The sequence below is a fragment of the Comamonas sp. A23 genome, assembly GCF_004522605.1.
Taxonomy (GTDB): Bacteria; Pseudomonadota; Gammaproteobacteria; order Burkholderiales; family Burkholderiaceae_C; genus Comamonas; species Comamonas thiooxydans.
The window spans coordinates 1-55,998 of sequence record NZ_RSDT01000008.1 but is presented as its reverse complement, the minus strand read 5'-3'; the positions used below and the strand labels follow the sequence as shown (position 1 = coordinate 55,998).

57 protein-coding genes (1 of these 57 only partly in view) are annotated in these 55,998 nt (G+C 62.1%); 42 read left to right on the top strand and 15 right to left on the bottom strand.

What is annotated here, in order from left to right:
• A protein-coding gene (locus EIC84_RS17615) for a PLP-dependent aminotransferase family protein (RefSeq protein WP_003065544.1) crosses the window boundary here: on the bottom strand, window positions 1-832 show its 5' portion. The gene continues 350 nt to the left of window position 1, outside the view; the window shows 832 of its 1,182 coding nt (coding positions 1-832); it begins with the start codon at window positions 830-832; the stop codon falls past the left edge of the window.
• A gap of 382 nt (window positions 833-1,214) precedes the next feature.
• On the opposite strand from EIC84_RS17615, the gene EIC84_RS17610 reads away from it, so the two are divergent.
• Window positions 1,215-2,687, top strand: a complete 1,473-nt coding sequence (locus EIC84_RS17610) for a PLP-dependent aminotransferase family protein (RefSeq protein ID WP_003065541.1) — start codon at window positions 1,215-1,217, stop codon at window positions 2,685-2,687.
• Window positions 2,688-2,862: 175 nt separating this feature from the next.
• Here the strand turns inward: EIC84_RS17610 and EIC84_RS26020 are convergent, their stop codons facing one another.
• The 4 genes from EIC84_RS26020 to flgA form a co-directional block, all read right to left on the bottom strand.
• Window positions 2,863-3,015: a hypothetical protein gene (locus EIC84_RS26020; RefSeq protein ID WP_003065539.1), complete on the bottom strand. Its 153-nt coding sequence runs from the start codon at window positions 3,013-3,015 to the stop codon at window positions 2,863-2,865.
• 185 nt (window positions 3,016-3,200) lie between these two features.
• Entirely contained in the window at window positions 3,201-3,563 is a 363-nt protein-coding gene (locus tag EIC84_RS17605; RefSeq protein ID WP_003065537.1) for a hypothetical protein, read from the bottom strand.
• Between the two features lie 38 nt (window positions 3,564-3,601).
• Window positions 3,602-3,916, bottom strand: a complete 315-nt coding sequence (gene flgM, locus EIC84_RS17600) for a flagellar biosynthesis anti-sigma factor FlgM (protein WP_003065535.1) — start codon at window positions 3,914-3,916, stop codon at window positions 3,602-3,604.
• Window positions 3,917-4,033: 117 nt separating this feature from the next.
• A complete protein-coding gene (gene flgA / locus EIC84_RS17595; RefSeq protein WP_003065533.1) occupies window positions 4,034-4,792 on the bottom strand; it encodes a flagellar basal body P-ring formation chaperone FlgA in 759 nt (252 codons plus the stop codon).
• A gap of 203 nt (window positions 4,793-4,995) precedes the next feature.
• Between flgA and flgB the strand changes: the two genes are divergently transcribed.
• From flgB to EIC84_RS17510, 17 genes are all read left to right on the top strand, one after another.
• On the top strand, window positions 4,996-5,409 hold the full coding sequence (gene flgB / locus EIC84_RS17590) for a flagellar basal body rod protein FlgB (RefSeq protein WP_003065531.1): 414 nt from the start codon (window positions 4,996-4,998) through the stop codon (window positions 5,407-5,409).
• Window positions 5,410-5,425: 16 nt separating this feature from the next.
• On the top strand, window positions 5,426-5,830 hold the full coding sequence (gene flgC / locus EIC84_RS17585) for a flagellar basal body rod protein FlgC (RefSeq protein WP_003059205.1): 405 nt from the start codon (window positions 5,426-5,428) through the stop codon (window positions 5,828-5,830).
• Between the two features lie 16 nt (window positions 5,831-5,846).
• Complete coding sequence (locus tag EIC84_RS17580; protein WP_003065530.1) at window positions 5,847-6,509, top strand: flagellar hook assembly protein FlgD; 663 nt, start codon at window positions 5,847-5,849, stop codon at window positions 6,507-6,509.
• 14 nt (window positions 6,510-6,523) lie between these two features.
• The gene (flgE, locus tag EIC84_RS17575; RefSeq protein ID WP_003065528.1) at window positions 6,524-7,792 is read left to right on the top strand and encodes a flagellar hook protein FlgE; all 1,269 of its coding nucleotides are present in this window, start codon (window positions 6,524-6,526) and stop codon (window positions 7,790-7,792) included.
• A gap of 154 nt (window positions 7,793-7,946) precedes the next feature.
• On the top strand, window positions 7,947-8,687 hold the full coding sequence (locus EIC84_RS17570; protein ID WP_134737334.1) for a flagellar basal body rod protein FlgF: 741 nt from the start codon (window positions 7,947-7,949) through the stop codon (window positions 8,685-8,687).
• Window positions 8,688-8,705: 18 nt separating this feature from the next.
• Window positions 8,706-9,488 (top strand): flagellar basal-body rod protein FlgG, encoded by a 783-nt coding sequence (flgG, locus tag EIC84_RS17565; protein ID WP_003065524.1) that lies wholly within the window; start codon window positions 8,706-8,708, stop codon window positions 9,486-9,488.
• A 170-nt stretch (window positions 9,489-9,658) separates the two neighbouring features.
• Complete coding sequence (locus EIC84_RS17560) at window positions 9,659-10,366, top strand: flagellar basal body L-ring protein FlgH (RefSeq protein WP_003065522.1); 708 nt, start codon at window positions 9,659-9,661, stop codon at window positions 10,364-10,366.
• Between the two features lie 20 nt (window positions 10,367-10,386).
• Complete coding sequence (locus EIC84_RS17555; RefSeq protein ID WP_003065520.1) at window positions 10,387-11,535, top strand: flagellar basal body P-ring protein FlgI; 1,149 nt, start codon at window positions 10,387-10,389, stop codon at window positions 11,533-11,535.
• Window positions 11,532-12,560 carry a flagellar assembly peptidoglycan hydrolase FlgJ gene (gene flgJ, locus EIC84_RS17550; protein WP_003065518.1) on the top strand — a complete coding sequence of 343 codons (1,029 nt, stop codon included), beginning with the start codon at window positions 11,532-11,534 and terminating at the stop codon, window positions 12,558-12,560. Before EIC84_RS17555 ends, flgJ begins: the two co-directional genes overlap by 4 nt.
• Window positions 12,557-14,503: a flagellar hook-associated protein FlgK gene (flgK, locus tag EIC84_RS17545; protein WP_003065517.1), complete on the top strand. Its 1,947-nt coding sequence runs from the start codon at window positions 12,557-12,559 to the stop codon at window positions 14,501-14,503. Before flgJ ends, flgK begins: the two co-directional genes overlap by 4 nt.
• Before the next feature lie 22 nt (window positions 14,504-14,525).
• Entirely contained in the window at window positions 14,526-15,740 is a 1,215-nt protein-coding gene (flgL, locus tag EIC84_RS17540; RefSeq protein WP_003065515.1) for a flagellar hook-associated protein FlgL, read from the top strand.
• 55 nt (window positions 15,741-15,795) lie between these two features.
• Entirely contained in the window at window positions 15,796-17,064 is a 1,269-nt protein-coding gene (locus EIC84_RS17535) for an HDOD domain-containing protein (RefSeq protein WP_034362093.1), read from the top strand.
• A 184-nt stretch (window positions 17,065-17,248) separates the two neighbouring features.
• Window positions 17,249-18,430, top strand: a complete 1,182-nt coding sequence (gene flhB, locus EIC84_RS17530; RefSeq protein ID WP_003065511.1) for a flagellar biosynthesis protein FlhB — start codon at window positions 17,249-17,251, stop codon at window positions 18,428-18,430.
• Window positions 18,430-20,532 carry a flagellar biosynthesis protein FlhA gene (gene flhA, locus EIC84_RS17525; RefSeq protein ID WP_003065509.1) on the top strand — a complete coding sequence of 701 codons (2,103 nt, stop codon included), beginning with the start codon at window positions 18,430-18,432 and terminating at the stop codon, window positions 20,530-20,532. The genes flhB and flhA overlap by 1 nt, the downstream gene beginning before the upstream one ends.
• On the top strand, window positions 20,529-22,145 hold the full coding sequence (gene flhF, locus EIC84_RS17520) for a flagellar biosynthesis protein FlhF (RefSeq protein ID WP_003065507.1): 1,617 nt from the start codon (window positions 20,529-20,531) through the stop codon (window positions 22,143-22,145). The genes flhA and flhF overlap by 4 nt, the downstream gene beginning before the upstream one ends.
• Complete coding sequence (locus tag EIC84_RS17515) at window positions 22,138-22,995, top strand: hypothetical protein (protein ID WP_003065503.1); 858 nt, start codon at window positions 22,138-22,140, stop codon at window positions 22,993-22,995. The genes flhF and EIC84_RS17515 overlap by 8 nt, the downstream gene beginning before the upstream one ends.
• A gap of 5 nt (window positions 22,996-23,000) precedes the next feature.
• Window positions 23,001-23,720: an RNA polymerase sigma factor FliA gene (locus tag EIC84_RS17510; RefSeq protein ID WP_003065501.1), complete on the top strand. Its 720-nt coding sequence runs from the start codon at window positions 23,001-23,003 to the stop codon at window positions 23,718-23,720.
• Between the two features lie 253 nt (window positions 23,721-23,973).
• On the opposite strand, the gene EIC84_RS17505 is transcribed toward EIC84_RS17510, so the two are convergent.
• The 5 genes from EIC84_RS17505 to EIC84_RS17485 form a co-directional block, all read right to left on the bottom strand.
• Entirely contained in the window at window positions 23,974-24,273 is a 300-nt protein-coding gene (locus EIC84_RS17505) for a flagellar protein FliT (protein WP_003059178.1), read from the bottom strand.
• Window positions 24,274-24,276: 3 nt separating this feature from the next.
• Entirely contained in the window at window positions 24,277-24,690 is a 414-nt protein-coding gene (gene fliS, locus EIC84_RS17500) for a flagellar export chaperone FliS (protein ID WP_003065498.1), read from the bottom strand.
• Between the two features lie 93 nt (window positions 24,691-24,783).
• The gene (gene fliD, locus EIC84_RS17495) at window positions 24,784-26,199 is read right to left on the bottom strand and encodes a flagellar filament capping protein FliD (protein ID WP_003065496.1); all 1,416 of its coding nucleotides are present in this window, start codon (window positions 26,197-26,199) and stop codon (window positions 24,784-24,786) included.
• A 156-nt stretch (window positions 26,200-26,355) separates the two neighbouring features.
• Entirely contained in the window at window positions 26,356-27,849 is a 1,494-nt protein-coding gene (locus EIC84_RS17490) for a flagellin (RefSeq protein WP_034362090.1), read from the bottom strand.
• Between the two features lie 283 nt (window positions 27,850-28,132).
• Window positions 28,133-29,602, bottom strand: a complete 1,470-nt coding sequence (locus EIC84_RS17485) for a flagellin (RefSeq protein WP_003065492.1) — start codon at window positions 29,600-29,602, stop codon at window positions 28,133-28,135.
• A gap of 382 nt (window positions 29,603-29,984) precedes the next feature.
• On the opposite strand from EIC84_RS17485, the gene motA reads away from it, so the two are divergent.
• From motA to EIC84_RS17465, 4 genes are all read left to right on the top strand, one after another.
• Window positions 29,985-30,845 carry a flagellar motor stator protein MotA gene (gene motA / locus EIC84_RS17480; protein ID WP_003065488.1) on the top strand — a complete coding sequence of 287 codons (861 nt, stop codon included), beginning with the start codon at window positions 29,985-29,987 and terminating at the stop codon, window positions 30,843-30,845.
• 42 nt (window positions 30,846-30,887) lie between these two features.
• Entirely contained in the window at window positions 30,888-31,955 is a 1,068-nt protein-coding gene (gene motB / locus EIC84_RS17475; RefSeq protein ID WP_003065486.1) for a flagellar motor protein MotB, read from the top strand.
• A gap of 65 nt (window positions 31,956-32,020) precedes the next feature.
• Window positions 32,021-32,407 carry a chemotaxis response regulator CheY gene (gene cheY, locus EIC84_RS17470; RefSeq protein ID WP_003065483.1) on the top strand — a complete coding sequence of 129 codons (387 nt, stop codon included), beginning with the start codon at window positions 32,021-32,023 and terminating at the stop codon, window positions 32,405-32,407.
• A gap of 3 nt (window positions 32,408-32,410) precedes the next feature.
• A complete protein-coding gene (locus EIC84_RS17465; protein ID WP_003065480.1) occupies window positions 32,411-33,028 on the top strand; it encodes a protein phosphatase CheZ in 618 nt (205 codons plus the stop codon).
• 187 nt (window positions 33,029-33,215) lie between these two features.
• On the opposite strand, the gene fliE is transcribed toward EIC84_RS17465, so the two are convergent.
• Window positions 33,216-33,524, bottom strand: a complete 309-nt coding sequence (gene fliE, locus EIC84_RS17460; RefSeq protein ID WP_003065477.1) for a flagellar hook-basal body complex protein FliE — start codon at window positions 33,522-33,524, stop codon at window positions 33,216-33,218.
• Between the two features lie 173 nt (window positions 33,525-33,697).
• Between fliE and fliF the strand changes: the two genes are divergently transcribed.
• The 13 genes from fliF (at window position 33,698) to fliR (ending at window position 45,079) form a co-directional block, all read left to right on the top strand.
• Window positions 33,698-35,404, top strand: a complete 1,707-nt coding sequence (gene fliF / locus EIC84_RS17455) for a flagellar basal-body MS-ring/collar protein FliF (protein WP_003065474.1) — start codon at window positions 33,698-33,700, stop codon at window positions 35,402-35,404.
• 148 nt (window positions 35,405-35,552) lie between these two features.
• On the top strand, window positions 35,553-36,548 hold the full coding sequence (fliG, locus tag EIC84_RS17450; RefSeq protein WP_003059149.1) for a flagellar motor switch protein FliG: 996 nt from the start codon (window positions 35,553-35,555) through the stop codon (window positions 36,546-36,548).
• The gene (locus EIC84_RS17445; RefSeq protein ID WP_003065471.1) at window positions 36,541-37,368 is read left to right on the top strand and encodes a FliH/SctL family protein; all 828 of its coding nucleotides are present in this window, start codon (window positions 36,541-36,543) and stop codon (window positions 37,366-37,368) included. Before fliG ends, EIC84_RS17445 begins: the two co-directional genes overlap by 8 nt.
• Window positions 37,365-38,753, top strand: a complete 1,389-nt coding sequence (gene fliI, locus EIC84_RS17440) for a flagellar protein export ATPase FliI (RefSeq protein WP_003065468.1) — start codon at window positions 37,365-37,367, stop codon at window positions 38,751-38,753. Before EIC84_RS17445 ends, fliI begins: the two co-directional genes overlap by 4 nt.
• A gap of 33 nt (window positions 38,754-38,786) precedes the next feature.
• A complete protein-coding gene (gene fliJ, locus EIC84_RS17435) occupies window positions 38,787-39,251 on the top strand; it encodes a flagellar export protein FliJ (protein WP_003065466.1) in 465 nt (154 codons plus the stop codon).
• 2 nt (window positions 39,252-39,253) lie between these two features.
• On the top strand, window positions 39,254-40,570 hold the full coding sequence (locus EIC84_RS17430; protein ID WP_003065463.1) for a flagellar hook-length control protein FliK: 1,317 nt from the start codon (window positions 39,254-39,256) through the stop codon (window positions 40,568-40,570).
• Between the two features lie 189 nt (window positions 40,571-40,759).
• Window positions 40,760-41,314 (top strand): flagellar basal body-associated protein FliL, encoded by a 555-nt coding sequence (fliL, locus tag EIC84_RS17425; RefSeq protein ID WP_003065461.1) that lies wholly within the window; start codon window positions 40,760-40,762, stop codon window positions 41,312-41,314.
• 15 nt (window positions 41,315-41,329) lie between these two features.
• On the top strand, window positions 41,330-42,334 hold the full coding sequence (gene fliM, locus EIC84_RS17420; RefSeq protein ID WP_003065459.1) for a flagellar motor switch protein FliM: 1,005 nt from the start codon (window positions 41,330-41,332) through the stop codon (window positions 42,332-42,334).
• Window positions 42,324-42,758 carry a flagellar motor switch protein FliN gene (gene fliN / locus EIC84_RS17415; protein WP_003059131.1) on the top strand — a complete coding sequence of 145 codons (435 nt, stop codon included), beginning with the start codon at window positions 42,324-42,326 and terminating at the stop codon, window positions 42,756-42,758. Before fliM ends, fliN begins: the two co-directional genes overlap by 11 nt.
• 34 nt (window positions 42,759-42,792) lie before the next feature.
• A complete protein-coding gene (locus tag EIC84_RS17410) occupies window positions 42,793-43,182 on the top strand; it encodes a flagellar biosynthetic protein FliO (protein ID WP_003065457.1) in 390 nt (129 codons plus the stop codon).
• Complete coding sequence (gene fliP, locus EIC84_RS17405) at window positions 43,175-43,924, top strand: flagellar type III secretion system pore protein FliP (RefSeq protein WP_003065455.1); 750 nt, start codon at window positions 43,175-43,177, stop codon at window positions 43,922-43,924. The genes EIC84_RS17410 and fliP overlap by 8 nt, the downstream gene beginning before the upstream one ends.
• 124 nt (window positions 43,925-44,048) lie before the next feature.
• A complete protein-coding gene (gene fliQ, locus EIC84_RS17400) occupies window positions 44,049-44,318 on the top strand; it encodes a flagellar biosynthesis protein FliQ (RefSeq protein ID WP_003059126.1) in 270 nt (89 codons plus the stop codon).
• Window positions 44,315-45,079 (top strand): flagellar biosynthetic protein FliR, encoded by a 765-nt coding sequence (fliR, locus tag EIC84_RS17395; RefSeq protein ID WP_003065453.1) that lies wholly within the window; start codon window positions 44,315-44,317, stop codon window positions 45,077-45,079. Before fliQ ends, fliR begins: the two co-directional genes overlap by 4 nt.
• A gap of 124 nt (window positions 45,080-45,203) precedes the next feature.
• Here fliR and EIC84_RS17390 read toward each other — a convergent pair whose 3' ends face one another.
• Together EIC84_RS17390 and EIC84_RS17385 are read right to left on the bottom strand one after the other, a co-directional pair.
• Entirely contained in the window at window positions 45,204-45,842 is a 639-nt protein-coding gene (locus EIC84_RS17390; RefSeq protein ID WP_003065450.1) for a response regulator transcription factor, read from the bottom strand.
• Between the two features lie 55 nt (window positions 45,843-45,897).
• A complete protein-coding gene (locus tag EIC84_RS17385) occupies window positions 45,898-47,019 on the bottom strand; it encodes an ATP-binding protein (RefSeq protein ID WP_003065448.1) in 1,122 nt (373 codons plus the stop codon).
• A gap of 112 nt (window positions 47,020-47,131) precedes the next feature.
• On the opposite strand from EIC84_RS17385, the gene EIC84_RS17380 reads away from it, so the two are divergent.
• Genes EIC84_RS17380 through EIC84_RS17350 form a run of 7 tightly spaced genes read left to right on the top strand, consistent with a single transcriptional unit; the run spans window position 47,132 to window position 53,579 of the window.
• The gene (locus EIC84_RS17380; RefSeq protein WP_003065446.1) at window positions 47,132-47,581 is read left to right on the top strand and encodes a hypothetical protein; all 450 of its coding nucleotides are present in this window, start codon (window positions 47,132-47,134) and stop codon (window positions 47,579-47,581) included.
• A gap of 42 nt (window positions 47,582-47,623) precedes the next feature.
• A complete protein-coding gene (locus EIC84_RS17375) occupies window positions 47,624-47,986 on the top strand; it encodes a response regulator (RefSeq protein WP_003059121.1) in 363 nt (120 codons plus the stop codon).
• 32 nt (window positions 47,987-48,018) lie between these two features.
• Window positions 48,019-50,223 carry a chemotaxis protein CheW gene (locus tag EIC84_RS17370; protein WP_003065444.1) on the top strand — a complete coding sequence of 735 codons (2,205 nt, stop codon included), beginning with the start codon at window positions 48,019-48,021 and terminating at the stop codon, window positions 50,221-50,223.
• A 50-nt stretch (window positions 50,224-50,273) separates the two neighbouring features.
• Window positions 50,274-50,762: a chemotaxis protein CheW gene (locus EIC84_RS17365; RefSeq protein WP_003065442.1), complete on the top strand. Its 489-nt coding sequence runs from the start codon at window positions 50,274-50,276 to the stop codon at window positions 50,760-50,762.
• Between the two features lie 17 nt (window positions 50,763-50,779).
• Window positions 50,780-51,694 carry a CheR family methyltransferase gene (locus tag EIC84_RS17360; RefSeq protein ID WP_003065440.1) on the top strand — a complete coding sequence of 305 codons (915 nt, stop codon included), beginning with the start codon at window positions 50,780-50,782 and terminating at the stop codon, window positions 51,692-51,694.
• A 24-nt stretch (window positions 51,695-51,718) separates the two neighbouring features.
• A complete protein-coding gene (gene cheD / locus EIC84_RS17355) occupies window positions 51,719-52,450 on the top strand; it encodes a chemoreceptor glutamine deamidase CheD (RefSeq protein WP_003065438.1) in 732 nt (243 codons plus the stop codon).
• Window positions 52,451-52,463: 13 nt separating this feature from the next.
• Entirely contained in the window at window positions 52,464-53,579 is a 1,116-nt protein-coding gene (locus EIC84_RS17350) for a chemotaxis response regulator protein-glutamate methylesterase (RefSeq protein ID WP_202795911.1), read from the top strand.
• A gap of 111 nt (window positions 53,580-53,690) precedes the next feature.
• On the opposite strand, the gene EIC84_RS17345 is transcribed toward EIC84_RS17350, so the two are convergent.
• Window positions 53,691-55,577, bottom strand: a complete 1,887-nt coding sequence (locus EIC84_RS17345) for an ATP-binding cassette domain-containing protein (protein ID WP_034362085.1) — start codon at window positions 55,575-55,577, stop codon at window positions 53,691-53,693.
• A 65-nt stretch (window positions 55,578-55,642) separates the two neighbouring features.
• A partial coding sequence (locus EIC84_RS26210) for a hypothetical protein (protein ID WP_205699879.1) occupies window positions 55,643-55,998 on the bottom strand: 356 nt, incomplete at its 5' end.

The window sequence follows — 55,998 nt, the reverse complement described above, 5'->3', positions numbered from 1 at the left end:
TGACTTCGGCCACCACGCGCTGATTGAAGCTGGGGGTGTGCAGGTCGGCAGCTTGCTTGGCCTGGGTCAGCTTGCCGTAGACGGACTTGGGCGCGACGATGAAGCCGATGCGCAGGCCGGGGGCCAGCACCTTGGAGAACGAGCCCATGTAGATCACGCCCTCGGGGTTGCGTGCAGCCAGGGGCAGGGGAGGCTCCTGCTCGTACCACAGGTCGCCGTAGGGGTTGTCCTCGATCAGGGGAATATCCAGTTCCCTGGCCTTATCGACCAAAGCCTGGCGGCGCGCATCGCTCATGGTGCGGCCGGTGGGGTTCTGGAAGTTGGGCAGCACATAGGCCAGGCGGGCCTTGTCGGCGCCGCTGCCGATCTGCTTGGCAAAGTCTTCGATCAGCATGCCTTCGTCATCGCTGTCCACGCCCACGGCCACGGGCTCCATGGGAGTGAAGGCCTGCAGGGCGCCGAGGTAGGTGGGTTTTTCAACCAGCAGACGGCTGCCCTTGTCCAGGAACACCTTGCCGATCAGGTCCAGCGCCTGCTGGCTGCCGGTGGTGATCAGGATCTGCTCGGGATCGACGCTCCAGGGCAGGAAGTCGGCAATCGCCTGACGCAGCGGGGCAAAGCCCTCGGTGGTCGAGTACTGCAGGGCTGCGGCACCGTCGCGCTGCATCACGGTCTGGCAGGCTTCGGTGAACGCGTCCAGGGGGAAGGCCTTGGGGGAAGGCAGGCCGCCAGCCATGCTGATGATGCCGGGGCGGTCGGTCAGCTTGAGGATCTCGCGGATGGCGGAGGAATTCATCTTGGCAGCACGTTCTGCCAGCGTCCATGTTGTCATAAAACAGTACTCGATCTCTACGTTGCCAGCCCGGGCAGGGCTGGCCGGTGTGCATTCTCACGCCGTTGTCGGGCATGTGCCGGCCTGAGCTTGGGGCTCGGGATGCAATCGCTGCGGCGCACAAAGCGCTGCAACCATGCACCAGCAGGTGGGCTTATTGTGTCGCGGCCGGTTTGCCTGTGTGGGCTGGCGGGCAATTGCGACTGTTTGGTCTGCAGTCGGTGAGACTGCAGACCGTGACCATAGCCCTGTGTGGAGGGCGGCCAAGAGAGGTTGATGGACTCAATATACGCTTGAGACCATTACAGTACCTATACAGACAGTCTCACAATCATGGCTTCTGTATCGGTATTCGCTTCAATACAGTTCGCTGCACATCACCATGTCCATCTCCCTGTCCCGCCAGGCGGCCCTGACCCTGACCCAGCAGCTGGCCGAGCGTCTGGCCGAGCGCATACGCACAAGGCTGCTGCCCGCAGGTGCGCGACTGCCTTCGGTACGTGAATGCGCGCGTCAGCAGGGCGTGAGTCCGTACACGGTGGTGGCTGCCTACGACCTGCTGCAGGCCCAGGGGCTGGTCGAGGCCAGGCCGCAGCGCGGCTTTTATGTGCGCGATATTGTGCAAAATCCGCTTCAAATGCCGGAGAGTAAAGCGCAGATAGCTATCAATGCGGGAGCGGTCAATACCCCGGTAGGCATCCCGCCTGGCACGCGCATCAACGCCACCATGCTGATTCGAGGCATGTTTGTGGAGAGTGTGGCCGGCAAGCCCCAGCCCGGTGCCGGCGTGCTACCTGCCGAATGGCTGGATGCCGGCTTTCTGGTGGCCGCCATGCGCAAGGTCACAAGCGGGCAGGCGCTGCGCGAATCGTTGGTGCGCTATGGCGAGCCCATGGGCGACAGCCGGCTGCGCGAGGCGCTGGCGCGGCGCCTGCAGCGCATAGGCATTGCGGTGGGGACTGGCCAGATCATCACCACCCTGGGGGCGACCCAGGCGCTGGACATCGTGAGCCGAGCCCTGCTGCAGCCCGGCGATCCGGTGATGGTGGAGGAGCCGGGGTGGGCCGTGGAATATGCACGCCTGGCCGCCATGGGCATGCGCGTGCTGCCCGTGCCGCGCGGGCCCGAGGGGCCGGACATGGCGGTGATGCAGCGCTATTGCGAGACCATGGCCCCCAAGCTCTATGTGAGTGTCAGTGTGCTGCACAACCCCACGGGCTACAGCCTGAGCGCTGCCAGCGCCCATGAGGTGCTGCAGATGGCGCAGCGATACGGCTTCTATGTGGTGGAGGACGATAGCTACTGCCATATCGCTGCCGATCACGCTCCGCGCGTGACGGTGCTGGACCGCTTGCAGCGCAGCATCTACATCAGCGGCTTTGCCAAGGTGCTGGTGCCCAACTGGCGCCTGGGCTATCTGGCCGCGCCGCCCGATCTGGTCGAGAGACTGCTGGACACCAAGCTGCTGTCCACCCTGTCCACGCCGACCCCCATGGAGCAGGCCCTGGCCCTGTGCATGGAGCAAGGCCAGTTGCGCCGCCATGCCGAGCGGCTGCGCCAGCATCTGGCCCAGGCGCGCACGCGCAGCGTGGCGCTGGCCCAGGCCGCCGGCTGTCGGTTTGTGGCCGAGCCTGCTGGCATGTTCGGCTGGGTGGATACCGGCGTGGATACCGAGGTGCTGACCCAACTGCTGCTGGATCAGGGCTACATGATTGCCCCAGGTGCCATGTTCCATGCCAGCCGGGGCTCCAGCACCTGCATGCGCATCAACTTCGCGACCACACAGGATGCCGCCTTCTGGCGTGTCTTCGAGCGCGTGGTGGCCCAGATGCGGGCCCAGGCGCAGAAGTTGTAGAACGTGTTGACGATCTCCTCGCGCCGCAAACCCTCTGTCCCGCAGGGTTGGAGCGAAATCGGGCGATTTCTGCGCGCTGACTCTTGCTTGCACCCCGGTGCAAGCGGCGAGCCAACGCTTTGAACTCATCCCGATTGCACTCCAACGCGACTGCGTAGAGATCGCCAACACGTTCTTAACCCAGCTGGACGGAGCCCTGATGAATATGGCAGCTTGTGCGCTGCAGCAGCTCGCCAAAGGCGTCGGACATCGGATAGTCGAACTCCACGGGCCGCTGCCTGCCTATGGCATCGCCGTGCACCACGCCGCGGACCAGCCAGCTGACCATCTGTGTGTCATAGCTGGCTGTGCTGGGGCATCAAAGCCATAGACGCGGGCACAGCCATGGTTCATGGGGATGTCTGCGGCGCTGCGGTCAGGTGGCGGGCCACCGCTTAGCGGCCGGCGTGGTTGAGCGCGCCCAGAACATCTCGTGCCGGGTTGCCCCTGTTGCTTGGAGTTTCCGCGTCGAGCCTAGCTGGCTGCGTGATAGATGCGTGCGCGGCCAGTCTGCGATGCGCCGCGCAGACTGCTTTCATAGGTGCTGTCTTCGGCAGCAGGCACCAGGGCCTTGGTGCGGCGCTGGTTGAGCACGGAAAGCCGTGCCAGCTGGTCACGGACCAGGGAAATTTCGCGGTCCAGGTTCTGTGCGCGCTCGCGCAGTGCAGGCGTCCAGTCGTCTGCCGAGAAGCGTTTGACGAGCTGTGAGAACGCCACCATGGCGTCACGCAGGCGGGTGCTGGACTGTTCCAGCGCGGATGCGTCCGGTGACTGCAGCGATGCCGAAACGGTCTGAATCACCGCATCCAGCGAATCGAGCATTTCCTGCAAGGTCATCGGGTCAGCCTTTGTTCGGGAGTTCAGGCGCGGGCGCTTCAGCCGCGAGCGTGAACCAGGAATTCTTCGGTATTGGCCAGCAGCTTGTCTGCCACGGCCTCGGCGTTGACGCGGAAGCTGCCATTGGCAATGGCTTCGCGCATGGCCTTGACGCGATCAGCATCAAAGTCGGTATTGGTGCGGCTTTGGCTGTCCAGGGCGCGGGCCGAGGACGAAAAGGACACGGGCACGCCGGCGGCGCGCTCGGACAAGCCTTTGGTCGATTCTTCGGTGGCAACCGTGGTGGCGGATTTCGGGGCCTGCTTGGCGGCTGCAGCGGTCTGCTGCAGGTCCGGCTTATTGCCTATCTTCATGCTGGTTCTCCAATCGCCCTGTATCGGCGTAGGGCGCTGTAGCCTTGCTTTCGACAAGGGCGCGTAAAACTTGAGGAATATTTGGCATGGTTGATAAAGTGAGTGCGCACTCTCTCGTCATTGAACCAGAACCACGCCACTGGCATTGACCGTTCCTGTGACAAGGCGGCCATTATCCATGCGAACCCGTACCTGCTGTCCTTCTCCGGCTGCAGTCATTGCCTTGCCTGAGCCGGCAACGCTGAAGCCGCCGCCGTTGACCATCACCTGGACGGGCGATCCCGCCGTGAACAAGGCAGGCGGACGTACCATGTTCTGGCGCAGAGCCTGCCCCGACGTCAGCGGTCGCGCCGCGACCATGCCGATGAAATCCTGTGCATTGGCGAAGACGGGGGCGCTGTCCTCGGCCCAGTCCACTTCAGCGGGGGCTGCGTCCTCGGCGCTCAGCGTCTTGCCGGCCGGAATATTGCCCTGGGCCACCCAGGCTGGGCCATAGGCCCGCACGGTGATGGGCAGGAATACGTTCCAGGGCACGCTGCCCTGCACGCAGCGCAGGCCCAGCCGGGTGCGACCCCAGAGGCGACTGCCCGCAGGCAGATAGGGCTCGACCTTGGCGCAGGCTGCCAGGCGCAGGCGCGAGTCCAGCTGGCCCATCTGCACCTCCATGCGTAAAGCCATGCCATTGCCGGCCTGAACGGTCTCTGCCGATGGCTGGTGCAGAGCCGCATCGACAAAGCGCTGTCCGATCTGGCTGAGCTGCGCCGCGCCGTCCTGGGCCTGTGCGCCAGCTGTCAGCAGCAGCGCAGCGAGACCCCATGCTGCAGCCAGGCCTCGAGAGGGGCGAAGGCACAGAAACAGGGAAAAGCGGCCAGACATGCATCAATCCTTTGAAGTATCCGCAGTCACGAGGCTGCAGACGATGCTGGCAAATATAGGCGTGACATGGCTTGCGCAATGGCTTGAAGAGCCAGCGCAATACCGCTTTCTTCGCGCTTTAGTTTGCGCTGCCGATTTTCATAATCCTCGCATGCCGCAGTCCGTGGGCTCCGGCATCCCCGAATTCTGAAAGCGAGGCCGCAATGCTGAACAAAATGACTGAACGACTGGACTTCCAAAGCGAGGCGCTGCTCTTGCGCGCCGAGCGCCAGCGTGCCATTGCCAGCAATATTGCCAATGCCGACACCCCCGGCTATGTGGCGCGCGACTTCAACTTCCGTGAAGCCTTGATGGCCGCGACCAGCGGGCCCAAGCCCCTGACCCAGGCCAGCGTCACGACGGCAGGCCATATCCCGCTGCAGGCGCAGATGTCGGACGAGGCGCTCAAGGCCAAGCTTGGCTATTCGGTCAATTCCCAGCCCAGCCTGGATAACAACACCGTGGATCTGGATCGCGAGCGCGCCAATTTCGTCGACAACTCCGTGCGCTACGAAGCCACGCTGCGCTTCATCAACGGCCAGGCCAAGACCATGCTCAGCGCCATTCAAGGCCAGTAAGCCCAGGAGCTAAACCATGTCCATGTTTTCCATCTTCAATATCTCGGGCAGCGCGGTCAGCGCCCAGTCCCAGCGCCTGAACGTGGTGGCCTCCAATCTGGCCAACGTCGATGCCGTGGCCGGCCCCGATGGCAGCGTCTACAAGGCGCGCCAGGTCGTTTTTCAGACCGTGCCCATGGGCAACGACGGCAGCGCGGGCGTCAAGGTCAATGCCATCAGCGAGGACAACACGCCCGGCCGCCGCATCCACGACCCCAGCAATCCGCTGGCCGATGGCGAGGGCTATGTCACCCATTCCAACGTGAGCGCTGTGGACGAGATGGTGAACATGATCTCGGCCTCGCGCTCCTATCAGAACAACGTGGAAGTCATGAACACGGCCAAGACGCTGCTGCTCAAGACTCTGCAAATGGGCCAGTAAGCCCAGGAACACACACATGATCTACGGCGCAAGCAGCGTGGACGGCACCACGACCAACACCACCAGCAATACCAAGAATGCGGTGACCAACCCCAACGAGGCGCAGGACCGTTTCCTCAAGTTGCTGGTGGCCCAGCTCAACAACCAGGACCCCATGAATCCCATGGACAACGCGGAAATGACCTCGCAGATGGCGCAGATCAACACCGTGACCGGTATTCAGCAGCTGAACCAGACCATGGCCTCCATGTCCAGCCAGTTCACGGCCATGCAGGTGCTGCAGGGCACTTCCATGATCGGTCGTACGGTGCTGACCGAGGGCAATACCCTGGGCGTGGCGGCCGATGGCACGCATACCGCTGCCTTCGACCTGGAAAACCAGGCGGCCAGCGTCAAGATCCAGATCACCACGGCCAGCGGCGAGCTGGTGGACACCATCGACCTGGGTGCCGGTGCAGCTGGACGGAACTACTTCACCTGGGATGGCAAGGACAAATACAGCGGCGATGCCTCGCAATTGCGCTACAGCGTGGTTGCCACCAATGGCACGACCGCCGTGGCATCCACACCGCTGGCGCCGCATGCCGTGATTGCCACCAGCTCGGCCAATGGCTCTTTGTCGCTGGAGCTCGATAACGGCGACAGCGTGGCTTATTCCGGCGTCAAGGCCGTTTACTGATTGAGGAACACATCATGGGTTTTCAACAAGGTCTCTCCGGCTTGAACGCCGCCAGCAAGAATCTGGACGTCATCGGCCACAACATCGCCAACTCCAACACCACGGGCTTCAAGGCCTCGCGCGCTGACTTTGCCGAGATGGTCGCCAGCGCCATCGGCTCGGCCAGCGGCCAGAGCAGCGGCATTGGCGTCAACGTGGCCTCCGTGTCCCAGCAGTTCAGGCAAGGCTCCATCACTTCGACGGGCAACAACCTGGACATCGCCATCAACGGCAACGGCTTTTTCGTCGTCAAGCAAAGCGACGGCAGCATCGCCTACACGCGCGCCGGCAACTTCGGTCTGGACAAGGAGGGCAACCTCAAGACCGTGGACAACGACAATGTCATGGGCTATGTGGTGGACCCTTCGACCGGCAAGATCCAGTCGGGTGCCACGCCTGTGCCGATGAGCTTTCCCACAGGGCAGCCGATTCCCGCCAAGCAGACATCCAAGGTGAATGTGGAGCTGAATCTGGATGCACGCGCCACGGCGGCTGCCGGCGACGCTACAGCCACGCCTCCTGTCGCTGCCACGCCTCGTGCCACCTATGGCACCTCGCTGAATGTGTATGACACCCAGGGCACGGCGATCCCGGTCAATCTGTATTTCGAGAAAGACGCCACAGGCAACACCTGGAATGTCTTCAACTCGCTCGATGCCACGGCCACGCCCATCGGCAAGGCCGTGTTCGACGCGAGCGGCAAGCTCACCAGCGTCACCCCCAATGCACCGACCACAGGTTCGGGCACCACGTTGAACCTGAGCGTCAGCGGCGGCACGGCCAATCCCAACGGCCTGCAGCCCTTCGATGTCGCGTTCGATTTCGGCGGTCTGACCCAGTTCGGTACCAAGTTCGCCGTCAGCAGCCTAAAGCAGGACGGCTATACCTCGGGCGCACTGACGGGTATCAATGTGGGCCGCGACGGCTCCATCGTGGCCTCCTACTCCAACGGCGTCACGCGCACCGAAGGCCAGATCGCTCTGGCGGCCTTTACCAATACCCAGGGGCTGGGCTCCATCGGCAACAACAAATGGGTTGCCACCTCCGACTCCGGCCCTGCGCTCAATGGTTCGGCCCAGACCGGCACCTTCGGCTCGCTGCAGTCGGGCGCGCTGGAAGAGTCCAACGTGGACCTGACGGCCGAGCTGGTCAACATGATGACGGCGCAGCGCTCCTACCAGGCCAACGCCCAGACCATCAAGACGCAGGATCAGGTGTTCTCCACACTCGTGAACTTGCGCTGATCAACACAACCGTTTTAGTAACGCAATTGCTCTGAAATAGGGCGCGGCACCAAGCGAGAGACATCGAGCCAGGGCCGCCCCGCAGCGAGGATGTCGTCCCCCTCCCGAAGAGAGAGGGGGAAGGCGCGCAGCGACTCAGGGGGAGGAAAGCCGCATGGACAAAATTATTTATACGTCGATGACTGGGGCCAATGCGGCAGCCCAGCGTCAGGCCGTGCTGGCTCACAACCTGGCCAATGCGGGCACCAACGGCTTCAGGGCCGAGATGTCCACCTTCCGCTCGGTGCCGCTGCAGGGCACGGGAGCCGGCACTCGCGTGTTTGCGCTGGAGGCCACCTCTGGCTATCAGGACACTCCCGGCCCTGCCCAGCGCACCGGCCGTGCGCTGGACGCCATGGCCATGGGTCGCGCCTGGTTTGCCGTGCAGGGACTTGACGGCCAGGAAGCCTATACGCGCAACGGCGTGTTCGAGATCTCGCCCGAAGGGCAGCTGGTCAACAGCAACGGCCAGGCCGTGCTCTCCGACGGCGGTGCTCCCATCGACATCCCGCCCGAGTCCACGATCTCCCTGGGTTCGGACGGCACGCTGACCGCCAAGATGGGCAATCAGCTGCCCGTGGCCGTGGGGCGCGTCAAGCTGGTCACGCCGCCCGTCGATGAGCCGCTGGTGCGCGGCGATGACGGCTTTTTCCGCGCGGCGCAGGGCGATGCGCTGCCCAACGATGAAACAGCGCGCCTGTTGTCGGGCTCGATCGAGGGATCGAACGTCAACTCCGTCGAAACCATGGTCGGCATGATCGCGGCCTCGCGCCAGTTCGAGCAGCAGATGAAGTTGCTGCAGACCGCTGAAACCAACGATAAATCCGCCAGCTGGCTGCTGAGCTTGAACGGCTGATAGCCAAAGGAATACGTCATGATCAATTCGCTGTTCATTGCCAAGACCGGCATGGAAGCCCAGCAGACGCAGCTGGACGTGATTTCGCACAATCTGGCCAACGTCTCCACCACCGGCTACAAGCGCGCGAATGCGGTTTTCGAGGATCTGATCTATCAGAACCTGCGCCAGTCCGGCTCCCAGACGACCGAGCAAAATCAGCTGCCGACAGGCCTGCACCTGGGCCTGGGCGTGCGCACCGTGGCCACCAGCCGCAACTTTCTGCAGGGCAGCCTGCAGCAATCGAGCAATGCGCTGGATGTGGCCATCAACGGCAACGGCTTCTTCGAAGTCAATATGCCCGACGGCACGATTGCCTATACCCGCGACGGTTCGTTCGAGGTCGATGCCCAGGGCCAGCTGGTGACCTCCAGCGGCCTGCCCGTGGCCAACGGCATCACCATCCCGCAGGGTGCGACCAAGGTGTCGATCAGCCATGACGGCGTGGTCAGCGTCACCATGCCCGGCCAGGCTGCGCCGCAGCAGGTGGGCAATATCGCGATGAGCCAGTTCATCAATGCCGCAGGCCTGGAGCCCCGCGGCCAGAACCTCTACGTCGAGACCGCTTCCTCGGGCCAGCCCCAGCAGGGCACGCCCGGTACCAACGGTCTGGGCACGATTCAGCAGGGCTATCTGGAAGCATCGAATGTGAACGTGGTCCAGGAGCTGGTGACCATGATTCAGACGCAGCGCGCCTACGAAATGAATTCCAAGGCAATTCAGACCTCCGACCAGATGCTGGCCAAGCTGGCGCAGCTCTGATTGATCACCATGTATTGAGGAGCAGCCTGCGCTTGATGCCTATGGTTTTCAGATCAATTCATTGCTGAATTCCATTAGGGGAAAGCGCTGAAAGCTCTGATTTCAATAGCGTGCCTCGCGCACGCAAGGGCATAAGGGGCGAAGCGCCTGACTGCCAAGGACTTGCCGCCATGTTCAAAGCCATTGTTTCCCATTGCCCGCCGCTCTGCGCCCTCGCCGGGGCCCTGCTGGTGTCGGGCTGCGTCACGCTCAATCCGCCGCCGCCCGTGGACATGCCATCCACCGCACCTCCCGTGCTGCAGCCGCGCGAGCAGACGGCCCAGGCGCCCACAGGCAGCCTGTTCAATGCCAGTCGCTACCGTCCCATGTTCGAGGATCAGCGCGCCCGCATGGTGGGCGATTCGGTGACGGTGCAGATCGTCGAGCGCGTTTCGGCCAGCCAGAGCACGGACTCCAAGGTCGGGCGAGCCAACGAGCTGAGCACGGGCATCACCTCGCTGCCGCTGCTCAGGGGCGGCGCCGAGAAGACGGTGGCCGATGCGCTCACCCTGGGGGCCGAGAGCAAGAACGACTTCAAGGGCTCTGGGGCCACCAGCAGCAACAACACCTTCACGGGCTCGATTGCCACCACCGTGGTCGATGTGCTGCCCAACGGTCATCTGGTGATTGCCGGCGAGAAGCAGATCGGCGTCAATCACAACGTCGATGTGCTGCGTTTCACGGGCACGGTGGACCCGCGCTCGCTGCGTCCGGGCAGCACCGTGGCATCGACCCAGGTGGCCAATCTGCGCGTCGAGTCGCGCAGCCGTGGCCAGGCAGGTGAAGCCCAGTCAATTGGCTGGTTGTCCCGGTTCTTTTTGAACGTTATGCCGTTCTGATTCTTCCGAGAATGGGCAGTATGAAAGTACTGTCCACGCTCCTGTCACTGCGCCCTGCGCACACCGCCTTGCTGGTGGTCGCAGCCCTTGGCGCCAGCGGGCTCACCCTGCCTGCGCATGCCACACGCATCAAGGAGGTTGCCGCCATCCAGGGCGTGCGCAGCAACCAGTTGACAGGCTATGGTCTGGTGGTCGGCCTCGACGGCACGGGCGACCAGACCACGCAGATGCCCTACACCAAGCAGGCACTGGCCAATTACCTGGAGCAGATGGGCATCGCCCTGCCGGCCACGGGCAATGCGGCCCAGCTGCAGCTCAAGAATGTGGCGGCAGTGATCATCACGGCCGAGCTTCCGGCCTTTGCACAGCCCGGCCAGGCCATAGACATCAATGTCTCCTCCATGGGCAATGCCAAGTCGCTCAAGGGCGGCACGCTGGTGGCGACACCGCTGCGCGGCGCGGACGGCGAGATCTATGCCCTGGCCCAGGGCAATGTGGTGGTCGGCGGTGCCGGGGCTGCGGCCGGCGGCTCCAAGGTGCAGGTCAATCACCTGAACGCGGGCCGCGTGCCGCAGGGCGCACAGGTCGAGCGTGCAGTGCCCACTCCCGTCAACCAGGGCAACACGATCACGCTGGGCCTGAATCAGACCGACTTCCAGACCGCCGACAAGATGGTTCGCGCCATCAACCAGCGCATGGGCGCGGGCACGGCCATGGCATTGGACGGCCGCACGGTGCAGGTCAATGCCCCCATCGATCCGGGCTCACGCGTGCGCATGATCGCCGAGATCCAGGAGATGCCCATCGAGACCTCCAAGCCGGCGGCCAAGGTGGTCATCAATGCACGCACCGGCTCCATCGTGCTCAATCAGGCGGTGACCCTGGGCCCCTGCGCGATTGCGCACGGCAATCTGTCCATCACCATCAGCACCACGCCGGTCATCAGCCAGCCTGCACCGTTCTCGCAGGGGCAGACCGTGGTGGCGCAGAAGTCCGATATCCAGGTCAAGCAGGAGCCCGGCAAGGTCATCAACATGCCCAATTCGCCCCAGCTCACCGATGTGGTGCGGGCGCTGAACTCACTGGGCGCCACGCCCCAGGATCTGCTGGCCATCCTGCAGGCCATCAAGGCCGCGGGCGCCATGGACGCCGAGCTGGAGGTGATATGAGCACGTCATTGCCCCATTCTTCATCCCTGGCGGCCAGCAATGCTCTGGCTGTCGATGCACGTTCGCTCAATGCGCTCAAGACGGCTGCCGGCGAGAACAGCCCGCAGGCCGCACGCGAGACGGCCAAGCAGCTCGAGTCGCTGTTCATGCGCGAGATGATCAAGAGCATGCGCGAGGCGACCATGAAGTCCGGCCTGCTCGACAGCGCGCAGGGCAATCTCAGCACCGACCTGCTGGATCAGCAGCTCTCGGTGGCCATGGCGGGCCAGCCTGGCGGCCTCACCGATGCCATCAGCAAGCAGCTGGCGCGCAGCATGGGGGTCGACGCCGCCGAGGACGCCGAAATTGCCGTGCCTTCCACACTGAGCCTGAGCCGCAACGCCTGGCGCAATGTGGGCAGCAACGGCGCCTGGAGCGGCAGCCGCAGCCAGGCTGCGCAATCGATCAATGCCTATGCACCGGCTCCCAAGGGGCGCGACAACTTCGTGACGGCGCACACCGGCGCGGCCCAGCGCGTGGCCAGCGAGAGCGGCATCCCGGCCCACTACATGATCGGCCAGGCCGGACACGAGACGGGCTGGGGCAGGAGCGAGATCCGCAACAAGGACGGCAGCAACTCGTTCAACCTGTTCGGCATCAAGGCCGGTGGCAGCTGGACGGGCAAGGTCGCCGAAGTCACGACCACCGAATACATCAATGGCGCGCCCAAGAAGGTGACGGCCAAGTTCCGCGCCTATGACTCCTACGAGGAGTCCTTCCGCGACTACGCACGTCTGATTGGCAGCAATCCGCGCTACGAAAAAGCCATGGCCCAGACCGGCTCTGCCCAGGCCTATGCCAGCGAGCTGCAAAAGGCCGGCTACGCAACCGATCCGGCCTATGCGCAAAAGCTCAGTCGCGCCATTCAGAGCGTGGCCCAGGTCAGCGTCGCCAACGCCGGCAACAGCAGCGCCAATGTCGCAAGCCGTCTGGGCGTCAGCGCCCGTGCCGCCCAGATCAACAAGATCACCGAGAACCAGTCATGAGTCTTTTGAACGTGGGCGCACGCGCCCTGATGGCCAACCAGATCGCCCTGCAAACCACGGGGCACAACATTGCCAACGTCAACACCGCCGGCTATTCGCGCCAGAGCGTGGCCTTTCAGACCTCGGCGGGCCAGAACATCGGCAATGGCTATATCGGCAATGGCGCCGATGTGGCGACCATCTTGCGCAACTTCAGCGAGTTGCTCAACCGTCAGGCCACGGCGGCCACCGCCGCCAGTGCCGCAGACTCCGCGCGCTCGAACTCGCTCAACCAGCTGCAGGAAGTGTTCTCCGGCGGAACCAACGGCCTGGGCGCGGCCATCAACGACATGATGAATGCGTTTGCCGATGTCAGCAGCGCACCTACCGACTCTTCGGCACGCCAGGTGGTGCTGACGCGCATGAGCGAACTGGCCGCGCGCTTCCGCTCGGCTTCGGCCCAACTCGACGAGATGGACTACAGCACGCGCCAGCAGATGAGCAATGACGTGAATGTGGTCAACAGCCTGTCCGAACAGGTGGCGGCGCTCAACGGCCAGATCAGCCGCGCCATCGCCACGGGCCACACGCCCAATGACTTGCTCGATCAGCGCGACCAGCTGGTGCGTGACATCAACAAATACGTGCAGACCTCGCAGGTCGACGCCGGCGATGGCTCCATCAGCCTGTTCGTGGGCGGCAGCCAGCCGCTGGTGCTGGGGCAGAGCGCGGCCAAGCTCAGCCTGCAGGAGTCCACGCAGTACCCCGGCAGCGGCAAGATGAGCCTGTATTTCCAGCAGCAGGGCGGGCAGCCTGTGGAGCTGACTCCTGCCATGGCTGGTGGCGGCGAGATTGCCGGGCTGCTGCAGTTCCAGAACAACGACCTGAGCGAGGGGCGCAACCTGCTGGGGCGCATGGTGATCTCGATCGGCGATACGCTCAATACGCAGAACCAGCTGGGCCTTACCTTGTCGGGTCAGAAAGGCGGGGCGCTGTTCAATATTCCGATGACGACCACGGGCTCCACCACGGGTGCTCAATGGGTACAGCCCGATACGCCCACGGTCACGGTCAAGGACTCCAGCGCGCTCAAGGCTTCGGATTACAAGATCGTTTTCGGCAACGATGCGCCCAAGGGCAAGGTGGTGCGGCTGTCGGATGGCCAGACTACGGCCTTCAACGATCTGACGGATCTGCGTGGCATGACGATTGACGGTCTGCAGTTCGATCTCAAGAACGATGGCCAGGCAGGCCAGTCCGTGCTGTTCAGTCCTGTGGCATCGGCGGCGCACGATATTCAGACCATGGTGCATTCCGGCAACGATCTGGCGGTGGCCAATCCGGTGTCGGCCAAGATCAACTCGCTGGGCGATGCTGCCGTCCGCATGTCCAGCCTGAAGGTGGAAAAAGGCTTCGATGCCTCTACCTTCTCTGCGGGCACCACCCTGTCTTTCGCTCCCGATGGGGCGGGCGGCATGACCTATACCATCACGCCTGCCCCCAGTGGCGTTGCCGCGACGGGTGCCTATATCTCCGGGCAGGCCATCGAGCTGGCTCCGGGGCTCAAGGTGACGCTCACCGGCACGCCTGCGGTGGATGGTGCCACCAGCGATACCGTGAGCTTCGGTCCCAACAGCTTCTACAGCTCGGATACGGGCAATGCCAGCTCCTTTCTGTCGCTTCGCGACGCTGTGATCTTCGATGGCGCGACCACGCTCAGCGACGGCTTTTCCACCGCCATGGCGCAGATCGGCACGCGCACGCAAAGTGCTGCCTATGCGGCCAAGCTGTCAGACTCGATTGCCAAGAATCTGGAGGGCGATCGCACCGCAGTGTCCGGCGTCAATCTGGATGAAGAAGCCGCCAAGCTGCTGCAGTACCAGCAGTCCTACCAGGCCTCGGCCAAGATGCTGCAGGTGGCCCAGGGCATTTTTGACAGCGTGATCCAGGCCGTTGGCCGTTAACCCCTACAGCCGGAGAACAGGCATGAGCATCAACCGCATTGGCACGGCCAATATGTATGACAGCACCATCAACAACCTGGGCTCGCGTCAGAGCAGCCTGGTGGACCTGATGGAGAAGACCACGGCGGGCAAGCGCGTGCTGCGCGCCAGCGACGATCCCGTGGCCGCTGCGCAGGCCGAGCGTGCACGCACGCGCATCACCCGTTCCGAAAATGACCAGCGTGTGCTCGGTGCCCAGCGCGATGTGATTGCCCAGGGCGAGTCCGAGCTGGGCAAGGCTCATGGCGCATTGCAGGATTTTCGTGATCTGTTGATGCAGGCGGGCAACGGATCGTATGACCAGGTGGCGCGCGATGCGCTGGTCAAGCAGATGGAGAGCCTGCGTGACCAGGTTCTCGGTTATGCCAATGCCAAGGATTCCAACGGCCTGCCGATTTTTCGCGGGCTGGGCAGTCCCGATACCCCGCTGCAAAGCACGCCTCCGGGCTCGAGCAGCCAGCTCAACCCCGGGCAGAACACCGGCAGCGACAACGGCCTGCCCATCTCTCTGGATGGCCATGCGGCCTGGCTGAACGTGCCTACCGGCAACGGGGTGTTTGTGGTGAATGGCGCGGCCTCCAATTCCGGCAAGGCCTGGGCGGATGTGGGATCGGTCACCGACCCGAGCAAGGTCACAGGCGATAGTTACACGCTGGTATTCACCAAGGATCCGACTACCGGTGAGGTCAGCTACGAGATCAACTCCAGCTCGGCCACAGTGACCAACCCCGTGGTTCCGTCCACGCCCTACAAGGAAGGGCAGGCGATTACCGTCGGTGGTCAGCAGATCAGCATCAAGGGTACTCCGGCCGACGGCGACAGCTTCACCATGTCTCCAAGCACACGCACCGATATTTTCAGTGTGCTGGATCAGGCCATTGCCACGGTCAAGGGCGGCACGGGGGGATCGACCGCATTGCAGCAGGGTCTGGGGCGCGCCTTGAGCGAACTGGATTCGGGCATGAACCGGGTGCAGGCCATGCGCAGCTATGCTGGCGACCAGCTCAAACGTGCAGACGGCCTGGAGTCCGACATGAAGGATCAGGCACTGACACAGGAAGGAGCCCGTTCGCGTGCCGAAGATATCGATATGATCACTGCGCTGTCGCAAGTGGAGACTCAGAAGGTGGGCTTGCAGGCCGCCCTGCAGTCCTATGCACAGATGCAGAAGCTTTCGCTGTTCAACTACATCGGCTGATTCCGGCGAGCTCTTTCCGCCTTGATGTCCCGTCGTCTACCTGTCCAAATCCTCCATGACCCAGTCTGCCCTCAGCTCTTTGACTCTTGGTTATCGGCCGCTCTGGGGACGTACGCGACGCCTGGCAGGGATTCAGCTTTATGTGCACGAGGACTCGGGCTCCTGTGCCGACATGGCGCATTTCCTGCGCACGGTGGATGAGATCTGGAGCCGTCAGGCCCCGCCGCTCTTGATATCGCCGCAGTCCCGCCAGGTTCTGTGCAATCTTCTTGAACATGCACCTCAGGGCAGTCCCTGGATCGAGGTGCGCGGCGACTGGCTGCAGCAGGATGAAGGTATCTACGAGCTGGTGCAGAAGGCCAAGGCACGCGGGCTGATGCTGGTCTGGGGCGGATCGCTGGCCGATGTGCCAGATGCAGATGCTGCTCGCTGCTTTGCCAGCAGCCTGCTGAGCCTGCCGCCGGAAGGTGTCGCTGGATTGCCCAATGCCGTGCGCTCCGGCCAGCCGGCCAAGGATGCGGACAAGGAGACTGCCTCGGGCTTTTTTGCCACTCAGCCCCTGAATCTGCTGGACGGCCAGATGTACCAGAGCCTGCAGAGCCTGGAGCTGGCGCGCTCCTGTCTCGACGAGCATGAAGCGGCCGCCGTGGCCGGCTGGCCCGTGGCAGACACCATGCAGGCCTTTCGGCTGCAGCAGCCCCAGCCCTCGCGCGATGCGCTCTTCAGGCTCATGAAAGCCATCGACAAGGAACAGTCCCTGGATGTGATGGAGGAGATCCTGGGCTCGGACCCGGTGCTGGCCTATCGCTTTTTGCTCTATACCAACTCGGCCGCACTGGGCCTGCGTCGCGGCGTGGACTCGCTGCGCCGCGGGCTGGTGATGCTGGGGCTGGGTACGCTGGAGCGCTGGCTGGCCGACCAACTGCCCCATGCCTGTACTGAACAGGACCTGGTGCCTCTGCGCACGCAGGTCGTGCTGCGCGCCAGGCTGGCCGAGCAACTGATCGAGGCCGGGGTGAGCCTGGACCTGCAGCGCGAGATGTATCTGTGCAGCCTGTTCTCGCAGCTGGATTTGCTGCTGCATGAGCCGGTGGCCACCATCTTGCGACGCACGCCGCTGAACGAGCGCATTTTCGATGCCATCGTCACGCGCTCCGGTCCTTATGCGGCCGTGCTGCAGATGAGCCAGGCTCTGGAGAGCCGTGACCCGGCCCCCATCCGGCAACTGCGCGAGCAGGAGGAGTGGGAGGCCGAAGACCTCAACCGGATGCTGCTGCGCATGCTCAGTGAACTCAAGCTGGGCATGCCGCAAGCTCAGACCTGATTGTCCGGGTGAAAATTCGCTAAGAAAAGGCTTTATCGCCTGACAGGAAAGCGCAGGCTGCTATCAAATTGCTGAATGTGCTGTGCGGCCGAGTCGTGCATAAGCAGGGCTTGGCTGCCGCTTATCCGCGCATTGCCAGGGCGCCGGATTCGGACAATTGGGATATCCAATCCGTCCGTGCGCCATGTCCGAATCCCAAGACAAAAACCTGCCCGCCACCGAACGCAAGCTGCAGAAGACGCGTGAAGACGGCCAGGGTGCGCGCTCGCGCGATCTGTCGCATCTGGCCATTCTGGGTACGGGCGCATTGCTGATGCTGATGGGCACGCAGCCCATGATCAATCATCTGCGCGAGGCCATGGCCCGGCAACTGGTGTTCAACGCTGCGGCGGCCAAGACTCCGGCGCTGATGCTGGAGCGCTTTCAGTCCATGCTGGTGCTGGGTCTGGGCATTGCCGTGATTTTTGCCCTGGTGACCACCACGGCCTCGGTGCTGTCCGGCGTGGCTGCCGGTGGCTGGATCTTCAGCTTCAAGCCCATTCAGCCGCGCTTTGGCAAGCTCAACCCCTTGTCGGGTCTCAAGAATCTGTTTTCCAAGCAGCAACTGACCACGGTGGTCAAGATGGTGTTCATGACCATCGTGCTGGGCTTTGTAGCCTGGAAGTACATGAGCGCCAATATTGCCGAGATTGCGTCGGTTTCGGCCCAGCCATCGCCCATGGCGCTTGCCATGGTCGGCTCCTGGCTGACCACGGGCATCACCTTGCTGCTGATCGTGGTGCTGCTGGTGGCCCTGATCGACGTGCCGCTGCAGGACTTTCTCTTCAAGTCGCGCCTCAAGATGAGTCATGAGGAGGTCAAGCAGGAGCACAAGGAGTCCGAAGGCAATCCGCAACTCAAGGGCAAGATCCGCCAGAAACAGCGCGAGATTGCGGACCGGGCCAGCGTCTCGGCCGTGCCGAAAGCTGACTTTGTAGTCACCAATCCCACCCACTATGCCGTGGCGCTGCGCTATGACGACGCCTCCATGGCCGCTCCCCAGGTCATTGCCAAGGGCACGGATCTGGTGGCGCTCAAGATTCGTGAAATCGCGGGCGCGCACCAGATACCGGTGCTGGAGTCGCCCATGCTGGCGCGTGCACTCTATGCGCATGCCGATCTGGATCAGGCCATCCCTGCCGCGCTCTACACCGCTGTGGCCCAGGTGCTGGCCTATGTCTATCGTCTCAAGGCTGCCCTGAGCGGCCAGGGTCCCATGCCCGATGCCCTGGGAGAGCCCCCCGTGCCCGTGGAGCTGGATCCGCACCGTGGCCGTACCCAGCCTGCGGCGGTCGATGCTGCTGCGCAGCAAGAAGGTAATCTGTGATGTCGTCGAATCCTCTGCAACTGTTCCAGAAGTGGTCTGGCTCCAACGCCGGTGCCCTGCAAGGGATGACTGCTCCCATTCTGGTGGTGGCCATTCTGGGCCTGATGGTGCTGCCCGTGCCGCCCTGGCTGCTGGACACCTTCTTCACCCTCAACATTGCCGTGGCGCTGATGGTGATGATGGTGGCGGCCTACATGATCAAGCCGCTGGACTTCGCGGCCTTCCCTTCGGTGCTGCTGCTGACCACGCTAATGCGTCTGTCGCTCAACGTGGCATCGACGCGCGTGGTGCTGATGGAGGGCCACACCGGCCCCGGCGCCGCGGGCGCGGTGATCGAGGCCTTCGGTCACTTCCTGATCGGCGGCAACTTTGCCGTGGGTCTGATCGTGTTCAGCATTCTGGTGGTCATCAACTTCGTGGTGATTACCAAGGGCGCCGAGCGCATTGCCGAAGTCTCGGCCCGCTTCACGCTGGACGCAATGCCCGGCAAGCAGATGGCCGTGGACGCCGATCTGAATGCCGGTCTGATCGACGAGAAGGAGGCCAAGCGCCGCCGTGCCGAAGTGGGCGAGGAAGCCAATTTCTTCGGCTCCATGGACGGTGCCAGCAAGTTTGTGCGTGGCGACGCGATTGCCGGCATTTTGATCCTGGTGATCAACGTCATCGGCGGCCTGATCATCGGCATGGCCCAGCACGGCCTGTCCGCGGGTCAGGCGGCCGACAGCTACATCCTGCTGGCCGTGGGTGACGCGCTGGTAGCGCAGATTCCAGGCCTGCTGATCTCGGTGGCCTCGGCCATGGTGATCTCGCGCGTGGGCAAGGAATCCGACATGGGCCGCCAGATCGTGCAGCAGCTGTTCATGTCGCCCAAGGTGCTGGGTATCACTGCCGGCGTGATGATCTTGCTGGGTCTGATTCCCGGCATGCCGCATCTGGTGTTCATCAGCATGGGGGCCTTGCTGGGCTGGGGTGCCTGGGTGCTGGACAAGAGGGAAAAAGCCCGTCTGGCCGCCCAAAGCAGTGCCCCGGCGCCCCAGCAGCAGGCTGCGCAAAATGATGGCGAAGCGACCTGGGATGATCTGCAGCCGGTGGACTTGCTGGGTCTGGAGCTGGGCTATCGCCTGATCGCGCTGGTGGACAAGAGCCGCCAGGGCGACCTGCTGACGCGTATCAAGGGCGTGCGCCGCAAGTTTGCGCAGGAGGTCGGCTTTCTGCCGCCGGCCGTGCATGTGCGCGACAACCTGGAACTCAAGCCCAGCGCCTATCGCATGACGCTGCGCGGCGTCATGGTGGGCGAGGGCGAAGCCTTCCCCGGCATGTTCCTGGCCATCAACCCCGGCGGCATCACCACGCCGCTGATCGGCACGGCCACGACGGATCCGGCCTTTGGTCTGCCCGCGCACTGGATCGACGAGCGGCAAAAGGAAGCGGCACAAATGGCCGGTTTTACCGTCGTTGATTCGGAAACCGTGATGGCGACGCATTTGTCACACTTGATGCAAGTGCACGCGGCCAAGCTGTTGTCTCGTACCGAGACGCAGCAGCTCGTTGACCATGTGGCCAAGCTGGCCCCCAAACTCATCGAAGAAGTCATCCCGAAAATGGTGCCCATCACAACGTTCCAGAAAGTGCTCCAGCTGCTGCTGGAGGACTCTGTGCACATTCGTGATATCCGCACCATCATCGAGACGCTGGCCGAAAATGCCACGCAGACGACCGACCCGGTGGAGCTGGCGCGTCGCGTGCGCATTGCACTGTCGCCTGCCATCGTGCAGCAGATCTACGGTCCGACCCGCGAGCTCAATGTGATTGCCATCGAGCCCGGCCTGGAGCGTCTGCTGGTGCAGGCACTGTCGAACCCCAATGCGCCATCGCTGGACCCCGGCGTGGCTGAAATCCTCACACAAAAAGCGGTCGATGTGGCCAACCAACAGGAAGAGCTGGGCCTGCCCGCCTGCCTGCTGGTGCCGGACGCGATCCGCAACTCTCTTGCCAAGCTGCTGCGTCGTGTGGCGCCGCGTCTGCAGGTGCTCGCGCACAGCGAGATTCCCGAGACGCACACCATCCGCATCGGCCCGATTCTTAAAGGCGCAACCGCATGAATATCAAACGCTTTTACGCCCCGACCGCCCGCGAGGCCCTGGCCAAGGCGCGCATGGTTTTTGGCGACGGCACCCTGATTCTCTCCAACCGCCAGACGCCGGACGGAGTGGAAGTCATGGCCACGGCCGAAGAGACACTGCAGGACATGGATGCCGGCATGCAGGCCGGTTCGCCCCTGCAAAAGGCGCTGGAGCGCCGCGCCAGCGACGAAGGCATGGGCAGCCTGCGCAAGGAGCATTCGCCCCTGGCTCCCGCTGCTGCCAGGCGCAGCCAGGGCGGTGAAGCCATGAGTACGCTGGAGCATGTGCAGGCGCGCCAGACGGCCAAGGAAGAGCAGGCTCGCGAGCAGCAGGTTCAGGCCAAGCCCGTCAAGGCCATCAATGAGCTGGCCCGGCATTCCGTGCAGGACGATGTGGAACAGCTGTCCATGAGCACGCTGACCTTCCAGGACTATGTGCGCGAACGCATGCTGCGCCGTCGCCATGAGTCGTCGCTGGACAGCAGCGAAGCTCTGCCCACTTTTGCCCAGCGCGTGCAAGAGCGCAATAACGAGCGCCCCGCCATGGCAGCCAAGTCTCAGGCGGTCAGCGCCGCGGTGTCTCGCCACAATCCTCTGCGTCCCGAGAAGATTCAGCTCAAGGAAAGCGCCAGGCCCGCGGCCGTCGCTGCCCCACAGAACTTCATGCAGGAGATGCAGTCCATGAAGGATCTGATCGAGGAGCGCTTCAACACGCTGACCTGGCTGGGCCAGACGCGTCAGAACCCGATCCAGTCCAGCCTGATGCACAAGCTCATCCGTGCCGGATACTCGCCCGCACTTGCACGTGCGCTGATCGAGAAGCTGCCGGAGACGCTCTCCGCTGGCGACGCCGTGCGCTGGCTGATGCAGGTGCTGGAGCGCAATCTGCGCACCGATGCCGCCCAGCCCGCCATCTACGAGCAAGGCGGAGTGTTTGCCCTGGTCGGCGCGACCGGTGTGGGCAAGACCACGACCACGGCCAAGCTGGCGGCGCTGTGCGCGGCCAAGCATGGTCCTGCCTCCGTGGGCCTGATCACGCTGGATACCTATCGCATCGGTGGTCATGACCAGCTGCGCACCTATGCCCGCATGCTGGGCATGGTGGCCCATCAGGCTCATGACAAGGCCGCGTTGCAGGACCTGCTGGGTCTGCTGCAAAGCAAGAAGATGGTGCTGATCGACACGACCGGCGTGGCTCCGCGTGATCCGCGCAAGGACGAGATCATGGATGTGTTGGCCATTGAGGGCGTTCAGCAGTTGCTGGCCGTCAATGCGGCCGCACAGGGCGATGCGCAGGACGATGTCATGCAGGCCTTCAAGGCGCGCGGCTCGCAGCATGCCATCCTCACCAAGGTCGATGAAGCCGTGAAGGTCGGTCCCTCGGTGGATACGCTGATTCGTCATCAGATCCAGCTATGCGGCGTGACCAATGGTCAGCGCGTGCCCGAAGACTTCGAGCGCGCCAATGCGCAGTTGCTGGTCTCGGCCTCCATGCGCTCGGCTGCCAAATCGGCGTTTGATCCGCAGTCGCTGGATCTGGACTTCTTCTTTACCCCTTCGTCCGCCAGCGGCGCAGAGGCTGCCCATGCTTGAGCGCCGCTCGCCCCTGCATCAGGGCATGGCTCTGCATATGAGCGATGCCAGCACCGCCGGCTTGCGCGTGCTGGCCGTGCTGCACAGCGCATCCGGTGCCGCTGCCGAGCAGGCCGTGCTGTGGCCGCTGTGCGCCCAGCTGCAGCGCCTGGGCCAGAAGGTGCTGGTGCTTGATGGCAGCCAGGCCGAATCCTTTCACATGCCAGGTCTTGCCCAGCTGCTGGCGCAGCATGCCTGGCAGGCCCAGGCGGGACTGCGCGCAAGCGTCGGCGATGCCCAGTCGGTGGCCAGCTTGCCGGCGCGGCAGGGTCTCAAGCAGCTCAAGGCTTCGGCCGACGAGATGGGGCTGAACATGCTGACGGCCCTGCAAGCCTATGTGCGCGGCTACACCACCGTGATCATCTATGCGAGCAGCGAAACTTTGACACCGCTGCTGCAAGGTCAGGGCCTGCAGCCGCTGCTGGTCGTGCAGCCCGATTCCGAGCACTTGGTAGAAAGCTACCGCCAGCTCAAGCATCTGGCCGTGTTTGCCGGCGTTGAATGCACGATTGCAGCGCTGGAAGCGCCGCTGACGGCAGACGGCCCGCAGAAATACGACTGGAGCCGCAAGCAGAGCAGCTCGCAGACAGCCAAGCAAAACGCTCAGACACGCTTGCAGCGTCTGAATGCGCTGCTACAGTGTTCGCAGCGCCACCTGGGCGATGCCCCGGTGCTCATGCGCCTGCGCTGGCGCCAGGCCAGCGATCTGCATCAGCTCACGCTGCACATGCTCAAGACGGCCTGTATTCTGCCCATGCATGCTCAGCCCACGGCGGCTGCCGCACCTGAATCTCTCGTCTGGAGCCATTGACTGCCATGTACACCGCCAAAGGCCAACTCGACCGCGACGCGCTGATTCGTCAGCATGTGCCGCTTGTGCGTCGAATTGCCTTGCACATGATCGCCAAACTGCCACCGAACGTCGAACTGGATGATTTGATCCAGGTCGGCATGATCGGTCTGGCCGAAGCGCTGTCGCGCTTCGAGAGCGAGCAAGGCGTGCAATTCGACACCTTCGCCAGCCAGCGCATCCGTGGCGCCATGCTGGACGAACTGCGCGAAGGCGATTGGATGAGCCGTAGCTCGCGCAAAAGCCAGAAGGAAATCGAGCAGGCGCTCAATCGCCTGGAGCAGCGTCTGGGCCGGCCCCCGCTGGAGTCGGAAATCGCGGCCGAGCTGGGCATGGCCCTGGACGACTATCAGTCCCTGCTGGGCAAGGTGCGCGGCACGCAGCTTGTCTATCTCGAGGACATAGGCGGCGGTGACGGCGACGATGGCGACGACTATCTGGAGCGGCATGTGGCCGACTCGGGTGCCGACCCCTTTGCCCTGCTGCGCGACCATCGCATGCGCTCCGCGTTGGTAGAGGCCATCAAGGCCCTGCCGGAGCGTGAGCAATATGTGATGGGCATGTACTACGAGCACGATATGAACCTCAAGGAAATTGCCGCCGTGCTTGGCGTGACCGAATCGCGGGTCTGCCAGCTGCACAGCCAGGCCATCGCCCGCCTGCGCACCAAGATGCGCTCGCATTGATCACTGAAACGGCTCGCAAGGAGCGGGCCGTTCACCACAACAGACGCCGCCGCGCTGGCAGATTGCATCTGCCCACGCGGCGGCTTTGCTTTTGTGACGCAGCCTGGCCGCATTCTGGTGCTTCGCTATCGATAGCTTGTGGCGTTCTGCGGCATTGGGTTCATGGATGCTTTGATCGATCACCTGTCGTCGTTGCAAGCAAAAAGCCCTGTTGCATCGCTGCAGCAGGGCTTTTTGTTGAGTGGTTTTGCAATCAGTGCATCACATGCGGCTGACCGTCGAACATATGCTCGAAACTTGCAAGCCAGGGCTCGGCCAGCACGCGAATCTGGGCATCGTTGCGCAAGATGCGCTGCATGATCCGCGCCTTTTCCTTGCGCAGTTCGGGCGCCAGCTTTTCATCGCGCGAGCGAAAGCGCAGCTGCTCGATCAGCACGGCACAAGTGCCCTCATAGCGCGCAACACCATCCCAGTCCTTGGCCTGGGCGGCCTGCAGCATCTTGGCACTGCTCTCCTCTATGGCGCGGTAGAAGTCGATCAACGTGTGCTCCATTTTTTAGGCAGCAGCGGGTGCTGGTGCATTGGTTATTTCATTCCAGCCCTGTGCCACCGTGCTCACAAGGCCTGCGACCTCATCGACCATGCTGGCGTCGTTGCGGGCATTGGCCAGGGTCAATCGGGTAGTGCAGTACTCATAGAGCGAGGCCAGGTTGCCGGCCAGCTCGCCCCCTTTTTCGCGATCCAGCGCGCCCAGCAGGCCCTCCTGCAGAATGCGCACAGCCTTGCCGATATGGCGCACTTTCTCATTGATATCACCGCGCTCGATCGCACCGCGTGCCGCATGGATGGAGGCAAGCAGGCCATCAAACAGCATCTTGATCAACTGCTGAGGCGATGCGCTGTCCACCATGGATTGCACACCCACCTGACGGTAAGCCGACATTGCGCGCGCATTGGCTGGGGAAAACATCACAAAACTCCTTTGCTGCAGTTTCTCAAATTACTGTTCTTCTTATCGGCCGACTCAGGGGGCAATTAAGTCCTTTCTGCAGGCTTCAACGGCTTAGCTGCTGGACTTGTTCCATGTTGTCACTTGCTGGGCGACGTAGGTATCCAGGGCTTTCAGGCTGGCCATCTGCGTATCCAGGCGCGAATACTGGGCACGCAAGCGCGCTTCATAGGCAGTCACGCGCGTAGTCTGGCGTTCCTGGTCGGCCGTATTGCGCTTCAAGGCATTCTTGAGAGTCTCGTCCTTGGTCGAGAAGGTGCCGCCAGTGGCCAGGAGACCGCTTGTGAAGTCTTTGAGGCGCACTGCCAGGCCATCCTGGTTGGCATCGGCAACGTCTGCTGTGAAGAACTTGGACATGCTCTCCGGGTCCTTGAGGGCCTTGTCCAGCTTGGTGTCGTCAATCTTGAGGGTGCCGTCTGTCTGAAAGGCAATGCCCATCTGCGACAGGCTGGTGAACGCACCACCTTCTCCCCCGGGGCCTGAGAGCAAACGACGCATTGCAGACTGGAGGTTGATGGCGGTTGAATCGCCTTGCAAGGTGCCAGCCGTCTTGCTGTCCTTGTCATAGGCAGTCATGGTCTTCAGGGCGTTGCTGAGTGCGTTATAGGACTCCACCAGATTTTTCAGCGCCGTCTTGGCCGTTGCCGTGTCATTGGCAATGGTGATGCGCACCGGTGCAGCGTCTTTCGCTGACTTTTGCGCTACCGTCAACGTCACACCCGCCGCCACCTCTTCAAACACATTGGTGTGCGAGGCCATGTCAATGCCGTTGATCTTGGCCAGAGTGTCCTGCGCCTCAACGGAGCGCTTCATGGTTCCGTCGCTGCCGTTGTAAGCAAATTGCTGCAGCCCTGCGCCTTCAGCCTCCACCGAAAAGGCAGAGTTCACGCCCGTGGTCTTGGATTGCAGCACCAGGCGCTCGCCCGTGTGGTCCTTGAGGACAGTGGCACTAACATCGCCCTTGGCGGCATTGATCTTGGCCGCAATCTTGGCCAGAGAGTCATCTTCGGCGGTGATCGTGACCTCGAAGCTGACGTCCTTGCCATCTTTGGTATTGGGTGTCAGTCCATTGGTGCCAAAGGTTCCCATGGAAATCGTCAGCTTGCCAGGTCCCAGAGTGGTTCCACTGGCAACCAAGCCGGAGCCAATGGTCTGGCCTGCCGCCATCTGCGACACTTCCACGTCATAAGTGGCTTGCACGGCACTGGAAGTTGCCGTGCCTGTCACTTGGGCAGAGTTGGAAGAGGTCAGCGTATTGCCAAGCCAGGTGGCAGGCTTGGTCAGCTTGTCCAGTTGATCCTGCAGATTGGAGATTTGTGACTTGAGCTGGCTAAAGGCCGAGATCTGGGTATTGATGCCAGTGGCCTTGGTCTGCAGCGCCGCGATGGGCTTTGATTCCAGTGCCACTAATTTCGAAACAATGGTTTCGACTTCCAGGCCGCTGCCAATACCGACTGAGCTGATACCCATACAAAACTCCCTCTGCGCAGGACGGAAGGCGTTTGGCACGCCTGGCTTGCGTCATTGAACAAACGGCGCTTCTCGCGCCGTCTTTATGGACAGTACTACGCATTGTGTTTCGGCAGGCCGAAACAGAACTTGAGTGCGAAATATCAAGTGCCGGTATCAGCCTTGCAGCAGCTTGAGCACTTGCTGGGGCAGCTGATTGGCCTGTGCAACCATGGCTGTGCCGGCCTGCTGCAGAATCTGTGTCCGGCTCAGATTGGCGGTTTCTGCGGCAAAGTCCGCATCCATGATGCGGCTGCGGGAGGCGGACAGATTTTCCGAGTTGACGCTCAGGTTTTCGACCGTGGTTTCAAAACGGCTTTGCACGGCACCCAGCGTGGCGCGAGCGCCATTGACGGCCTTCAAGGCCGCATCCATCGCCAAGATGGCGTTATCGGCGGACTCAGCTGATTTGATATCCATCTGAGCAAAGCCTACTTCCGGTTTTCCGGCAGTGAACTTTGTTGTTGTTTCGCTTAGTCCTGCATCTGCAGATTTCGGACCAGCTACTGTGACATCGGTAGTGCCTATTAGGGTTAAGCGACCTCCTACAAATGATGCCTTAACAGAGCCATCTGGAAACGCTGCTTCAATCTTGTCCACTAGTTGCTGACCACGATCTACAGCACTTGTGTCTTCGTCAAGCAGGATATTCTTACCGTTGATGGTCAAGTCTCCTGCCACATAGGCAGGAAAAGCGGTGCTTCCCTTGACCGCCGCTGGGTTTGAGCCAACTCCAAAGTCTGCAGCAGCAAACGAACCTAGTGCAGCGGTTGTCTCGATATTGAATGATGTTCCATCCGCTTTCGTGAATACCAAGTCTCCGGTGGCAGCCTTGCCAGAAAAGGTGATGCCCGCGGTACGCAGCTCATCTTTCTTTGCAGAGAGTGCTGTGTCGACGTCGGTTGCTTGAATTTCACCAGCTGCTGCTGTTGTTTTGTTGATAATCTCAATGCCACCTACAACAAGCTTGGCGTTTCCTGAGGCCGTTGCGAGAGAGAATGTGCCGGAGCCAGCAGCCGTCGTTGTAGTTGGAGTTGCAACACCTGACTTCAACGTGTTTCCCTTAACAGTCGCGGGGACATCCACACTGTTCCAAGAACCTAGCGCATCAACATTGGCATCCACAATGGCACTTACATCGATTGTCTGCCCCTGATTTGCGCCAACTTGGAATGCCATGTTGGTGAAAGACCCGTCCAGCAACATAGTGCCGTTAAAGCTTGTCTGTTGAGCAATGCGTGAGACCTCGGCCTTAAGTTGCTGGACTTCAGCATCTAGTGCTGCTCTGTCTTCGTCAGAGTTTGTTGCATTGCGAGATTGGACTGCCAGCTCGCGGATACGTTGTAGGTTGCCGCCCAAAGAACTCAGCGCACCTTCCGCTGTTTGTGCCAAAGAAATGCCGTCGTTGGCATTACGCATGGCCACGGTCAAACCTCGTACTTGCGTGGTCATCCGCTCGGAAATTGCAAGGCCTGCCGCGTCATCTTTTGCACTATTGATTCGCAAGCCCGAGGACAAGCGCTGCATGGATGTAGCCAGCTGGCTTTGGGAGTGACTCAGATTGCGCTGCGCATTGAGAGACTGGATATTGGTATTGATGATGGCTGCCATGGCGTGTGCTCCTGTTTCAAGCCAGTAAACCGGCGACGTACTAGCCGTTTTCACGACCAGCGACGGCGCTGGCCCACGTGACCGGAAACACGGACGAAGTCTGGTATTCCGGGTACGAGGATTGTTGGAGCAAGCCATGCAGAACATAAGATCGATAAGAGGCCTAAAGCACCGCTATTTCTGCAATTGGCGACGGTTTATCGGATGCAAAAGGCCTCCCAAAGGAGGCCTTGTCTGCCGTGAGTTTTGCACCCGTTGATGGCGGGTGTGCCTTATGGCTTGATTAACGCAGCAGTGACAGCACGCCCTGGGGCAGCTGGTTGGCCTGAGCCACCATGGCGGTACCTGCTTGCTGCAGAATCTGCGAGCGGCTTAAATTAGCGGTTTCTGCAGCAAAGTCCGCATCCATGATCCGGCTCTTGGAGGCCGACAGGTTTTCGCTGTTCACGCTCAGGTTGGACACCACGGATTCAAAGCGATTCTGGATGGCGCCCAGATCAGCACGAGCCGAGTTAACTGCTTTTAAAGCGGCATCCATAGCAATGATTGCATTGTCTGCACCGCCAACAGTAGAGATATCGACTCCTTCGAAGCCTGTTTCATTCTTTCCCGCCACGAAGGTTTTGGTCCCAGCTGTCAGGCCAAACTTTGATGGATCACTTCCAGCGATTACCAAACTTTGGTTGTCGCTTGTAACTGTTAACTTGCCGCTTGAAAAAGACGCCTTTACAGAGCCGTCTGCGAATGCGGATTCGATTGCTGACGTGATTTTCGATCCGAAGTCGGCCACAGATGTCGAATCTGTTGTGACGTCAATTGCCTTGCCGTTAATTGTGAGTGATCCGGCAGCGATTGCAGGAAATGCAGGTGAACCATTGGTAATGCTTCCGGTGGCCTCCATGCCAGGCATGCCCATTGCCGTGTTGGTGATCGAGAAGTCAGTGCCATCTCGCTTAATAAACTGCAGAGTGCCGGCAGCAGCAGTTCCGATAGCGCTAATGCCTTTAGCCGCCAAAGCATCTTTGTTGTTTGCGACAGCTGTATCGATTTCACTCGCAGTCAGCAAATTACCAGCTGTAGTAGTGCGATCAATCAGCGTTACTCCATCAACGTCCAATTTTGCAGCGCCCGCCGCAGGTGCTGCAAACGTGCCGCTTGCTGTAGTGCTGGTTGCAGTTACGTTGCTCGCTTTGATTACAGAACCTTCAGCAGTTGCCGCGATATCAACACTTTGCCATGTGCCGAGTTGTGAAGTGCTTGCATCAACAATAGAGTCAATATTAATTATCTGACCTTGATTAGCGCCAACTTGAAATGCTTTCGATGTGAAAGAGCCATCCAGCAGCTTGGTGCCGTTGAACGAAGTATCGGTGGAAACCCGGTCAATTTCGCTCTTGAGCTGGACAACTTCTTTTTGCAGGGCTGCGCGGTCTTCGGTGGAGTTGGTTGCATTGCGCGATTGCACAGCCAGTTCACGGATACGCTGCAGATTGCCGCCGATGGTGCTCAGTGCGCCTTCAGCCGTCTGGGCCAGCGAAACGCCATCATTGGCATTGCGCTGTGCCTGGTTCAGGCCGCGAACCTGGGCGCTCATACGCTCGGCAATGGCCAGGCCGGCTGCATCGTCCTTGGCGCTGTTGATGCGCAGACCCGAGGACAGGCGCTGCATGGAGGTCGACAGCGAAGATTGCGAGGTGCCCAGGTTGCGCTGTGCGTTGAGCGACTGGATATTGGTGTTGATGGTCATTGCCATGATGCGAACTCCTTGATGCGATCAAAACGTCGCCGCCACAGTGACCTGAAATATTCAGGGTGGGCGGCGGCGGCAGCCCAATCCAGCACCCCAGCCTGCAGTTCCTTGATATTTGCTGCTGTGGCTCGCTGGTGACAGGGCTTTGTTTCCCTGTTGAAGCTGTTATCGGAGCCATCCCGCAAAAACTTTAGAGAGTTCTGCAAATATTTTTCGGGATGTAACAGAAGCGGGAGCTCTGCCTTGCTTGCAGGCTGCCTGAGCCTTCAAGTTGTTGCTTGGCTCGGAATTACCCTACATAACGACGGCTAGCTGCCGATCTAGCTTCCAAACGCCCAGCTTTTTGCGCCTATGGCGGGGCTTCTGCAACTTCACAATCGGCAACATGCTTGTTCTCATCGGTTATATCGTCGCCTTCGGCTGCATCTTCGGCATGTATGTGCTGCACGGCGGCAGCGTGGGCGTTCTTGTCAAGGCGCTGCCGTTCGAGATGGTGACCATTGGCGGTGGCGCCCTGGGCGCTTTCATCGTCAGCAACCAGCCCAAGGTGCTCAAGGCCACGGCCAAGGCGATCCCTTCGGCGCTCAGGCCCTCGCGCTATAACAAGGCGCGCTATATGGAAGTGATGGCGCTTCTGTACGAGCTGCTGCAGAAGGCGCGCAAGGAAGGCCTGATGTCGATCGAGTCCGATGTGGAAGATCCGCAGTCATCGACGGTGTTTCAGAACTATCCGCAGCTGATGGCCGACCACCATGTCGTCGAGTTCCTGACCGACTATCTGCGCATGATGGTCTCGGGCAATCTCAACTCGCATGAGATCGAGGCGCTGATGGATAGCGAAATCGAAGCCCATCATGCCGAGGCCCATGCGCCGGTAATGGCACTGAATCGTCTGGCGGGCGCCTTGCCGGCCTTCGGCATTATTGCGGCTGTGCTGGGTGTGGTGAACACCATGGCTTTCGTGGGGCAGCCCCCTGCGGTGCTGGGCGGCATGATTGCCTCGGCGCTGGTGGGTACCTTCCTCGGGATCTTGCTGGCCTATGCGCTGGTGGAGCCCATGGCTGCGCTGCTGGAGCAGCGTGCCCAGGATGCGGCCAAGGAGTTCGAGTGCATCAAGGCGACGCTGCTGGCCAGCATGCAGGGCTACAACCCGGGCACGGCCATAGAGTTCGGCCGCAAGGTGCTGTTCTCGACCGAGCGCCCAGGCTTTCTGGAGCTGGAGTCGCACGTCAAGGGCAAGAAGTGATGAGTGCCTGCTCTCGCCAGGATCTAGTGATGGAGTGCTGCAATGGCTGACAAGAAGCTGCAGCCCATCATCATCAAGCGCGTCAAGAAGACCGCCCATGCCCACCATGGTGGCGCCTGGAAGATTGCCTATGCCGACTTCGTGACGGCGATGATGGCCTTCTTCCTGCTGATGTGGCTGCTGGGCTCGACCGCTCAGGGCGAGCTGCAGGGGATTGCCGCGTATTTCAATTCGCCGCTGAAGGTGGCCATGTCGGGCGGCAGTGGTGCGGGCAACAGCTCCAGCATCGTGCCGGGCGGCGGCAACGACCTGTCCAAGGTACACGGCCAGGTGCGCCGCTCCGAGTCCGAAGACAATGCCAACCGCCGCTCCAGCCAGGCCATGGGCCGGGCCGATGAGTCCGCACGCGACGCACAGCGCCTGCATGCGCTCAAGGCCAAGGTGGACAGCATGATTGCCAATAATGCGCGCCTGAACGAGTTCCGATCGCAGATTCGCACGGAGATCACGCATGACGGCCTGATGATTCAGATCGTCGATGACCAGAACCGCCCCATGTTCGATAGCGGCAGTGCCGTGGTCAAGCCCTATATGCGCGACATCCTGCGCGAGATCGGTGCGGCCATGGGCAATGCGGAAAATCGCATCAGTCTCTCGGGGCACACCGATGCCGCGCCTTACGGCAATGCCGATCGCGGCTACAGCAACTGGGAGCTATCGGCCGACCGCGCCAACGCTTCGCGCCGCGAGTTGGTGGCTGCAGGCATGCCGCTGGACAAGCTGGCGCGCGTGGTGGGCATGGCCAGCAGCGACCTGCTGCTGCCCGAGGAGCCGCGCGCGGCGCAGAATCGCCGCATCACCATTACCGTGCTGACCAAGGAAGCCGAGCGCCGTGTGCTGGGCAATGACAAGGAGCGCAGCATGGAGCAGGTGACTAGTGCCGAGGAGGCTGCCAGCACGATCAACCAACCCAAGGCCCGGCGCGCAGCCCCCAGCGCTGTCGACAGGCAGTCTCTGGATGCCAAGGAAGAGTTTGTTGTAACAAACCCTGAAGTTGCCACGGAGACTGTCGAAAAGCCTGACAATGCACGTCCAATGCCGGGAGGTTGACAAATTGTTACCATCACGGCTGAAAACTTGTTCCCACGCACCTATTCCGACCGAAAGGGCCTCTCGTGGCTAATGCCCTGCGATTTTTGATTGTTGACGACTTCTCCACCATGCGCCGCATCGTGCGCAATCTGCTCAAGGAGAGTGGCTTTGCCGATGCCGATGAGGCCGAAGATGGTGTGGTTGCCATCACCAAGCTGCGTGCTAGCAAGTTTGACTTCGTGGTGACCGACATCAATATGCCGAACATGAACGGCTTTCAGTTGCTGAGCGAAATCAAGCAGGATGAAAAACTCAAGCATCTTCCGGTGCTGATGGTGACCGCCGAAGCCCGCAAGGAAGATATCGTGGCTGCCGCCCAGGGCGGCGCTGCCGGCTATATCGTCAAGCCCTTCACCAAGGCCACGCTGGAAGAGAAGGTCAATCTCATCATCAAGAAACTCGATCTCTGAGTCATGAGCAGCGACCAGGCTTCCGCCAACGTCCACTACAAGATTGGCGTGCTCACGCGCCAGTTGCATAACTCGCTCAATGAGCTGGGTTATGCGGATCGTTTGCGCGGCAGTGCGGGGGAGCTTCCCGATGCGCAAAGCCGTCTGTCCTATATCGCCCGTCTGACGGGGGAAGCTGCCAACAAGGTGCTGGGTCAGGTCGAAGTGACGCAAAACCGCCAGGATGCGCTGGCCGAGCGCACTCGCGCCATGCGTGCAGAACTCATCAAGGATCCTGTAGCTGCAGTGGCCAAGGGGCGCGTGATGAACTATCTGCAGGAGGTGGAGGAGGGCACGGAGCAGACCAATAGCCATCTGACCGAGATCATGATGGCGCAGGACTTTCACGACCTCACCGGTCAGGTGATTGCTCGTGTGGTGGCGCTGGCGGCCGATCTGGAGTCGCAGCTGCTGGAGCTGCTGATTCAGACTTCGCCGGATGCTGCGCAGGCACCGGCCCTGGCGCCTGTGGAAGCCGCGCAGCCCAAGCTGGCCGGCCCGGTGGTGGATCCCGAAAACACGACAGACGTGGTGACCTCGCAGTCCCAGGTGGATGATCTGCTGGCCAGTCTTGGCTTTTAAAAATATAGCTGCTTGCGCTTTGTAGGCAAGTGCTTGAGCCAGAAAAGCCCGATCTTATAAAAGGATCGGGCTTTTTTATTGGGCGCTGCCAGGAGGGCGGAGCGCAAAAAGCCCGCATGTCATCACAACATGCGGGCAAGCCTTGGAGGGCAATCTGCCTTTTGAGCAGTGTGCGGCGTCGCGCCGATCACACCTGCATATTCATTACATCGGAGTAGGCCTGCACCAGGCGGTTGCGCACATGAAGCGTAGCCTGAAAGCCGATCTGCGATTTTTGCATGGCCACCATGGTCTGCTCCAGGCTGACGGCGGGGTTTTCCAGCTGCACTTCGCGCTGCAGCTGGCCGGAATGGTTTTGAGCGGCGCTCACCGATTGCAGTGCATTTTGCAGAGCCTGGCCAAAGCCGCCGGCCACGGGCGCAGTGCCGGCGCTGCCGACCTTGGTGAGCTGGTTGCCCAGTTGAGCGGGGTTGATTGCTGGGATCTTCAGGTCCATATCTTTATCCAACTGGCTTGGTGAGTTGGAGGTGATCGTAGGTTTTTCGCTTGATCGCAGACGGGCAATAAGTGGGTGAATCGGCTTGCTTATCGGGGGAACGCCGCCGGCCCGAGTCCGAATAATCCACTGGACGCTAGACCTCGTGTGGGGTCTGACACCATGGAATCAAGATGTCTGCTGTAGCTGAAGTACCTGTCCCCAATGCCGTGCCCGGTGCCACGTATGCGCCCCGCCCTGCGCTTGCGCAGCGCTGGAATGCGCTCGACCGTGGCCAACGTCTTCGCTGGGGCGCGCTGGCGGCCTTGGTCGCTGTAGGCTTGGTGGCGGCGGCGGTGTTCTATCGTCAGCCCGATTACAAACTGCTGTTCTCCAATGTCAGCGACAAGGATGGCGGTGCCATCGTGGCGCAGCTGACGCAGATGAACGTGCCCTACAAGTACAGCGAGGGCGGCGGCGCCATTCTCATCCCCGCAGACCGTGTGCACGATGTGCGCCTGAAGCTGGCCACGCAAGGCCTGCCCAAGGGCTCGGTGACGGGCTTCGAGCTGATGGAGAACAGCAAGTTCGGCATCACCCAGTTTCAGGAACGTCTCAATTTCCAGCGCGGTCTGGAAGGCGAGCTGACCCGCTCCATCCTGGCGCTCAATGCCGTGCAGAGTGCCCGCGTGCATCTGGCCCTGCCCAATCAGAACGGATTTTTTCGCGAGCAGCAAAAGCCTTCGGCCTCCGTGCTGCTGAGCCTGCATCCGGGTCGCATGCTGGACCGTGCGCAGATCGCGGGCATCGTGCATCTGGTGGCCTCCAGCGTGCCCGAGATGGAGCCTGCTGCCGTCAGCGTGGTGGACGACACCGGCAAGCTGCTGTCGCAGTCGCCTGACGGCAATGCCGGCGGCGTGGACATGCAGCAGTTCCTCTACACCCAGCAGGTGGAGCAGCAATATGTGCGCCGCATTCTGGACATTCTGGAGCCCGTGGTCGGCAAGAACAATGTGAAGGCCCAGGTTTCGGCCGAGCTGGACTTCAGCCAGACCGAATCGACTTCCGAACAGCATCGTCCCAACCAGTCTGCAGACGGCGGGGCCGTGCGCAGCCAGCAGGTGATGGAGACCAATGGCGAGAAGACGGCCACTCCACCTACCGGCGTGCCTGGCGCGACCAGCAACCAGCCACCCCAGAACTCCACCGCGCCCATCAACGGTGCCAATCCTGCGCCGCAGGCTGCTGGTGCAGGCCAGGGCAATGGCCAGGGCAACAAGCGCGAGTCCATCACCAATTACGAAGTGGACAAGACCGTCAGGGTCACACGCGGCAGCACCGGTACCGTCAAGCGCCTGACGGCTGCGGTGGTGGTCAATGCACCGCTGGCTGCTGCGGCCGGCACCGATGCGGCGACAGCGGCAACGGCAGCCGCAGTCAGCTCCGGCCTGCGCCCACTGACAGCCCAGCAGCAGGAGCAACTGCTCACGCTGGTGCGCGAAACCGTGGGCTATAGCGCCGACCGCGGCGACTCGGTGAACCTGGTCAGCGCTCCCTTCATGGATAGCGGCGCCGCACCGGCCGAGCTGCCGATGTGGAAGGACCCCGAAATTCAGGCCATGGCCAAGAGCCTGGGCGTGCCGATTGCGCTGGCTCTGTTTGGTGCCCTGGTGCTGCTGGGCCTGGTGCGCCCCTTGCTCAAGGGACGCAATACCGGCCCCGGCGGACAGCTCAATGCCATTGAAGCCGAGGCGCTGGATAGACCTGCTCTGCCCGCACCTGCGAAGGAGCTGTCGCCGACCAAGGAGCAGGAACGACTGGATCAGGCTCGTCATCTGGCCAAGCAGAACCCGATCGCGGTGGCGAACATCGTGAAGACATGGATTAACGGTGAGGGGTGACGAAGTCACCCCCTGAGGCGCGTTGCGCCTTCCCCCTCTCTCTTTGGGAGGGGGGCGATGCCCTCGCTGCGGGGCGGCGGGGCCGCCTAGGCCCTTGCTCGGCATCCCCGGCATGGGACGGTTGAATAACTAGTAGAGAGTTTTGAATATGGACGATAGAGGTCTGAACGACGCTGCCATCTTGCTGGTCTCCCTCGGTGAGGAAGAGGCGGCCGAGGTGTTCAAGCACCTCACGCCCAAGGAAGTGCAGAAGCTGGGCGAAACGATTGCCCGCATGCGTGGCGTGACGCGTGAAAAGGTGGATTTCGTGATCGACCGCTTCACCAGCGATGCCGCGTCGCAGAGTCTGCTGGTGGACGATGCCAGCGACTATGTGCGCTCGGTGCTCAAGCGTGCCCTGGGCGATGACAAGGCGGCGTTGTTGATCGACCGCATCATGCAGGGCGGCGATATCTCGGGCATTGAAAGCCTGAAGTGGATGGATCCGCTGTCGGTGGCCGAGCTGCTGCGCGGCGAGCATCCGCAGATCGTGGCTGCGATTCTGGTGCACCTGGAGTATGAGCAGGCTGCGGCCGTGCTGATGCAGTTCCCCGATCGGGCACGCAGCGAGGTCATGCTGCGCGTGGCCACGCTGGAAGGCATTCAGCCCACGGCGCTCAAGGATTTGAACGAAGTGCTGTTCAAGGTGCTGGCGGGTGGCGACAAGGTGCGCAAGACCTCGCTGGGCGGCGTCAAGACAGCGGCCGAAATGCTCAACCAGATGGGCGGCAATGCCGATGTGGCGGTGCTCGATACCATCCGCAACTACGACCCCGAGCTGGCGCAGAAGATCATGGACAAGATGTTCGTCTTCGACGATCTGGTCAAGCTCGACGATCGTTCGGTGCAGCTGGTGCTGCGCGAGGTGGTGTCCGAGACGCTGATCGTGGCGCTCAAGGGCGGCTCCATGGAAGTGCGCGACAAGATCCTGGCCAATATGTCCATGCGTGCGGCCGAGTCGCTGCGCGAGGACCTGGAAGGCCGTGGCCCCATGCGTCTGTCCGAAGTGGAAGCCCAGCAGAAGGAAATCCTCAAGGTCGTGCGTCGTCTGGTCGAGGAAGGCCAGGTAACCATCGGCAGCGGTCCGGAGGACAGCTATGTCTAAGGGCCAGCCTCCGCGCTCGCACTCGCGCTTTATCCCGCAGGAAGAGATCGACGACAGCACCGTGGTGCAATGGCGCTTCGGCACGGTGGATGCGCAGAGCGGTGGCGTCTTCGCGCCAGCACAGCAAGCGGCCTTCATACCGGCGGGAGTAGAGCATTTCAACGGCTTTTCCCCCTCGATTGCCCATCAACCGCAGGCGCAGCCCGAGGTGCAGGCTGTGGAGCCGGCGGAGCCAGCTGCCCCGGCTTTCGACGAGGAGCAACTGCAGCAGATGCTGGAGCAGGCACGAGCCGAGGGTCATGCACAGGGCCTGGCCGAAGGCCGCACCCAGACCCAGCAGCAATGGCAGCAGCATCTGGACGACCATATCAACGGTGCGGGCCGCGAGAGTGCGCAGCGTGTCGATGGCGTGTTGCAGGGCCTGGAAGACAACTTCAAGCAGCTGCAGTCGGGCATGGCCCAGGAGCTGCTGAACCTGGCCTGCGACATCGCACGTCAGGTGGTCCGCCAGGAGCTGCGCAGCCAGCCACAGGCCTTGCTGCCCGTGATTCGCGAAGCACTGGACATGCTGGTCGAGGAGAGTCGCCCGGTGACCGTGCGTCTGAACCCCGCAGACTTCGAGCTGCTCGACGAAGCCCTGCGTGCCGAGCATGGTGCGCACAGCCGCATCCAGTGGCTGGGCGATGCCTCGATTGCCCCCGGCGATGTCAAGGTGGAGTCGGGCGGTGCCGAGATCGACGGCGGTCTGGACAAGCGCTGGCGCCGTGCCGTAGCGGCTCTGGGCCTGGTCTCCACCTGGTATGACGGAGACAAGGCATGAACCCCTGGCAACAGTTCATGAGCCAGGCACGCGCACGCTATGCCGAGCCTGTGCCGCTGGAGTGCCAGGGCCGTCTGACCCGGTTGACCGGCATGGTGCTGGAGGCTTCCGGGCTGCGCGTGCCCGTGGGGGCGCAATGCCATATTCATCAGCATGGGCAGGAGCCTGTGCTGGCCGAGGTGGTCGGCTTTGCCGGCGAGCGCGCTTTTCTGATGCCTGCGGGCGATATTCAGGGTTTGTCCAGCGGTGCCATGGTGACGCCGGCAGCCCCCTTTGTTCCCGTGCCCCAGCTGGGCGTGATGGAGACCGAGAAGGTCAGCCAGACCGTGGGCGTGCTGCGCCTGCCCATGGGGGATGGCTTGCTGGGGCGGGTGGTGGATTCGCAAGGCATTCCACTGGACCATGCGGGCGAGCTGGGCAGCGTGGTGCCCGAGGTGCTGGATCGCAACCCCATCAACGCCATGGACCGGGACCCCGTGCGCGAGTCGCTGGATACCGGTGTCAAGGCGCTGAACGCGCTGCTGACCGTGGGTCGCGGCCAGCGTCTGGGCCTGTTTGCCGGCTCGGGTGTGGGCAAGTCCGTTCTGCTGGGCATGATGGCGCGCTACACCCAGGCCGATGTGATCGTGGTGGGTCTGATCGGCGAGCGTGGCCGTGAGGTCAAGGAGTTCGTCGAGGACATTCTGGGCGCCCAGGACCGCAGCCGTGCTGTGGTCGTGGCCGCTCCCGCCGATGCGCCGCCGCTGCTGCGCATGCAGGGCGCCAGCTACGCCACGGCAATCGCCGAGCATTTCCGCGACAAGGGCAAGCATGTGCTGCTGCTCATGGATTCCTTGACCCGCTATGCCATGGCCCAGCGCGAAATCGCCCTGGCCATCGGCGAGCCGCCGGCCACCAAGGGCTATCCGCCATCGTGCTTTGCCAAGCTGCCAGCGCTGGTGGAGCGCAGTGGCAACGGCCTGCACGGCGTGGGCTCGATCACGGCCTTCTACACCGTGCTGTCCGAGGGCGACGATCAGCAGGATCCGATTGCCGATGCGGCCCGCGCCATTCTCGACGGTCACGTCGTGCTCTCGCGGGCTTTGGCCGAGACCGGGCATTACCCGGCCATCGATATCGAGCAGTCGGCGTCTCGCGTCATGCACAACGTGGTCTCGCGCGAGCATTTCGAGCTGGCGCGTCGCTTTCGCGCCGTCTATTCGCGCTACCAGAAGGGACGCGATCTGGTGCAGGTCGGCGCCTATGTCCCAGGCTCCGATCCGCAGCTGGACGAGGCGATTGCGCTGCAGCCCGCCATGACCGGATTTCTGCAGCAAAGCATGTTTGAAAGCTCCAGCATGGAGCAAAGCCTGGCCGGCATGGCGCAAGCCATGCAGCGGGGCTGAGCATCAACGGGTTAGCCAGAGGGAGAGTCGCAGATGTCGTCCTTGAATGCCTTGAACGTCGCCATTGAAGCCGCAGAGCGCAAGCGTGACGCGGCCCGCACCGCCATGCAGGAGCGCCAGCGTGCCCAGCAGGCAGCGCAGGCCCAGATGGATCAACTGCAGGGCTACGTCCTGGAGATGCAGGCGCGCTGGGGGGCCCAGGAAGGGCTGGCCGTGCAGCCCGAGGTCATGCATCACCAGTATCAGTTCATGGAGCGTCTGCAGCACGCCATCGGCTTGCAGACCCGTGTGGTGGCGGACCAGGACATTCGGCTGGAGACCGCACGTCAGGCCCTGCTGGCGGCAGAGTTGCGCGTGACCAGCCTGCAGAAGGTGGTGCAGGCCCGCGGCCGTGATGTGGCACTGGCCCAGATGCGGCGCGAGCAAAAAGATACCGACGAGCGCGCCACCATGGCATTTTTTCGACGCAGCTTCGGCCTGCAACTTCAGGAGGCCTGAGCATGGCGGAAACCAGAATTGATGGGCCGCGCGGCGGCGAATCGCGCACCGGCAAGGCCATGGCGCAGTCCATGAGCTCGGCCAAAAGTGCTGCGGCTGCGGCAGGCGAGCCCGGCCAGGGCTTTTCATCGCTGCTGGCTTCGCTGGACGGATTCGTGACTGCAGGCCTGCCGCAGGCGGCGCAGCAGCCTGCCGAGACATCGGACGCGAAGCTGGCGCCAGGCGAGCAGGATGCGCTGCTGATCGCTCAAGGTCATGCTCCGTGGATGAGTCTGGTCGGACAGACCGCGCAGCTGGACGGGCAGGGTGATGCCGATCTGCGCCAGGGCGTGGCCACCGACTTTCTTTCAGGCAGAGGCCATGCCGCGCAACTGGCCCATCGCCAGGCTTTGCAGCTTGGGTCCGGGGAGGCCCATGCCGCATTCATGGGCAAGGATTTTCAATCAAATCAAACCCAAACGTATACGACGCAACCGCAAGCAGCTATTAATTCTGATGCGGCTGTCTTGCAGCCGCAGCAGGACGTAGCCGCGCAGGGGCAGGACAGCGGACACAGCGCGCTGGCTTCGGCGGCGGAAGAGGTGCCTGCTACGCGCCTTGAGTCTGCTGTGCACAAGGCGCAGGCATTGCCGCAGCAAGGCATCAGCCTGCAGGGCATGACAGCCGTGCAGCCGCAGGCCCTGGAAGGTCTCAAGGATTTGCTGCGTGCGGCTCGCTCGCCCCAGCAGGATGAAGCTGCGCCACAGGGCAAGACGGCGGCAGTGCAGGGCGGGGCCGACCTGCAGGCCGTAGCGGCTGCCGTCGGGGCAGCCATGGGGGCGGCGAGCGCAGGCATGCAGGGCGGCGGTCAGAACAGCTCCGACTTCGGCCAAAGCCTGGCGGGGCAGGATGCCGCACCTACAGAGCGTGAGCAGGAAGTGTCCGAGCAGGTGGCCTTCTGGGTGCATCAGAAAACGCAGAATGCCGCGCTGTCGATCCAGCATGAGGGCAAGGCTATCCAGGTCCAGGTGCAGCTGAACGGCCAGGAGGCTCATGTGCGCTTTGCCGCAGGCGATGAGCAGGCACGCCAGCTGCTGGCCGACGGTCAGGCTCAGCTGCGCGAGCTTTTGCAGGCCCAGGGGCTGAATCTGAGCGGCGTCAGCGTGGATGCGGGCGGTGCCGATGCCCGGTCCGGGGACGACAGCCAGGGCGAGGAAGCCCAGCGCGGCCAGGCCAGGGTGGCCCGGGTCTCGGTCAATGCTGCCGAGCTGCCCATGAGTGCGGCCAGCGCACGCAATGGCGCGCAGCCAGTGCAGTCCGGCGTGGACCTTTTCGTGTAAATGATCGGTGCCGGCTCACGGAAACGGTGAGCCGGACATGGTGCGAAACCCGGAATGAAGCCGGGTTTCGCGCTTTTATTCGGGCAATGGTCTGCAGGGCGGGCGGCGAATAATTCAGGCGTGGATCTTCCGTGTCGCGGCAATGGCTGCGGAATGGATGCAGTCCCCCACTCTTGAGGAATACCCGCCGTGTCAGCCAATCCCAATGCCGCCCCTGTCGCACCTGCTCCTGCCAAAAGCAAGAAGCTGATCGTCATCGTGGCCATCGTTGCCGTGCTGGCCATCGTGGCTGCCGCGGCTTATGTGCTGATGATGCAGCGCCAGCACAGCAGCGCCGATGGCGAAGAAGAGGTCAGTGCCAAAGCCACAGTGCCCACTTTCCTGCCACTGGACAATATGGTGGCCAACCTGGCCGACCCCGGCGGCGATCGTTTTGTGCAGCTGGGCATCACGCTGGAGCTGGCCGACGAGAAGACGGCTTCCACCGTCAAGCAATACCTGCCCAGCATCCGCAACGGCATTCTGATGCTGGTGTCCCAGCGCACGGCCGACGAGCTGCTGGCGCGCGAGGGCAAGGAAAAGCTGGCCGCCGACATTCTGACCGAGGTCTCGGCACCGCTGGGCTTCGGCCCGAGCGCCAAGAAGCGCTCGCGCGACGATGAGGACGCCGACGAAGACAGCCCGCGTGCCAATCGCAAGGGGCCTGTGCGTCGCGTGCTGTTCTCCAGCTTCATCATTCAGTAAGCAGGGAGGGAGTGCATGAGCGATTCTTTTCTCTCCCAGGAAGAGGTTGATGCCCTTCTTGAAGGCGTTACCGGCGAAAGCCAGCGCTCCGAAGTGGTGGAGGTCGATCTCGGCCAGGTCCGCAGCTACGACATCTCCAGCCAGGAACGCATCGTGCGTGGGCGCATGCCCACCATGGAAATTGTCAACGAGCGCTTTGCCCGCAACTTCCGCATCGGCCTATTCAACTTCATCCGCCGCAGCCCCGAGGTTTCCGTCGGCACGGTGACGGTGCAGCGCTACAGCGCCTTCCTGCGCGAGCTGGCTGTTCCGACCAATTTCAACATCATGGCCATTCGCCCGCTGCGCGGCAATGGCCTGATCGTCTGCGATCCCTCGCTGGTGTTCGGCGTGATCGACACGCTGTACGGCGGCACGGGTCGCCTGCAGACCCGCATCGAGGGGCGCGACTTCTCGACCACCGAGCAGCGCGTGATCAATCGCATGGTCAATGTGATCTGCGAGGAATACAAAAAAGCCTGGCACGGCATCTATCCGCTGGAGCTGGCCTATCAGCGCTCGGAAATGCAGCCGCAGTTCGCCAATATCGCCACGCCCAGCGAAATCGTGGTCTCCACGGCTTTTCAGCTGGAGATCGGCGATATCTCTGGTTCCATCCACATCTGCATGCCTTATGCGACGTTGGAGCCGATTCGCGATGTGCTGTATTCGTCGACTCAGGGCGATGCCATCGAAGTGGACCGCCGCTGGGTCAAGGTGCTGACGCGGGAGATTCAGGCCGCCGAGGTCACGCTGGTGGCCGAGCTGGCCCGCGCCGATGCCACGGTGGAGCAGCTGCTGGCCATGCGCCCGGGTGACTTTATCGAGCTCGACCGCGAGCCGCTGATTCGCGCCTCCATCGGTGGGGTGCCGGTTTTCGAGTGCCAGTACGGCACGCACAACGACAAATATGCAATCCGCGTGGAACGCAGCCTGCGCGGCGGCGAGACCAGCTGGATGGGAGAGAAGCATGGCAATTGACGACAACAACAAGCCCGCGGGTGACGATCCGTTCTCCGGCTGGGCCGAGGCGCTGGAAGAGCAGCGTCAGCATGACCAGGCCGTCGAAGGCCCCGATCTGTCCGACCAGGGCGGGCCGCTGGCGGGTGATGCCGCACGCAGCTATGGCGATGTGCCAGTACACGATATCAACATGGTGCTGGACATTCCGGTTCAGCTGTCCGTGGAGCTGGGCCGCACCAAAGTGCCCATCAAATACATTCTGCAACTGGCCCAGGGTTCGGTGGTGGAGCTCGATGCTCTGGCCGGCGAACCCATGGACGTGCTGGTCAACGGCTACCTGATCGCCCAGGGCGAGGTGGTGGTGGTCAATGACAAGTTCGGTATCCGCCTGACGGACGTGGTGACACCGTCCGAGCGTCTGCGCCGGGTCAGCCGTGGTTGATAACGCGGCAAACTCTGCGGCAGCGGCCCCTTCCATGTGGCCCACGCTGCTGCTGGTCGTCCTGTTTGTGGCGGTCATGGCAGCATTGCCCTGGCTGGTGCGTCGTCTGCAGCAAAAAAACCTCCTGCCCCGTGGCATGGGGATGGCCCGTGGTGTCGCCTCAGCTCCGGCGCAGGTGCTGGGCACGCTGGCCATTGGCCCGCAGCAGCGGGTGGTGACCGTGCAACTGGGTGAAGGGGAGCAGGCCGTGCGCCTGGTGCTTGGTGTGACGGCGCAGCAGATCCAATGCCTGCATGTGCTGCAAGATCCGTCCGCATCTTTGCAATCCGCCCGTGCAGCCCATTCACCTGCCGTCTCATCGTTTACCGACTCGCTGATGCGCGCGCAGGCCGACGAAGCGGCCCGGAATTCTGGAAATGTCTAAATTCGTCTCTCGTGCTGCTGCCGCTGTCCTGCTGGCCATGCCCCTGATGGCCGCAGCCCAGGGCGCACCCGCCAGTCTGCCGCTGCTGGTAGGCCAGGGCGCGGGCGGCACCAGTTATTCGGTGCCCATCCAGACACTGCTGTTTTTCACGGCGCTGTCGTTCCTGCCCGCCATCTTGCTGTTGATGACGGGCTTTACCCGCATCGTCATTGTGCTGAGCCTGCTGCGCCAGGCGCTGGGCACGCAGTCCGCACCGCCCAATCAGGTGGTGATCGGTCTGTCGCTGTTTCTCACCATGTTTGTGATGGGGCCGACGCTGGACAAGGTCTATCAGGACGCCTATCTGCCCTATACGCAAAACAGCATCAGCTTCGAGCAGGCCATGGAAAAGGCCGAAGCTCCCATGCGCGGCTTCATGCTCAAGCAGACGCGCCAGTCTGACTTTGCGCTGTTCAAGCGCCTGGCCAAGCTGGATGCGAATGTCACGGCGGAAACAGCACCTCTGCGTGTGCTGGTGCCGGCCTTTGTGACCAGCGAGCTGAAAACGGCTTTTCAGATCGGCTTCATGATCTTCATTCCGTTTCTGGTCATCGACATGGTGGTGTCTTCCATCCTCATGTCGCTGGGCATGATGATGCTTTCGCCCGTGCTGGTGGCCCTGCCTTTCAAGCTCATGCTGTTTGTGCTGGCCGATGGCTGGAACCTGATCATCGGCTCTCTGGCGGCGAGCTTTGCGACATGAAATACCCCCCCTTCCCCCAAGGGGACGACACCTTCGGTGCGGGGCGGCCCTTCCTCGGTGTCTCGCACATTGAGCCGCGGCGGTTACAAGCGTATTGGATTCAGTGAATTTTTAAGAGAACGTCATGACCTCTCAGTTTGTTCTGACCTTTGGCCGCGAGGCGCTGACCCTGCTGCTCATGATCTCCATGCCTGTGCTGGGCGTGGTCATGGGCGTGGGTCTGCTGGTGAGCGTCTTTCAGGCCGTGACCCAGGTGCATGAGGCCACGCTGGCTTTTGTGCCCAAGCTCATCGCCGCCGTGCTGGTGTTTGCCGTGGCAGGGCCGTGGATGCTGTCCACGCTGGTGGATTTCATTCGTCGCACCATAGAGAGCATTCCAGGTTCGGTGGGATGATTTCCTTTAGCGAAGCGCAGATTGCCGCCTGGCTCTCGCCACTGATCTGGCCGTTTGTGCGCGTGCTGGCGCTGTTCACCACGGCGCCCGTGTTTTCTCAGAAAGCCATTCCCATGCGGCTCAAGGTGGGGCTGGCTTTTCTGGTTGCGCTTTGCGCGCAGCCGGTGCTGGGCGAGCAGACGGTGGTCAGCATTGCCTCGGCCCAGGCACTGGGCACTCTGGTGCAGCAGGTGGTGATCGGCCTGTCCGTGGGCTTTGCCGTGCGCCTGGTGATGGCGGCCATTGAAGTCGCCGGTGAAGTGATAGGTCTGCAGATGGGCCTGAACTTCGCGTCTTTCTTCGATCCGACCAGCAATGCCCAGCTCAGTGCCGTGGCGCGCTTCATGGTGCAGATCGCCACCTTGCTGTTCATCGTCATCAATGGTCATTTGCTGGTGTTGATGGCGGTTCTCAAGAGCTTTGAGGCCTTCCCCGTCGATGGCAACTTTCTGCAGGCCATCTCCCAGATGCGGATCCACGAGATGGGCAGTGCCGTCTTTGCCAGCGCTTTCTGGATTGCCCTGCCCATGATTGCCATGCTGCTCTTCGTCAACCTGGTGCTGGGCATCATCTCCCGTGTCGCGCCGCAGATGAATATCTATGCCGTGGGCTTTCCTGTCACCTTGACTGTGGGGCTGCTGGGCCTGACGGCGACTCTGCCTTTGCTGGAGCAGCCCCTGGTGGCCTTGCTCCAAAAGGGGATGGCAGTCTTCGGGGTTTAGTGCGAAGCACTATCTGTTTGATAGCCTGGTGCGCTTTATGGCAAAGGGATAAGACCGCTTTGGCCTCAAGCGAAAAAACTGACTCGATGCGGGCGCGCAAGCCAGTGATGACCCGCCGCGCGGCTCAGGGTGTATCTATCAGTCCGTTCTTGATGGCATAGGCGGTCAGCTCCGCGTTGCTGCCCATGCCCAGCTTCTCCAGCACCCGTGCCCGGTACACGCTCACCGTCTTGGGGCTGAGCATCAACTCCTGCGCAATATCGGTCTGGCGCTGACCGCTGGCAATCTTCAGCAGCGTCTGCATCTCGCGCTCGGACAAGGTTTCATGCGGCACGGGAGCGGCGGGCTGGGCCAGGCTGTCGGCCAGCATCTGGGCCACTTCGGCAGTCAGGTATTTGCGTCCGCTGTGGACGGTGCGCACGGCGTCGATCAGCAGCACCGGATCCCCCGCCTTGTTGGCATAGCCGGCTGCGCCAGCCTTGATGCTGCGCAAGGCGTACTGGTCTTCGGGATACATGGAGACCATGATGACGCGGATCTGCGGATGCGTCTCGCGCACGCTGGCCAGCACTTCCAGGCCGCTGCGGCCCGGCATATTGATGTCCAGCAGCAGCACATCGCAAGCTGCATCGCGCAGTTGCTCACGCAGTTCGGCATAGCTGCCGGCTTCTGCGGTGACGCTGATGTCCGTCGCCTCCGCCAGGGTGTCGCGTATGCCACGGCGCAAAATGGCATGGTCGTCGCACAGCACCACGTGAATCAAGGTCGCTCTCCCAGGAAGTCAGATGGCAGACCGGACAAGCGCGTGGTTGGGTGGCTCATGCCTGGATCTCTGCCAGAGGAATGGTGAGAATGATAGAGGTTCCTCGGCCGGGGTGGCTGCTCACATCCAGCCAACCTTGAATTGTTCGCGCGCGCTCACTTAGACCTCGAAGTCCGAAAGACTGAGGCTTTTTGCGATCATTCTGGCTCAGACCTACCCCGTTATCTGTTACTTCCAGTGTCAAAAAACCCTCGTGGTCGGACAAATCCAGCGTCACCTGGCTGGCTTGTGCGTATTTGCTGATATTGGTCAAGGATTCCTGTGCCGTTCGGTAGACCACCACCTGCTGCGTGGGTGCTATTTCCATATGCTCACGGCTGGTGTGCAACCGGGCTGGTATGCCGGTGCGGCGCTCAAAGTCCTGGGCCAGCCATTGCACGGCGGCCACCAGTCCCTGGTCGAGCACGGGCGGGCGCAGGTTCTGCATGATGCGCTGGCTGGCGCCCAGGGCGTGTTCCAGCATCTCCAGTGCCGATCTGGCATGCTCGCGCTGCTTGCCCTCGGGGCTGTTGCGGATCAGCCAGGCCAGATCAAACTTGACGGCAGTGAGCGAGCCGCCTATGTCGTCGTGAATCTCGCGCGAGATATTGGCGCGCTCCTGCTCGATGCTGGTGTGCAGATGTTCGGTCAGCTCGGCCAGGCGCTTTTCAGACTCGGCCAGCTGCAGTGCGGCGCGGCGGCGGGCTCGCCTCGCCTCATGGACCTCCATGGCGCGCTTGATGACATGGGGCAGGCCGTTGATTTGGTCCTTGAGCAGATAGTCGCTGATGCCCAGCCGCATGATGTCCACGGCGGCGGATTCGCCGATGGCGCCCGACAACAGCACAAAAGGAGGGGCATCGGCACGGGTCCGCACCAGGTCCCAGACGTCGAGAGCCGTGAAGCCGGGCAGATGATAGTCCGCCAGAATCAGGTCGAAATCCTGTGCCTCAAGGGCGCCCTGTACCTCCTGCAGACTGTCCACGGTCGTGAGCGTGCAGGGCAGCTGCCCGCGCTTGAGGCTCAGGCGTGCCAGAGCCTGATCTGCGACAGAGTCTTCAATATGAAGGATTTTCAAGGTCTGATTCCGGAATTGCATATCGCCAAGGACGCTATCATTGGATACATTTTGGAACATCGAGGGTAGTCGTCAAGTGTGGCCGTGCGGTCACGGGCGGGCTGCCGGGCGGTTCATTTCGTGGAGCATGGCGGCGTGGCTGTCATGATGGTTTTACGCAGTTGGAGTAACAATGCAGACAATGCAAAACCCTTCGGGTGTGCCTGCAGTTGCCGTGCCGGTGATGGTGGCTGCGGAGCTGCAGGATGCCTTGCTGGTCACACTGCGTGATCTGCAGCGTCTTGAAGGGCTGCTGGACCATGCCACGCACAATCTGCTGGAGCGCTTCGAGCAAGTCAACGGGCAATTGTCGCAGCCGGCCTTGCCCGATTCGGCTGCGCTGGCTACAGCACGTGAGTCGTTGCGGCTGGCCGTGACCGAGCTCCAGTTTCACGATATGTCATCTCAGCTGATTGCCCATATGGCACATACCTTGCAAGCCTGCGCTTTCAGGCTCGGGGCTGCCGCCATGGGCAGGGATGAGGATGAGGCGGAGTCCGCCATCAGTCTGCCAAACCTGCCCGAAAAGCCCAATCCCGTCACGCAAAGCGAGATGGATGCAGGCTCTGTGGAGCTGTTTTGAACTTCTACCCTGTTTTCCGTTGCCCGTCTGTTGGAGCTGTACATGCGATCGATTCTGGCTGTTGATGATTCCCCCTCGATGCGAAAGATGGTGTCTTTCACGTTGAGCAGTGCTGGTTTTAAGGTGGTGGAAGCCGTCGACGGTGTGGATGCGCTGGAAAAAGCACAGGCGCAAAACATCGATCTGGTGCTGGCCGACCAGAACATGCCGCGCCTTGACGGCATCGGTCTCACGCGCAAGCTCCGTGAAAACCCGAAGTTCAAGGGCACGCCCATCTTGATACTGACCACGGAATCCAGCGATCTGATGAAGCAGGCGGGCCGGGCCGCAGGTGCCACGGGCTGGCTGGTCAAGCCCTTCGATCCCAATCGATTGATCGAAGTTATTCAAAAAGTGCTGCGTTAAGCCGATAACAACGAATCACAGCAGGAAACACCATGGCGGATACACACCAGGATGGCGCAGGTTCGGGCGCAGACTTCGACCTTAGCCAGTTCTATCAAATCTTTTTCGAGGAAGCCAGCGAGAACCTCGACCAGATGGAGCAGATGCTGCTCAGCCTGGACCTTTCGGCCGCCAACGATGAAGAGCTCAACGGTATTTTCCGCTGCGCTCACTCCATCAAGGGCGGTGCGGCGACCTTCGGCTTCTCGGATGTGACCGAGCTCACGCACCGCATGGAATCCCTGCTGGACCGCCTGCGTCGCCATGAAATCACGCCCATCCCCGAGATGGTCGATGTGCTGCTGGAGTCGGCGGACGCCAGCCGCAGCCTGCTGGCACGTCACCAGTCTGGTGATGAGGGCGAACCGGTTTCCACTGCGGAACTGGTGGTGCGCATCGAGGCTCTGGCCCAGGGCCTGACCGAAATCCCCCAGGTCAACCGCAGTGCCGCGGCTGCCGAGCCTGTGCAGCCAGTTGCCGTTGTTGCCGCGGTGGTGGCGGATACGCCCGCTCAAGCTCCGGCCCCTGCGGCAGCCCAGGTGGCAGAGCCAGGCCCTGTGATCGGTACCGAGCCTCCCGAGGGTGCGCGCGAGCTGACGATCGAGATCGGCCCGCTGTCCAGGCTGGAGCTGGGCGACGCCATCAAGGAGCTGTTCCGGGATATTCCGGGTCTGGGCACGATTCAGGATCAGGTCGGCACCAAGGCCGATCACCGCCTGTTCAAGGTCAGAACGGTGTCCACCGATGACGAGCTGCGCGATCTGTTTGTCTTCCATGTCTCCAAGGAGCAGGTGCAGATCAGCGATGCCGCCCAACCGCAGAACGCAACCGAGCCCGAGGTCGAGCAGCTGGAGGCCGTGGTGGATGAAGAAGCCGCCATGCCGCCCCACAATCTGCCGGCCGAAGAAGCCTACGGTTTTTTTGCGGGAGCTCCGGGCAGCCCCGAGGCTCAGCAAAATCAGGAGCATGCCGTGATTGGCGGCGCTGGGGGCACGGTGCAGAAGGCCGCACCCAAGGCTGCCGCTGCGCATATGGAGTCCACCAGCATCCGCGTGGATGTGAAGAAGGTGGACCAGCTCATCAATCTGGTGGGCGAGCTGGTCATCACCCAGGCCATGCTGGCGCAGAACAGCCAGGGGCTGGACCCGACGACCTATCAGCAGTTGCTGGCCGGCCTGGCCGATCTGGATCGCAACACGCGCGACCTGCAAGAGTCCGTGATGTCGATCCGCATGATTCCCATGTCCACGGTTTTCAGCCGCTTCCCGCGCATGCTGCGCGACCTGGCGGGCAAGCTGGGCAAGAAGATCGATCTGGTTACGCTCGGCGAAGCCACCGAGCTGGACAAGGGCCTGGTCGAAAAGATCACCGATCCGCTGACCCATCTGGTGCGCAACAGCGTGGACCACGGCATCGAGATGCCCGAGGACCGCATCGCTGCGGGCAAGTCCGAGCATGGCACGCTGACGCTGGCGGCATCCCATCAGGGCGGCTCCATCGTCATCGAGGTGCGCGACGACGGCAAGGGCATGAATCGCGAGAGGATTCTGAACAAGGCGCGCGAGCGCGGCATGGATGTCTCCGACAGCATGCCCGACAGCGATGTCTGGCAGCTGATCTTCGCGCCCGGCTTCTCCACGGCCGATGTGGTTACCGATGTCTCGGGTCGCGGCGTGGGCATGGATGTGGTCAAGCGAAACATCACCTCGCTGGGCGGCACGGTGGAGATCGAGTCCGTTGCCGGCGTGGGCATGAAGGTGGCCGTGCGCCTGCCGCTGACGCTGGCCATCATGGACGGCATGTCCGTCGGGGTGGGCGAAGAGGTCTATATCCTGCCGCTGTCCTCGGTGGTCGAGTCCTTCCAGGTCAAGGCCGACGATGTCAACACCGTGGCCAATGGCACGCAGCTGGTCAAGGTGCGCGACGAATACATGCCGGTGATCGCGCTGGAGCGAACCTTCCAGGTGCCGCGCGCCGATGAAAGCCAGACCAGCAACATCATGGTGGTGGTCGAGGCCGAAGGCAGCCGCGTGGCGCTGCTGGTCGACGAGCTGCTGGGCCAGCACCAGGTGGTGGTCAAGAACCTGGAAAGCAATTACCGCAAGGTGCCCAATGTCTCGGGCGCCACCATTCTGGGCGACGGATCCGTTGCGCTGATTCTGGATACGGGCGCTCTGGTGCGCCGTACCCGCCATTGAGGCCGCTGGCCTGAGCCGTCGCCGAGCCGAACAACGCAGAGAGAGCTGACATGAACATCACCAACAAGACTGCCGAAGGCGTGGCCACCGGTGCCCGCGAATATCTGACCTTCCGCCTGGGCGAAGAGGAATACGGCATCGACATCCTCAAGGTGCAGGAAATCCGTGGCTACGAGCAGCCCACGCGCATTGCCAACGCACCCGAGTTCATCAAGGGAGTGGTCAATCTGCGCGGCACCATCGTGCCCATCGTGGACATGCGCCTGCGCTTCAACTGCTCCGAGGTGGAGTACAACGCCTTTACCGTGGTCATCATCCTGAACCTGCGCAATCGCGTGGTCGGCATTGTGGTGGACTCGGTCAGCGATGTGATGGAGCTGCCCGCCGATGCCGTGCGTCCCGCACCCGATATCGAAAGCGCCATCGACAGCGGCTGCATTCTGGGCCTGGGTTCTGTGGGGGAGCGCATGTTGATCCTGCTGGACATCGAGAAGCTCATGGGCAATGTCGACATGGGCCTGGTGGCCTCCGAAGCCTGAGTGCGCCAGAGGTCCGTGTGCTGAACCTGGGACGTAGCGCTTCATTCGCCGCCTCTCCTGCCAGGCTTGAGCAGGACGATGAGGCGCTGCCGGGCGGCATGTCCGGCCCGCTGGCGCAGGGGCGCGAGTTCGTCTGGTCCAACCGCGACTTTGCCCGTGTGCAGGCCCTGATCTACAAGCGTGCCGGCATCAGCCTGCATGACGGCAAGCATGCCATGGTCTACAGCCGTCTGTCGCGCCGCCTGCGCGAGACCGGGCACGAGAGCTTTGTCAGCTATCTGGACTGGCTGGAGAGCATCAACGACGGGCCTGAATGGCAGGAATTCGTCAATGCTCTCACCACGAATCTGACCTCGTTCTTCCGCGAGCAGCATCACTTCGACATCCTGGCCCAGCATCTGCGCAGCCATAAACCCGGCGGCAATGGCTGGAAGGTATGGTGCAGCGCGGCCTCCACGGGGGAGGAGCCTTATTCCATCCTGATGACGGCGGTGGAGAGTCTCGGTGCCTCGGCCAGCTTTCAGCTCATGGCCAGCGATATCGACTCGCGCGTACTGGATACCGCCTCGCGCGGCATCTACCGGGCAGAGAACCTCAAAGGCGTGAGCACCGAGCGGCTGCACCGCTTTTTCCTGCGCGGGCGCTCGGCCAACTCCGGCATGGTGCGCGTCAAGCCGGAGCTGCGCCGCATGGTGGACTTTCTCAACGTCAACCTGATCGCCGGAGATTGGCCGTTCCGGGAGAGCTTCGACATCGTCTTCTGCCGCAACGTGATGATTTACTTTGACGCACCGACCCAGCGTCGCGTGCTGGAGCGCATTCATCAGGTGATGCGTCCGGGCGGGCTGCTGTTTGTCGGTCATGCCGAGAACTTCAGCGATTCGCGCGATCTGTTCGCGCTCAAGGGCAAGACCGTCTATGAGCGCCAATGAAGCTGAAGGGCAGGGCTGCAAGTCATGAGGAATCTGAGCTCTCCGCTGGATCTGCCAGGTGCTGGCGCTGCCAGACCCCTGCGCGGCAACAGCTTCGTGCCCCAGGGCTATCCTGATCCGGCCATGTCGGCGCCGGTCTCATCGCTGGAGCAGCTCAAGCGCCAGCCGCGCCAGCCGGGCGAGGCCTCGTTCTTCTACTACGACCCGCACTTCCAGCTCAATTCGGCCAAGGTGTTGCCGGGCGAGTACTTTGTCTCGCGAGACGAGATGGCCATCGTCACCGTGCTGGGTTCCTGCATCGCGGCCTGTCTCTGGGATCGCTTCATGCGCATTGGCGGCATGAACCACTTCATGCTGCCCGATGGCGACAGCAGCGATGTCTCGGGGCGCTATGGTTCGTACGCCATGGAGCTGCTGATCAACGAGATGCTCAAGCTGGGCGCACGGCGCGAATCCATGCAGGCCAAGATTTTTGGTGGCGCCCAGGTCATGGCCAATTTCACGACCATGAATGTGGGCGAGCGCAACACCAGTTTTGTGACAGAGTATCTGCAAACCGAGCGCATTCCCATCGTCTCCGAGGACGTGCTGGATATCTATCCGCGCAAGGTGGTGTTTTTTCCATCCACGGGCAAGGCCATGGTCAAGCGCCTGGCACACGCCCATCCCGAGGCATTGGTGCAGCAGGAAATCACTCGCGGCAACGCGGCTGCGGTGGCGCGCAATACGGCGGGCGGCTCGGTGGATCTGTTTTGAGGAAGGTTGAGCGTTGTTAAAGCCAAAAATCCGGGTGATCGTGGTGGACGACTCTGCGCTGGTGCGCAGTCTTCTGGCCGAGATCATCAATCGCCAGCATGACATGGAGTGCATCGGCTCGGCCAATGACCCGTTGATCGCACGCGAAATGATCCGCGATCTGAACCCCGACGTCATCACGCTGGATGTGGAAATGCCCCGCATGGACGGCATCGATTTCCTCGGGCGACTCATGCGCCTGCGTCCCATGCCGGTGGTGATGATCTCCACCCTGACCGAGCGCGGTGCCGAAGTCACCATGCGCGCCCTGGAGCTGGGTGCCATCGACTTTGTGGCCAAGCCCCGCGTCGGCGTGGCCAACGGCCTGCAGGAGCTGGCCAGCCAGATCGTGGACAAGATCCGCGTGGCCGCCGTGGCCCAGGTGCACCGCCTGCCGGTGGTGCCGCACGGCGTGGCTGCGGCAGCGAGTGCGGGCGCCAAGCCTGCTGCGCCCCGCACGCCTGCGGCGCCCAGCCTGCTGGGGCGCATCTCGACCGAAAAAATCATCGCCATCGGAGCCTCCACGGGGGGGACGGAAGCGATTCGTGAGGTGCTCACGCATCTGCCGGCCGACTGTCCGGCCATCGTCATCACCCAGCACATGCCGCCGGGCTTCACCACCAGTTTTGCGGCACGGCTCAACAGCCTGTGCCAGATGACGGTCAAGGAGGCCACGCATGGCGAGCGTTTGCTGCCCGGTCACGCCTATATCGCACCTGGCGGCAAGCATTTCTCCATCACGCGCAGCGGTGCCAACTATGTGGCCGTGGTCGATGATGCGCCGCCCGTCAACCGCCACAAGCCTTCGGTGGAAGTGCTGTTCAAGTCCGTGGCCGCCAGCGCCGGGCGCAATGCCTACGGCATCATGCTCACCGGCATGGGGGCCGATGGCGCCACCGCCATGCGCGAGATGCGCGATGCCGGCAGCTACAACCTGGTGCAGGACGAGAGCACTTGCATTGTCTTCGGCATGCCCCGCGAAGCCATTGCCCATGGTGCGGCCGACGAGGTGCTGCCTCTGCCGCAGATCGCTCACGCCCTGCTGACCAAGCTGCGCGGCGGCTCGGATCAGGTGCATCACCGTATCTGAGATTGAATAAAAAGAGAGCGCCTTACGCCTTTCAGATCTTGATTTCAAGGCTTTATAAGCCTGAAGTCATTACATGACAAGCGCAAGGCGCTCTCTTATTTGATGGCCTAATTACTCAGACAACAAGGTCCAGCGCTCCAGCGCCTCCATCAGCGCCTCGTCGATCTCCGCATCGCGCTGGTGCATGGCGACGGCCTTGGCGTTGTCGCTGGCAAACAGGCTGCCGTCGGCCAGCGCTTGCTGAATCTGCTTTTGCTCGGTCTCCAGTGCGGCAATCGTAGCCGGCAGGGCTTCCAGTTCACGCTGATCCTTGTAGCTGAGCTTCTTCTTGGGGCTGGCCGCAGCGTCGGTGCGGCTTGCGACGGGCTTGGGCTCCTCCCTGGGGGCGGACTTGGCTTGCGCGGCTTCGGCCATGGCCTTGCTGCGGCGCGATTGCTCCATCCAGTCCGTCACGCCACCTTCGTATTCACGCCAGTGGCCGGGGCCTTCCCAGGCAATCGTGCTGGTGACTACGTTGTCGAGGAAAGTGCGGTCGTGGCTGACGAGAAAGACCGTGCCGTCATAGCTTTGCAGCAGGTCTTCCAGCATGTCCAGCGTCTCGATGTCCAGATCGTTGGTCGGCTCGTCCAGCACCAGGACATTGGCCGGTCGCGCAAACAAACGGGCCAGCAGCAGGCGGTTGCGCTCGCCGCCTGACAGCGATCGGACCGGGGAATGCGCACGCGCCGGAGAGAACAGAAAGTCCGCCAGATAGCTCTTGACGTGCTTTTTCTGGCTGCCGATCTCGATCCACTCGCTGCCGGGGCTGATGAAGTCTTCCAGCGTGGCATCCAGATTCACCTGATGGCGCATCTGGTCAAAGTAGGCCACCTGCAGATTGCCGCCCAGGCGAACCTGGCCGCTGTCCGGAGCTAGCTCGCCCAGGATCATCTTCAGCAGCGTTGTCTTGCCTGCGCCGTTGGGGCCCAGCAAGCCGACCTTGTCGCCACGCAAAATGGTGCCGCTGAACTTCTCGACGATCCTCTTTTCGCCAAAGGACTTGCTGACATCGGTCAGCTCGGCCACGATCTTGCCCTGATAGCCGTCGCCCTTGCCGGATGCGATATCCATATTTACGCTGCCCAGCACATCACGGCGCTGGGCGCGGCTGGCACGCAATTCCTGCAGGCGGCTGATGCGGCTCTGGCTGCGGGTGCGACGGGCTTCCACGCCCTTGCGGATCCAGACCTCTTCCTGGGCCAGCAGCTTGTCCGCCTTGGCGTTGATCACGGCCTCCTGGTTGAGCTGCTCTTCCTTTTGCAGCACGTACTGGGAGAAATTGCCCGGGTAGGTGCGCAAAACGCCCCGATCCAGTTCCACGATGCGGGTGGCGATGCGGTCCAGAAAGCTGCGGTCGTGGGTGATCGTGATCACGCTGCCCTTGAAGGCAATCAGCAGCTCTTCCAGCCACTCGATGGAGTCCAGGTCCAGGTGGTTGGTCGGCTCGTCGAGCAACAGGACATCGGGGCGGGCCACCAGAGCCTGGGCCAGCGCCACGCGCTTGCGGGTGCCGCCGGACAGACTTCCCACCACAGCGTTCGGGTCCAGATGCAGGCGCTGCAATGTTTCTTCTACGCGCTGCTCCCAGTTCCAGGCGTCATAGGCCTCGATCTGCGTCTGCAACTCGTCCAGATCCTCACCCTCGCCGCCGGCCAGGTAGCGCTCGCGAATCGCAATCACGGCCGCAATGCCGTCGGATGCCGACTCGAAGATGGTGTGCGCAGGGTTCAGGTCGGGTTCCTGCGCCACATAGGTAATGCGGACTCCGTTCTGCACCTGAAGCTGGCCGTCATCGGCCTTTGCTAGGCCGCCCAAAATCTTGAGCAGTGAAGACTTGCCGGCGCCGTTGCGGCCGATCAGGCCGACGCGCTCGCCGGTCTCCAGGGAAAAATTTGCGTGGTCCAGCAGGGCCACGTGCCCGAACGCCAATTGAGCGTCTAACAAAGTAATCAGTGCCATCGTGCCTGCATTATCGTTGGCCTCCATAGAGACAGCGGCCGTAAGGCCGCTGTCTCTATCTCTGTCTATGGACGCAGCCCAGGCAAAGACCACGCTGGCAGATGAATCTTTTGTGTCAGAAGCGGGTTGGCTAGGGTTTTTCCTATGCTATAGTTCGATTCATCGCAGCAAACGACTGCCTCGCAAAACTTCAAAAGTTCTTGCGCAGTGCCTCGGAAGTTGTGATACACTGCAAGGCTTCGCTGATCGCAGCAAGCAACGAGATTCAAGATCGGGTTTTCCGGTTTTGCACTCGGTTCCTTAAAAAAATACAGCCGATAAGCGTGGGCGTTTGAGGGCAAGCAGCCAGTTCTTCGGAACAAACTCTTCGGAGTTATCAAGCGCTCACAAAAACAGTAATGAGGAAGAATTAATTCTTCTT

Bases quoted from the DNA above. Each gene is read 5' to 3' on its own strand.
- flgK (WP_003065517.1), top strand. From the start codon at position 12,557: ATGAGTCTTTTGAACGTGGGCGCACGCGCCCTGATGGCCAACCAGATC.
- flgE (WP_003065528.1), top strand. From the start codon at position 6,524: ATGGGTTTTCAACAAGGTCTCTCCGGCTTGAACGCCGCCAGCAAGAAT.
- fliR (WP_003065453.1), top strand. From the start codon at position 44,315: ATGATTTCCTTTAGCGAAGCGCAGATTGCCGCCTGGCTCTCGCCACTG.
- fliM (WP_003065459.1), top strand. From the start codon at position 41,330: ATGAGCGATTCTTTTCTCTCCCAGGAAGAGGTTGATGCCCTTCTTGAA.
- flgB (WP_003065531.1), top strand. From the start codon at position 4,996: ATGCTGAACAAAATGACTGAACGACTGGACTTCCAAAGCGAGGCGCTG.
- EIC84_RS17505 (WP_003059178.1), bottom strand. From the start codon at position 24,273: ATGGAGCACACGTTGATCGACTTCTACCGCGCCATAGAGGAGAGCAGT.
- EIC84_RS17345 (WP_034362085.1), bottom strand. From the start codon at position 55,577: ATGGCACTGATTACTTTGTTAGACGCTCAATTGGCGTTCGGGCACGTG.
- fliI (WP_003065468.1), top strand. From the start codon at position 37,365: ATGAACCCCTGGCAACAGTTCATGAGCCAGGCACGCGCACGCTATGCC.
- EIC84_RS17605 (WP_003065537.1), bottom strand. From the start codon at position 3,563: ATGACCTTGCAGGAAATGCTCGATTCGCTGGATGCGGTGATTCAGACC.
- fliP (WP_003065455.1), top strand. From the start codon at position 43,175: ATGTCTAAATTCGTCTCTCGTGCTGCTGCCGCTGTCCTGCTGGCCATG.
- EIC84_RS17570 (WP_134737334.1), top strand. From the start codon at position 7,947: ATGGACAAAATTATTTATACGTCGATGACTGGGGCCAATGCGGCAGCC.
- EIC84_RS17515 (WP_003065503.1), top strand. From the start codon at position 22,138: ATGCTTGAGCGCCGCTCGCCCCTGCATCAGGGCATGGCTCTGCATATG.
- EIC84_RS17380 (WP_003065446.1), top strand. From the start codon at position 47,132: ATGCAGACAATGCAAAACCCTTCGGGTGTGCCTGCAGTTGCCGTGCCG.
- fliQ (WP_003059126.1), top strand. From the start codon at position 44,049: ATGACCTCTCAGTTTGTTCTGACCTTTGGCCGCGAGGCGCTGACCCTG.
- EIC84_RS17385 (WP_003065448.1), bottom strand. From the start codon at position 47,019: ATGTTCCAAAATGTATCCAATGATAGCGTCCTTGGCGATATGCAATTC.
- EIC84_RS26020 (WP_003065539.1), bottom strand. From the start codon at position 3,015: ATGGTCAGCTGGCTGGTCCGCGGCGTGGTGCACGGCGATGCCATAGGC.
- motB (WP_003065486.1), top strand. From the start codon at position 30,888: ATGGCTGACAAGAAGCTGCAGCCCATCATCATCAAGCGCGTCAAGAAG.
- EIC84_RS17365 (WP_003065442.1), top strand. From the start codon at position 50,274: ATGAACATCACCAACAAGACTGCCGAAGGCGTGGCCACCGGTGCCCGC.
- EIC84_RS17555 (WP_003065520.1), top strand. From the start codon at position 10,387: ATGAAAGTACTGTCCACGCTCCTGTCACTGCGCCCTGCGCACACCGCC.
- EIC84_RS17535 (WP_034362093.1), top strand. From the start codon at position 15,796: ATGACCCAGTCTGCCCTCAGCTCTTTGACTCTTGGTTATCGGCCGCTC.
- fliN (WP_003059131.1), top strand. From the start codon at position 42,324: ATGGCAATTGACGACAACAACAAGCCCGCGGGTGACGATCCGTTCTCC.
- flgL (WP_003065515.1), top strand. From the start codon at position 14,526: ATGAGCATCAACCGCATTGGCACGGCCAATATGTATGACAGCACCATC.
- EIC84_RS17465 (WP_003065480.1), top strand. From the start codon at position 32,411: ATGAGCAGCGACCAGGCTTCCGCCAACGTCCACTACAAGATTGGCGTG.
- fliG (WP_003059149.1), top strand. From the start codon at position 35,553: ATGGACGATAGAGGTCTGAACGACGCTGCCATCTTGCTGGTCTCCCTC.
- fliJ (WP_003065466.1), top strand. From the start codon at position 38,787: ATGTCGTCCTTGAATGCCTTGAACGTCGCCATTGAAGCCGCAGAGCGC.
- EIC84_RS17490 (WP_034362090.1), bottom strand. From the start codon at position 27,849: ATGGCAGCCATCATCAATACCAATATCCAGTCTCTCAATGCGCAGCGC.
- EIC84_RS17430 (WP_003065463.1), top strand. From the start codon at position 39,254: ATGGCGGAAACCAGAATTGATGGGCCGCGCGGCGGCGAATCGCGCACC.
- EIC84_RS17375 (WP_003059121.1), top strand. From the start codon at position 47,624: ATGCGATCGATTCTGGCTGTTGATGATTCCCCCTCGATGCGAAAGATG.
- EIC84_RS17560 (WP_003065522.1), top strand. From the start codon at position 9,659: ATGTTCAAAGCCATTGTTTCCCATTGCCCGCCGCTCTGCGCCCTCGCC.
- flhB (WP_003065511.1), top strand. From the start codon at position 17,249: ATGTCCGAATCCCAAGACAAAAACCTGCCCGCCACCGAACGCAAGCTG.
- fliF (WP_003065474.1), top strand. From the start codon at position 33,698: ATGTCTGCTGTAGCTGAAGTACCTGTCCCCAATGCCGTGCCCGGTGCC.
- EIC84_RS17370 (WP_003065444.1), top strand. From the start codon at position 48,019: ATGGCGGATACACACCAGGATGGCGCAGGTTCGGGCGCAGACTTCGAC.
- EIC84_RS17580 (WP_003065530.1), top strand. From the start codon at position 5,847: ATGATCTACGGCGCAAGCAGCGTGGACGGCACCACGACCAACACCACC.
- motA (WP_003065488.1), top strand. From the start codon at position 29,985: ATGCTTGTTCTCATCGGTTATATCGTCGCCTTCGGCTGCATCTTCGGC.
- flgA (WP_003065533.1), bottom strand. From the start codon at position 4,792: ATGTCTGGCCGCTTTTCCCTGTTTCTGTGCCTTCGCCCCTCTCGAGGC.
- flgC (WP_003059205.1), top strand. From the start codon at position 5,426: ATGTCCATGTTTTCCATCTTCAATATCTCGGGCAGCGCGGTCAGCGCC.
- EIC84_RS17510 (WP_003065501.1), top strand. From the start codon at position 23,001: ATGTACACCGCCAAAGGCCAACTCGACCGCGACGCGCTGATTCGTCAG.
- cheD (WP_003065438.1), top strand. From the start codon at position 51,719: ATGAGGAATCTGAGCTCTCCGCTGGATCTGCCAGGTGCTGGCGCTGCC.
- flgM (WP_003065535.1), bottom strand. From the start codon at position 3,916: ATGAAGATAGGCAATAAGCCGGACCTGCAGCAGACCGCTGCAGCCGCC.
- EIC84_RS17410 (WP_003065457.1), top strand. From the start codon at position 42,793: ATGTGGCCCACGCTGCTGCTGGTCGTCCTGTTTGTGGCGGTCATGGCA.
- EIC84_RS17485 (WP_003065492.1), bottom strand. From the start codon at position 29,602: ATGGCAATGACCATCAACACCAATATCCAGTCGCTCAACGCACAGCGC.
- flhA (WP_003065509.1), top strand. From the start codon at position 18,430: ATGTCGTCGAATCCTCTGCAACTGTTCCAGAAGTGGTCTGGCTCCAAC.
- EIC84_RS17445 (WP_003065471.1), top strand. From the start codon at position 36,541: ATGTCTAAGGGCCAGCCTCCGCGCTCGCACTCGCGCTTTATCCCGCAG.
- fliE (WP_003065477.1), bottom strand. From the start codon at position 33,524: ATGGACCTGAAGATCCCAGCAATCAACCCCGCTCAACTGGGCAACCAG.
- flgJ (WP_003065518.1), top strand. From the start codon at position 11,532: ATGAGCACGTCATTGCCCCATTCTTCATCCCTGGCGGCCAGCAATGCT.
- EIC84_RS17610 (WP_003065541.1), top strand. From the start codon at position 1,215: ATGTCCATCTCCCTGTCCCGCCAGGCGGCCCTGACCCTGACCCAGCAG.
- fliS (WP_003065498.1), bottom strand. From the start codon at position 24,690: ATGTTTTCCCCAGCCAATGCGCGCGCAATGTCGGCTTACCGTCAGGTG.
- fliD (WP_003065496.1), bottom strand. From the start codon at position 26,199: ATGGGTATCAGCTCAGTCGGTATTGGCAGCGGCCTGGAAGTCGAAACC.
- flgG (WP_003065524.1), top strand. From the start codon at position 8,706: ATGATCAATTCGCTGTTCATTGCCAAGACCGGCATGGAAGCCCAGCAG.
- flhF (WP_003065507.1), top strand. From the start codon at position 20,529: ATGAATATCAAACGCTTTTACGCCCCGACCGCCCGCGAGGCCCTGGCC.